The organism is Frigoribacterium sp. CFBP 8766 (assembly GCF_014841435.1).
Classification (GTDB): Bacteria; Actinomycetota; Actinomycetes; order Actinomycetales; family Microbacteriaceae; genus Frigoribacterium.
This window is the reverse complement of the sequence record NZ_JACYTX010000001.1, coordinates 338,253-393,169: the sequence shown is the minus strand read 5'-3', so window position 1 is coordinate 393,169 and position 54,917 is coordinate 338,253. Positions and strand designations below refer to the sequence as shown.

The 54,917-nt window shown below is 69.6% G+C and carries 62 protein-coding genes (2 of these 62 cut by a window edge); 7 read left to right on the top strand and 55 right to left on the bottom strand.

What is annotated here, in order from left to right; genetic code table 11:
* From IFT90_RS01905 to infA, 5 genes are all read right to left on the bottom strand, one after another.
* Nucleotides 1-411: the start of a DNA-directed RNA polymerase subunit alpha gene (locus IFT90_RS01905; RefSeq protein ID WP_123547705.1), read on the bottom strand. It extends 582 nt beyond the left edge of the window; only the first 411 of its 993 coding nucleotides appear in the window; its start codon is at nt 409-411; its stop codon lies beyond the left edge, outside the window.
* A 188-nt stretch (nt 412-599) separates the two neighbouring features.
* Entirely contained in the window at nt 600-998 is a 399-nt protein-coding gene (gene rpsK, locus IFT90_RS01900) for a 30S ribosomal protein S11 (RefSeq protein WP_055799944.1), read from the bottom strand.
* A 44-nt stretch (nt 999-1,042) separates the two neighbouring features.
* On the bottom strand, nt 1,043-1,417 hold the full coding sequence (rpsM, locus tag IFT90_RS01895) for a 30S ribosomal protein S13 (protein WP_056057338.1): 375 nt from the start codon (nt 1,415-1,417) through the stop codon (nt 1,043-1,045).
* Nucleotides 1,418-1,610: 193 nt separating this feature from the next.
* Complete coding sequence (gene rpmJ, locus IFT90_RS01890) at nt 1,611-1,727, bottom strand: 50S ribosomal protein L36 (protein WP_043593327.1); 117 nt, start codon at nt 1,725-1,727, stop codon at nt 1,611-1,613.
* A gap of 68 nt (nt 1,728-1,795) precedes the next feature.
* Nucleotides 1,796-2,017, bottom strand: coding sequence for a translation initiation factor IF-1 (gene infA / locus IFT90_RS01885; RefSeq protein WP_055857193.1), 222 nt, complete (start codon nt 2,015-2,017; stop codon nt 1,796-1,798).
* Nucleotides 2,018-2,195: 178 nt separating this feature from the next.
* On the opposite strand from infA, the gene IFT90_RS01880 reads away from it, so the two are divergent.
* A complete protein-coding gene (locus IFT90_RS01880; protein ID WP_192040733.1) occupies nt 2,196-3,464 on the top strand; it encodes an LCP family protein in 1,269 nt (422 codons plus the stop codon).
* Nucleotides 3,465-3,545: 81 nt separating this feature from the next.
* Here IFT90_RS01880 and map (IFT90_RS01875) read toward each other — a convergent pair whose 3' ends face one another.
* The 42 genes from map (IFT90_RS01875) to IFT90_RS01670 all read right to left on the bottom strand — a co-directional run bounded on the left by map (IFT90_RS01875) (nt 3,546) and on the right by IFT90_RS01670 (nt 37,198).
* Nucleotides 3,546-4,379, bottom strand: a complete 834-nt coding sequence (gene map, locus IFT90_RS01875; RefSeq protein WP_192040732.1) for a type I methionyl aminopeptidase — start codon at nt 4,377-4,379, stop codon at nt 3,546-3,548.
* A gap of 5 nt (nt 4,380-4,384) precedes the next feature.
* Complete coding sequence (locus IFT90_RS01870) at nt 4,385-5,005, bottom strand: adenylate kinase (RefSeq protein ID WP_192040731.1); 621 nt, start codon at nt 5,003-5,005, stop codon at nt 4,385-4,387.
* On the bottom strand, nt 5,002-6,324 hold the full coding sequence (gene secY / locus IFT90_RS01865) for a preprotein translocase subunit SecY (RefSeq protein ID WP_123547701.1): 1,323 nt from the start codon (nt 6,322-6,324) through the stop codon (nt 5,002-5,004). Before secY ends, IFT90_RS01870 begins: the two co-directional genes overlap by 4 nt.
* A gap of 69 nt (nt 6,325-6,393) precedes the next feature.
* Entirely contained in the window at nt 6,394-7,020 is a 627-nt protein-coding gene (rplO, locus tag IFT90_RS01860) for a 50S ribosomal protein L15 (RefSeq protein WP_123547700.1), read from the bottom strand.
* Nucleotides 7,020-7,205, bottom strand: a complete 186-nt coding sequence (gene rpmD, locus IFT90_RS01855; RefSeq protein ID WP_123547699.1) for a 50S ribosomal protein L30 — start codon at nt 7,203-7,205, stop codon at nt 7,020-7,022. The genes rplO and rpmD overlap by 1 nt, the downstream gene beginning before the upstream one ends.
* The gene (gene rpsE, locus IFT90_RS01850; RefSeq protein WP_123547698.1) at nt 7,205-7,960 is read right to left on the bottom strand and encodes a 30S ribosomal protein S5; all 756 of its coding nucleotides are present in this window, start codon (nt 7,958-7,960) and stop codon (nt 7,205-7,207) included. The genes rpmD and rpsE overlap by 1 nt, the downstream gene beginning before the upstream one ends.
* Nucleotides 7,957-8,328: a 50S ribosomal protein L18 gene (rplR, locus tag IFT90_RS01845; RefSeq protein ID WP_123355181.1), complete on the bottom strand. Its 372-nt coding sequence runs from the start codon at nt 8,326-8,328 to the stop codon at nt 7,957-7,959. The genes rpsE and rplR overlap by 4 nt, the downstream gene beginning before the upstream one ends.
* A gap of 2 nt (nt 8,329-8,330) precedes the next feature.
* Entirely contained in the window at nt 8,331-8,867 is a 537-nt protein-coding gene (gene rplF / locus IFT90_RS01840) for a 50S ribosomal protein L6 (protein ID WP_123547697.1), read from the bottom strand.
* Nucleotides 8,868-8,873: 6 nt separating this feature from the next.
* Nucleotides 8,874-9,272: a 30S ribosomal protein S8 gene (rpsH, locus tag IFT90_RS01835; protein WP_123547696.1), complete on the bottom strand. Its 399-nt coding sequence runs from the start codon at nt 9,270-9,272 to the stop codon at nt 8,874-8,876.
* Between the two features lie 141 nt (nt 9,273-9,413).
* The gene (gene rplE, locus IFT90_RS01830; protein WP_123547695.1) at nt 9,414-10,001 is read right to left on the bottom strand and encodes a 50S ribosomal protein L5; all 588 of its coding nucleotides are present in this window, start codon (nt 9,999-10,001) and stop codon (nt 9,414-9,416) included.
* Nucleotides 10,001-10,360 (bottom strand): 50S ribosomal protein L24, encoded by a 360-nt coding sequence (gene rplX, locus IFT90_RS01825; protein ID WP_133738230.1) that lies wholly within the window; start codon nt 10,358-10,360, stop codon nt 10,001-10,003. Before rplX ends, rplE begins: the two co-directional genes overlap by 1 nt.
* Nucleotides 10,361-10,363: 3 nt before the next feature.
* Entirely contained in the window at nt 10,364-10,732 is a 369-nt protein-coding gene (gene rplN, locus IFT90_RS01820) for a 50S ribosomal protein L14 (protein WP_043593350.1), read from the bottom strand.
* A gap of 34 nt (nt 10,733-10,766) precedes the next feature.
* A complete protein-coding gene (gene rpsQ, locus IFT90_RS01815) occupies nt 10,767-11,063 on the bottom strand; it encodes a 30S ribosomal protein S17 (RefSeq protein ID WP_133738229.1) in 297 nt (98 codons plus the stop codon).
* Nucleotides 11,063-11,395, bottom strand: a complete 333-nt coding sequence (gene rpmC, locus IFT90_RS01810) for a 50S ribosomal protein L29 (RefSeq protein WP_123547692.1) — start codon at nt 11,393-11,395, stop codon at nt 11,063-11,065. Before rpmC ends, rpsQ begins: the two co-directional genes overlap by 1 nt.
* Entirely contained in the window at nt 11,395-11,814 is a 420-nt protein-coding gene (rplP, locus tag IFT90_RS01805) for a 50S ribosomal protein L16 (RefSeq protein ID WP_043593355.1), read from the bottom strand. The genes rpmC and rplP overlap by 1 nt, the downstream gene beginning before the upstream one ends.
* 2 nt (nt 11,815-11,816) lie before the next feature.
* Nucleotides 11,817-12,596: a 30S ribosomal protein S3 gene (gene rpsC, locus IFT90_RS01800; protein WP_123547691.1), complete on the bottom strand. Its 780-nt coding sequence runs from the start codon at nt 12,594-12,596 to the stop codon at nt 11,817-11,819.
* Nucleotides 12,596-12,988: a 50S ribosomal protein L22 gene (gene rplV, locus IFT90_RS01795; protein ID WP_123547690.1), complete on the bottom strand. Its 393-nt coding sequence runs from the start codon at nt 12,986-12,988 to the stop codon at nt 12,596-12,598. Before rplV ends, rpsC begins: the two co-directional genes overlap by 1 nt.
* 24 nt (nt 12,989-13,012) lie before the next feature.
* Complete coding sequence (gene rpsS / locus IFT90_RS01790) at nt 13,013-13,294, bottom strand: 30S ribosomal protein S19 (protein WP_123547689.1); 282 nt, start codon at nt 13,292-13,294, stop codon at nt 13,013-13,015.
* Between the two features lie 12 nt (nt 13,295-13,306).
* Entirely contained in the window at nt 13,307-14,146 is an 840-nt protein-coding gene (gene rplB, locus IFT90_RS01785) for a 50S ribosomal protein L2 (RefSeq protein WP_123547688.1), read from the bottom strand.
* Nucleotides 14,147-14,165: 19 nt separating this feature from the next.
* A complete protein-coding gene (gene rplW, locus IFT90_RS01780) occupies nt 14,166-14,465 on the bottom strand; it encodes a 50S ribosomal protein L23 (RefSeq protein ID WP_123547687.1) in 300 nt (99 codons plus the stop codon).
* Nucleotides 14,462-15,124: a 50S ribosomal protein L4 gene (gene rplD, locus IFT90_RS01775; RefSeq protein WP_123547686.1), complete on the bottom strand. Its 663-nt coding sequence runs from the start codon at nt 15,122-15,124 to the stop codon at nt 14,462-14,464. The genes rplW and rplD overlap by 4 nt, the downstream gene beginning before the upstream one ends.
* A gap of 3 nt (nt 15,125-15,127) precedes the next feature.
* Entirely contained in the window at nt 15,128-15,778 is a 651-nt protein-coding gene (rplC, locus tag IFT90_RS01770; RefSeq protein ID WP_191330343.1) for a 50S ribosomal protein L3, read from the bottom strand.
* Between the two features lie 17 nt (nt 15,779-15,795).
* The gene (rpsJ, locus tag IFT90_RS01765) at nt 15,796-16,104 is read right to left on the bottom strand and encodes a 30S ribosomal protein S10 (protein WP_043593369.1); all 309 of its coding nucleotides are present in this window, start codon (nt 16,102-16,104) and stop codon (nt 15,796-15,798) included.
* Between the two features lie 451 nt (nt 16,105-16,555).
* Complete coding sequence (locus tag IFT90_RS01760; RefSeq protein ID WP_192040730.1) at nt 16,556-17,386, bottom strand: DarT ssDNA thymidine ADP-ribosyltransferase family protein; 831 nt, start codon at nt 17,384-17,386, stop codon at nt 16,556-16,558.
* Between the two features lie 115 nt (nt 17,387-17,501).
* A complete protein-coding gene (locus tag IFT90_RS01755) occupies nt 17,502-18,476 on the bottom strand; it encodes a DNA topoisomerase IB (RefSeq protein ID WP_192040729.1) in 975 nt (324 codons plus the stop codon).
* A gap of 93 nt (nt 18,477-18,569) precedes the next feature.
* Nucleotides 18,570-18,782, bottom strand: coding sequence for an Rv0909 family putative TA system antitoxin (locus tag IFT90_RS01750; protein WP_192040728.1), 213 nt, complete (start codon nt 18,780-18,782; stop codon nt 18,570-18,572).
* 160 nt (nt 18,783-18,942) lie between these two features.
* On the bottom strand, nt 18,943-20,136 hold the full coding sequence (gene tuf, locus IFT90_RS01745; protein WP_192040727.1) for an elongation factor Tu: 1,194 nt from the start codon (nt 20,134-20,136) through the stop codon (nt 18,943-18,945).
* Between the two features lie 126 nt (nt 20,137-20,262).
* Nucleotides 20,263-22,377: an elongation factor G gene (fusA, locus tag IFT90_RS01740; RefSeq protein WP_192040726.1), complete on the bottom strand. Its 2,115-nt coding sequence runs from the start codon at nt 22,375-22,377 to the stop codon at nt 20,263-20,265.
* 84 nt (nt 22,378-22,461) lie between these two features.
* On the bottom strand, nt 22,462-22,932 hold the full coding sequence (gene rpsG / locus IFT90_RS01735; protein ID WP_123547680.1) for a 30S ribosomal protein S7: 471 nt from the start codon (nt 22,930-22,932) through the stop codon (nt 22,462-22,464).
* Nucleotides 22,932-23,306 (bottom strand): 30S ribosomal protein S12, encoded by a 375-nt coding sequence (gene rpsL / locus IFT90_RS01730; RefSeq protein ID WP_043593380.1) that lies wholly within the window; start codon nt 23,304-23,306, stop codon nt 22,932-22,934. The genes rpsG and rpsL overlap by 1 nt, the downstream gene beginning before the upstream one ends.
* Nucleotides 23,307-23,640: 334 nt before the next feature.
* The gene (locus IFT90_RS01725) at nt 23,641-24,195 is read right to left on the bottom strand and encodes a DUF6121 family protein (protein WP_192040725.1); all 555 of its coding nucleotides are present in this window, start codon (nt 24,193-24,195) and stop codon (nt 23,641-23,643) included.
* A 139-nt stretch (nt 24,196-24,334) separates the two neighbouring features.
* Nucleotides 24,335-25,135, bottom strand: coding sequence for a hypothetical protein (locus IFT90_RS01720; protein ID WP_192040724.1), 801 nt, complete (start codon nt 25,133-25,135; stop codon nt 24,335-24,337).
* Nucleotides 25,136-25,139: 4 nt separating this feature from the next.
* Entirely contained in the window at nt 25,140-25,802 is a 663-nt protein-coding gene (locus IFT90_RS01715; RefSeq protein ID WP_192040723.1) for a hypothetical protein, read from the bottom strand.
* Nucleotides 25,799-26,848 (bottom strand): type IV pilus assembly protein PilM, encoded by a 1,050-nt coding sequence (pilM, locus tag IFT90_RS01710; protein ID WP_192040722.1) that lies wholly within the window; start codon nt 26,846-26,848, stop codon nt 25,799-25,801. Before pilM ends, IFT90_RS01715 begins: the two co-directional genes overlap by 4 nt.
* A gap of 31 nt (nt 26,849-26,879) precedes the next feature.
* On the bottom strand, nt 26,880-27,713 hold the full coding sequence (locus tag IFT90_RS01705) for a prepilin peptidase (RefSeq protein ID WP_192040721.1): 834 nt from the start codon (nt 27,711-27,713) through the stop codon (nt 26,880-26,882).
* The gene (locus IFT90_RS01700; protein ID WP_192040720.1) at nt 27,710-29,476 is read right to left on the bottom strand and encodes a hypothetical protein; all 1,767 of its coding nucleotides are present in this window, start codon (nt 29,474-29,476) and stop codon (nt 27,710-27,712) included. Before IFT90_RS01700 ends, IFT90_RS01705 begins: the two co-directional genes overlap by 4 nt.
* Nucleotides 29,476-30,150 carry a prepilin-type N-terminal cleavage/methylation domain-containing protein gene (locus tag IFT90_RS01695; protein ID WP_192040719.1) on the bottom strand — a complete coding sequence of 225 codons (675 nt, stop codon included), beginning with the start codon at nt 30,148-30,150 and terminating at the stop codon, nt 29,476-29,478. The genes IFT90_RS01700 and IFT90_RS01695 overlap by 1 nt, the downstream gene beginning before the upstream one ends.
* Nucleotides 30,147-31,553, bottom strand: coding sequence for a type II secretion system protein (locus IFT90_RS01690; RefSeq protein WP_192040718.1), 1,407 nt, complete (start codon nt 31,551-31,553; stop codon nt 30,147-30,149). The genes IFT90_RS01695 and IFT90_RS01690 overlap by 4 nt, the downstream gene beginning before the upstream one ends.
* Nucleotides 31,554-31,652: 99 nt before the next feature.
* The gene (locus IFT90_RS17480; protein WP_371812053.1) at nt 31,653-32,099 is read right to left on the bottom strand and encodes a type II secretion system protein; all 447 of its coding nucleotides are present in this window, start codon (nt 32,097-32,099) and stop codon (nt 31,653-31,655) included.
* A 257-nt stretch (nt 32,100-32,356) separates the two neighbouring features.
* Nucleotides 32,357-33,589: a type II secretion system F family protein gene (locus IFT90_RS01680; protein ID WP_192040717.1), complete on the bottom strand. Its 1,233-nt coding sequence runs from the start codon at nt 33,587-33,589 to the stop codon at nt 32,357-32,359.
* On the bottom strand, nt 33,589-35,451 hold the full coding sequence (locus IFT90_RS17405; RefSeq protein ID WP_305798560.1) for a type IV pilus twitching motility protein PilT: 1,863 nt from the start codon (nt 35,449-35,451) through the stop codon (nt 33,589-33,591). Before IFT90_RS17405 ends, IFT90_RS01680 begins: the two co-directional genes overlap by 1 nt.
* A gap of 73 nt (nt 35,452-35,524) precedes the next feature.
* Nucleotides 35,525-37,198, bottom strand: a complete 1,674-nt coding sequence (locus IFT90_RS01670) for a GspE/PulE family protein (RefSeq protein ID WP_371741017.1) — start codon at nt 37,196-37,198, stop codon at nt 35,525-35,527.
* A gap of 367 nt (nt 37,199-37,565) precedes the next feature.
* Between IFT90_RS01670 and IFT90_RS01665 the strand changes: the two genes are divergently transcribed.
* The 4 genes from IFT90_RS01665 (at nt 37,566) to IFT90_RS01650 (ending at nt 39,932) form a co-directional block, all read left to right on the top strand.
* Entirely contained in the window at nt 37,566-38,300 is a 735-nt protein-coding gene (locus tag IFT90_RS01665) for a hypothetical protein (protein ID WP_192040716.1), read from the top strand.
* Nucleotides 38,300-38,896, top strand: coding sequence for an ATP/GTP-binding protein (locus IFT90_RS01660; protein ID WP_192040715.1), 597 nt, complete (start codon nt 38,300-38,302; stop codon nt 38,894-38,896). The genes IFT90_RS01665 and IFT90_RS01660 overlap by 1 nt, the downstream gene beginning before the upstream one ends.
* Nucleotides 38,893-39,393 (top strand): roadblock/LC7 domain-containing protein, encoded by a 501-nt coding sequence (locus IFT90_RS01655; RefSeq protein ID WP_192040714.1) that lies wholly within the window; start codon nt 38,893-38,895, stop codon nt 39,391-39,393. Before IFT90_RS01660 ends, IFT90_RS01655 begins: the two co-directional genes overlap by 4 nt.
* Before the next feature lie 179 nt (nt 39,394-39,572).
* On the top strand, nt 39,573-39,932 hold the full coding sequence (locus IFT90_RS01650; RefSeq protein ID WP_192040713.1) for a hypothetical protein: 360 nt from the start codon (nt 39,573-39,575) through the stop codon (nt 39,930-39,932).
* 136 nt (nt 39,933-40,068) lie between these two features.
* Here IFT90_RS01650 and IFT90_RS01645 read toward each other — a convergent pair whose 3' ends face one another.
* Entirely contained in the window at nt 40,069-40,608 is a 540-nt protein-coding gene (locus IFT90_RS01645; protein WP_192040712.1) for a GNAT family N-acetyltransferase, read from the bottom strand.
* A 156-nt stretch (nt 40,609-40,764) separates the two neighbouring features.
* Nucleotides 40,765-41,067, bottom strand: a complete 303-nt coding sequence (locus IFT90_RS01640) for a helix-turn-helix transcriptional regulator (protein WP_123547664.1) — start codon at nt 41,065-41,067, stop codon at nt 40,765-40,767.
* A gap of 91 nt (nt 41,068-41,158) precedes the next feature.
* Between IFT90_RS01640 and map (IFT90_RS01635) the strand changes: the two genes are divergently transcribed.
* Nucleotides 41,159-41,929 (top strand): type I methionyl aminopeptidase, encoded by a 771-nt coding sequence (gene map / locus IFT90_RS01635; RefSeq protein ID WP_192040711.1) that lies wholly within the window; start codon nt 41,159-41,161, stop codon nt 41,927-41,929.
* An 85-nt stretch (nt 41,930-42,014) separates the two neighbouring features.
* Here the strand turns inward: map (IFT90_RS01635) and IFT90_RS01630 are convergent, their stop codons facing one another.
* The 3 genes from IFT90_RS01630 to rpoB form a co-directional block, all read right to left on the bottom strand.
* Complete coding sequence (locus IFT90_RS01630) at nt 42,015-43,145, bottom strand: GNAT family N-acetyltransferase (RefSeq protein WP_192040710.1); 1,131 nt, start codon at nt 43,143-43,145, stop codon at nt 42,015-42,017.
* A 199-nt stretch (nt 43,146-43,344) separates the two neighbouring features.
* Entirely contained in the window at nt 43,345-47,226 is a 3,882-nt protein-coding gene (locus IFT90_RS01625; protein ID WP_133738215.1) for a DNA-directed RNA polymerase subunit beta', read from the bottom strand.
* A gap of 49 nt (nt 47,227-47,275) precedes the next feature.
* A complete protein-coding gene (rpoB, locus tag IFT90_RS01620; protein ID WP_123547660.1) occupies nt 47,276-50,767 on the bottom strand; it encodes a DNA-directed RNA polymerase subunit beta in 3,492 nt (1,163 codons plus the stop codon).
* A 341-nt stretch (nt 50,768-51,108) separates the two neighbouring features.
* Here rpoB and IFT90_RS01615 point away from each other — a divergent pair, with 341 nt between their 5' ends.
* On the top strand, nt 51,109-51,966 hold the full coding sequence (locus IFT90_RS01615; RefSeq protein ID WP_133738214.1) for a spermidine synthase: 858 nt from the start codon (nt 51,109-51,111) through the stop codon (nt 51,964-51,966).
* Between the two features lie 40 nt (nt 51,967-52,006).
* Here IFT90_RS01615 and csrA read toward each other — a convergent pair whose 3' ends face one another.
* The 3 genes from csrA to IFT90_RS01600 all read right to left on the bottom strand — a co-directional run.
* Complete coding sequence (gene csrA, locus IFT90_RS01610; RefSeq protein WP_192040709.1) at nt 52,007-52,261, bottom strand: carbon storage regulator CsrA; 255 nt, start codon at nt 52,259-52,261, stop codon at nt 52,007-52,009.
* 177 nt (nt 52,262-52,438) lie between these two features.
* Complete coding sequence (locus IFT90_RS01605; protein ID WP_192040708.1) at nt 52,439-53,638, bottom strand: hypothetical protein; 1,200 nt, start codon at nt 53,636-53,638, stop codon at nt 52,439-52,441.
* A gap of 1 nt (nt 53,639) precedes the next feature.
* Nucleotides 53,640-54,917, bottom strand: partial view of a flagellar biosynthesis protein FlhA gene (locus IFT90_RS01600; protein ID WP_192040707.1) — the 3' portion only. The gene runs 774 nt beyond the window's last position; only the last 1,278 of its 2,052 coding nucleotides appear in the window; its start codon lies off the right edge, out of view; its stop codon occupies nt 53,640-53,642.

Sequence of the window (54,917 nt, the reverse complement as noted above, 5' to 3'; positions counted from 1 at the left end):
CTCGAGCTCGAACTTCGCCTTGTCGTTGAGCGTGGCGATGACGAGCTCGGGGTTGTGGATCTCGACGCCGGCCGGAGCCGAGATGTCGGCGGCCGTGACCTGGCCCGCGCCCTGCTTGCGCAGGTAGGCCGTGATGGGCTCGTCGTGCTCGCTCGAGACGACGAGCTGCTTGATGTTGAGGATGACCTCGGTCACGTCCTCCTTCACGCCGGGGACGGTCGTGAACTCGTGCAGCACGCCGTCGATCCGGATGCTGGTGACGGCCGCGCCGGGGATCGACGACAGGAGCGTGCGACGCAGCGAGTTGCCGAGGGTGTAGCCGAAGCCGGGCTCGAGGGGCTCGATCGCGAAACGCGAGCGGAACTCCGAGATGTTCTCCTCGGTGAGGGTGGGGCGCTGTGCAATGAGCACTGTGGGTTCCTTTCGGCGGAGAGTCCGCTATATGACTCTCGGCGGTACGACAGGGTGGCTGGCCCGTCGGTCTCTTGAGTTGTGGGCGCCCCGTGCGAGGGACGCAGGAGGCGGTGGTGACGCGGTCGAGCCCGCCGCGCCTCCTCGCCCCACGAGGGGAGGAGGAGGCACGACGGGCGGCAACTCAGTTAGACGCGACGACGCTTCGGCGGGCGGCAGCCGTTGTGCGCCTGCGGGGTGACGTCGTTGATCGAGCCGACCTCGAGGCCTGCGGCCTGGAGCGAGCGGATCGCGGTCTCGCGACCCGAGCCCGGGCCCTTGACGAAGACGTCGACCTTCTTGACGCCGTGCTCCTGCGCCTGACGCGCAGCCGACTCGGCCGCGAGCTGCGCGGCGAACGGGGTCGACTTGCGCGAGCCCTTGAAGCCGACGGCGCCGGACGAAGCCCAGCTCAGCACGGCACCCGAGGGATCGGTGATCGACACGATGGTGTTGTTGAACGTGCTCTTGATGTGGGCCTGGCCCACGGCGACGTTCTTCTTCTCTTTGCGGCGGGGCTTGCGCGCGGCCGACTTCGGTGCTGCCATTTTGATCTCCTACGAACCTAGAGGCGTACGGCGGGAGCCGGGGCCTAGCGAGCCTTCTTCTTGCCGGCGACGGTGCGCTTCGGGCCCTTGCGGGTACGCGCGTTCGTCTTGGTGCGCTGGCCGCGCACAGGCAGGCCGCGGCGGTGGCGGATGCCCTCGTAGCTGCCGATCTCGACCTTGCGGCGGATGTCGGCGGCGACCTCACGGCGGAGGTCGCCCTCTACCTTGAAGTTGCCCTCGATGTGGTCGCGGAGCAGGACGAGCTGGTCGTCCGTGAGGTCCTTGACGCGGATGTTGCCGTCGATCTCGGTCTCGGCGAGAGTCTTGAGCGCGCGGGTGCGGCCGACTCCGTAGATGTAGGTCAGTGCGACTTCGACGCGCTTGTCACGCGGGATGTCAACGCCTGCTAGACGTGCCATGGTGGCTTCTCCTCAGAGAGTGGTGGAGGTGTGACGCAGCACCGGTGCCCGGGCCTCCGCCCGGGGTGTCCCCCGCCGGACGGCGCGCGGGGCGACGTGTCGACGGGCTCTGGTGCTGCTCGTGGGGTGGTGCTGTGGGGCTCGGGAGCCCCGGCTGCTGCTGACCGCTGTCGCGGTCGAGCGTGGCCGCTGACTAGCCCTGACGCTGCTTGTGACGCGGGTTGCTCTTGCAGATGACCATGACGTTGCCCTTGCGGCGGATCACCTTGCAGTGCTCGCAGATGGGCTTGACGCTGGGGTTGACCTTCATCGTTGTTTCCTTGATCTCGCTGGCTTCGTGCCCCACGGGTGCGCGGGGCCGTTCCTTTCCAGCACGCCCTACTTGTAGCGGTAGACGATCCGGCCGCGGGTCAGGTCGTAGGGGCTCAGCTCGACGATCACACGGTCTTCGGGGAGGATGCGGATGTAGTGCTGACGCATCTTTCCCGAGATGTGGGCGAGAACCTTGTGACCGTTGGTCAGCTCGACGCGGAACATCGCGTTGGGCAGAGCTTCGATCACAGCTCCTTCGATTTCGATGACACCGTCTTTTTTGGCCATGGACTCACAGTCGCTCAGAGTTGGGGGTGTTGGTCGTGCGGGCAGTCGGCGCCCCGGGCACACAGATGTGGCCTGGGAACACCAAAGATCGATCCTAGGTGATGCCGCTACACTTCAGCAACCCGCCCGTCGACCCGACACGCCGAGTCGACGACGAGACGCCGACCAGGAGCTCCGCATGCCCCAGCAGACACGCACGCCCGGCCGCCGAGGCGCCGCCCGTCACGGTCGCCTCCGACGGCGAGGGCCGTTCCGGGCCCTGGTGACCCTCGTGGCCAGCGCACTGGCCGTGCTGCTCGTGAGCGGCGCCTCCTTGGCCGCCATCACCGCCCAGCAGCTCACCTCGTCGGTGACGTCGGTCGCCCTGGACAACGAGACGGCCGCCCCGAAGGAGATCTCGGCCATCCCCGGCGGCGCGAACATCCTCCTGATCGGCAGCGACCAGCGTGATCCCGGCAGCGCGGTGGACGCCGGCGTGGTCGACGGGGTGCGGAACGACGTCAACATCCTCCTGCACCTGTCCGAGGACCAGACCCAGCTCACGGCCGTGAGCTTCCCGCGCGACCTGATGATCGACCGCCCTGCGTGCACCGGCGACGACGGGGCGGCCCATCCGGCCGCCTCGTACCAGCAGTTCAACACCCTCTACGGCGACGGCGGCATCAGCTGCACGGTCGCCGCCGTCGAGAGCATGACGGGGCTGAGCGTCTACTACGCGGGCATGATCACCTTCGACGGCGTCATCGAGATGTCGAACGCTCTAGGCGGGGTCGACGTCTGCGTGACGCAGCGGATCCGCGACACCGACACCGGGCTCGACCTCTCGGCCGGCACCCACTCCCTGCAGGGCAAGGACGCCCTCGAGTTCCTCCGGACGCGCCACGGCGTCGGCGACGGGAGCGACCTCGCCCGCATCAGCTCGCAGCAGGTGTTCCTGTCGTCGATGATGCGCACGATCATCTCCGGCGGCACGCTCGGCAGCCCGACGACGCTCTACAAGCTGGCCTCGGCAGCGCTCGGCAACATGACGCTCTCGTCGTCCCTGAGCTCGCCCGACACGCTGGTGTCGCTCGCGCTCGCGCTGAGGAACCTGACCCCGGCAGACATCGTGTTCGTGCAGTACCCGGTGGTCGACGACCCCGACCAGGCCGGTCGGGTGATCCCCGCCGAGTCGGATGCCGCAGTGCTCGAGGCGGCGCTGCAGGCCGACCAGAAGTTCACGCTCGGCGATGAGGCGGTGGGCCGAGGCTCCACCGTGGACGAGTCGGCCGCGCCCGCACCTGCGCCCGAGACGCCCGCGCCCGAGGCCACCGGAACGACCGGCGCCGACGATGCGGGGACCACCGCACCGACGGAGCCGGCACCGGTCACGACGACACTGCCGTCGACGATCACGGGCCAGACGGCCGCCGAGGCGACCTGCTCGGTCGGGTCCTCGCGGGGCTGAGGCAGGCCCGACCATCGCCCCCACGCGCGGACGACGCACCAACGCGTCTCGTCTCGTCGACTGACGTGGCCTGACGACGCCTCAGGCGACGGGGACGGGCCGGACGCCGAGCGCGGCGAGGCCGGCTGCTCCCCCGTCGTGGGCCGTCGTGACCCAGATTCCGCCTTCGTGGACAGCCACCGAGTGCTCCCAGTGCGCGGCGTCCGAGCCGTCGACCGTGGACACGGTCCAGTCGTCGTCCTGGGTGACCGTGTCGCCGCCTCCTCGCGTGACCATGGGCTCGATGGCGACGACGAGGCCGGACCGCACCGCGGGGCCGCGACCCTTGATCCGGTAGTTGAAGACGGGCGGCTCCTCGTGCATCGACCGGCCGATGCCGTGGCCCGTGTAGTCCTCGACGATGCCGAACTCGCCCCGGGACTCCACGTGGTCCTCGACGGCGTCGCCGACCTCGTTGAGATGGCGGGCCACGGCCAGGGCCGCGATGCCGCGCCAGAGCGCCTCCTCGGTGACCTCGGCGAGGAGCCGCCGCTCGGCCACGAGCTCGGGGCGCGACGGGTCGTCGAGGACGAAGGTCCGAGCGCTGTCGCCGTTCCAGCCGTCGACCTCGGCGCCGCAGTCGACGGAGACGATGTCACCTGCCCGCAGGACGCGATCGCCGGGGATGCCGTGGACGACCTCCTCGTTCACGGAGGCGCAGATCGTGTGCCGGTAGCCCGGGACGAGCATGAAGTTGGGCACGCCTCCGCCTTCGCGGATCGCGCGCTCTGCCACGGCGTCGAGCTCACCGGTGGTGACCCCGGGTCGGATGACGGCAGCGACGGCGTCCAGCGCCTCCGCAGTCAGGACGCCCGGGCGCACCATGAGCCGGAGCTCGTCGGGGGTCTTGTAGATCCCGGGCTTGCGGAACGCCACGTCGGTCAGGACGCGGAGGCGGTGGGCCGGAAGCCGGCGCCCACGAGAGCGTCGTCGATGCGCGAGGCGACCTCGTCGATGGTGCCCAGGCCGTCGACCTCGACGAGCAGGCCGCGGTCGCGATACGTCTCGATCAGGGGAGCGGTCTCGCGGAGGTAGACGTCCTGCCGGTGGCGGATCGCCTCCTCCGTGTCGTCGGAGCGCCCCTGGTCGAGGGCGCGTCGGCGCAGGCGCTCGACGATCTCGTCACGATCGGCGACGAGCTGCACGACGGCCGCGAGGGCCTCGCCGCGACCGGCGAGGAACTCGTCGAGGAACTCGACCTGCTGCACGGTGCGCGGGTAGCCGTCGAGCAGGAACCCCTGCTCGGCGTCCGCCTCCGTCAGGCGGTCGCTGATGAGCTCGTTGGTCAGGCTGTCCGGGACGTAGTCGCCGGCGTCGAGGATCGCCTTGACCTTGAGGCCGAGATCGGTCTCGCCTGCGACGTTGGCCCGGAAGATGTCGCCCGTCGAGATCGCGGGGATGCCGAACGACTCGGCGATGCGCACCGCCTGGGTGCCCTTGCCCGCGCCGGGCGGACCGACGATCAGGAGGCGCGGCGCCGGGACCGACTGTGCACCGGTCATCGGAGGAGCCCCTCGTAGTGACGCTGCTGGAGCTGCGAGTCGATCTGCTTGACCGTCTCGAGGCCCACGCCGACGATGATCAGGATGCTCGCGCCGCCGAAGGGGAAGTTCTGGTTCGCGCCGACGGTGGCGAGGGCGATCAGCGGGATGAGCGCCACGATGCCGAGGTACAACGAGCCGGGCAGGGTGACCCGCGTCAGGACGTAGTCGAGGTACTCGGCCGTCGGACGGCCGGCACGGATGCCGGGGATGAACCCGCCGTACTTCTTCATGTTGTCAGCGACCTCTTCGGGGTTGAAGGTGATCGCGACGTAGAAGTAGGTGAACCCGACGATGAGCGCGAAGTACACGGCCATGTAGAGCGGGTTGTCGCCCGAGGTGAGGTTCGCCTCGACCCACGAGACCCACGCCGCCGGAGCGGTGCCGTCGGTGGGCCGGTTGAACTGGGCGACGAGGGCAGGCAGGTACAGCAGCGACGAGGCGAAGATGACGGGCACGACGCCGGCCATGTTGACCTTGATCGGGATGTAGGTGTTGTTGCCCCCGTACGTCCGCCTGCCGACCATGCGCTTGGCGTACTGGACGGGCACTCGCCGCTGCGACTGCTCGACGAACACGACGGCGGCCATGATGACCAGTCCGACCGCGATGACCATGAGGAAGATCTCGAAGCCGCGGGCCTGGGCGATGCTCCAGAGGGCCGTGGGGAAGCGGGCCGCGATCGACGTGAAGATGAGGAGCGACATGCCGTTGCCGATGCCGCGCTCGGTGATGAGCTCGCCCATCCACATGATGAGGCCGGTGCCGGCGGTCATGGTGATGACCATGAGGAGCACGGCGTACCAGGCGTCGTTCGTGATGAGCTGCTGGCACTCCGCGGCGCCGGAGCCCGCGAAGAGCGTGCCGGAGCGGGCGACGGTGATGAGGGTGGTCGACTGCAGGATGCCCAGCGCGATGGTGAGGTACCGCGTGTACTGGGTCAGCTTGGCCTGGCCGGACTGGCCCTCCTTGTAGAGGGTGTCGAAGTGCGGGATCACCACGCGCAGCAGCTGCACGATGATCGACGACGTGATGTAGGGCATGATGCCCAGCGCGAACACGGACAGCTGCAGCAGTGCGCCGCCGCTGAAGAGGTTCACGAGCTCGTAGAGGCCCGACGTGCCCTGGCTGCCGGCGAGGCAGAGCTGCACGTTCTGGTAGTCCACGAACGGAGCAGGGATGAAGGACCCCAGCCGGAAGAGCGCGATGATGCCGAGCGTGAACCCGATCTTGCGGCGAAGGTCGGGCGTGCGCATGATGCGCGCGACAGCTCTGAACATGGTGGGCCTCCCGGTGTGAAGGATAGACGACTGAAGGGGGTGGCCCTGACGGACCACCCCCTCAGGGCATTACTTGGTGACGGATCCGCCTGCGGCGACGATCTTCTCTTCGGCAGAGCCGGAGACCTTGTCGACCGCGACGGTCAGCGCGACGCTGAGGTCGCCCTGACCCAGGACCTTGACCTTCTCGTTCTTGCGGACGGCGCCCTTGGCGACCAGGTCGACGATGGTGACGTCGCCTCCCTGGGGGTAGAGCTCGCCGAGCTTCTCGAGGTTCACGACCTGGTACTCGACGCGGAACGGGTTCTTGAACCCGCGCAGCTTCGGAGTACGCATGTGCAGCGGCATCTGGCCGCCCTCGAAGCCGACCTTGACCTGGTACCGGGCCTTCTGGCCCTTGGTGCCACGTCCGGCCGTCTTGCCCTTCGAGCCCTCACCGCGTCCGACGCGGGTCTTCGCCTTCTTGGCACCGGGAGCCGGGCGGAGGTGGTGCACCTTGAGCACCTGCGGACGCGCGACGTCCGACGAGCCGGCCGGGGCCGACGTCGTGCTGGACGCCGTCGACGCGGCGGCCTTGTCGGCAGCCGGCTTCTTGGCGGCGGCCTTGGGGGCAGCAGCCTTGGTGGTCGTCGCCTTGGGGGCGGCGGCCTTCTTGGGAGCGGCCTTCGCGGCCGGCTCCTTCTTCTCGTCAGCCATTAGTCAATCTCCTCGACCTTCACGAGGTGAGCGACCACGTTGACGTAGCCACGGTTCTGCTTGGTGTCCTCGCGAACGACCGAGTGGCCGATCCGCTTGAGGCCCAGGCTCCGCAGCGTGTCACGCTGGTTCTGCTTCTCGCTGATTACGGACTTGATCTGGGTCACCTTGAGGTTGGCGGCCATCAGGCACCTGCCTTCTCGGTCGCGGCGGTGCGCGCTGCGTCCTCTGCACGCTGCAGGAACGCCGGCATCACCTGGTCGATGTCGAGGCCACGACGGGCCGCGACGGCACGAGGCTCCTCGAGGAGCTTCAGCGCAGTGACGGTCGCGTGCACGATGTTGATCGTGTTGGACGAGCCGAGCGACTTGCTGAGCACGTCGTGGATGCCGGCGCACTCGAGCACGGCGCGGACGGGACCACCGGCGATGACACCGGTACCGGCCGAGGCCGGACGCAGCATCACGACGCCAGCAGCAGCCTCGCCCTGCACGGGGTGCGGGATGGTGTTGCCGATGCGGGGGACGCGGAAGAAGTTCTTCTTCGCCTCCTCGACGCCCTTGCTGATGGCGGTCGGGACCTCGCGGGCCTTGCCGTAGCCGACGCCGACGAGTCCGTTGCCGTCACCGACGACGACGAGCGCCGTGAAGCTGAAGCGACGACCGCCCTTGACGACCTTGGACACGCGGTTGATGGTGACGACGCGCTCCAGGAACTGGCTCTTGTCGTCACGGTCGCCGCGGCCACGGCCACCGGCGTTGCGGTCTCCGCGGCCCTGACCGCCGCGACGGTCGGTGCGACCGCCTTCGCGGTTGTTGGACTCCGAGCCGGCAGCCGTCTCGACGGGGCGCTCGACGACGGCCTCGGCGGGAGCCTTGGCGGCCTCCGTCGTCGCCTCGGCCGGGGCCTCGGGGGGAGTGGTGTTCGTAGCGTCGCTCACAGGTTCAAACCAGCCTCTCGGGCGCCTTCGGCGATGGCCGCGACGCGTCCGGCGTACTTGTTGCCGCCGCGATCGAACACGACGGCCTCGATGCCCGCGGCCTTCGCACGCTCGGCGACGAGCGCGCCGACCTTGCGGGACTTAGCGGTCTTGTCACCGTCGAACGTGCGCATGTCGGCCTCGAGGGTCGAGGCGCTGGCGACGGTGAAGCCCTTGCTGTCGTCGACGACCTGCACGAAGACGTGACGGGCCGAGCGGGTGACGACGAGACGGGGGCGCTCTTCGGTGCCCACGACCTTCTTGCGCAGGCGGGTGTGACGGCGCTTGGTGGCTGCCGACTTGGACTTTCCTCGTGTACCGAGACCCATGATTACTTACCTGACTTTCCGGCCTTGCGGCGGACGACCTCGCCGGCGTAGCGGACACCCTTGCCCTTGTAGGGCTCGGGCTTGCGCAGCTTGCGGATGTTGGCGGCGACTTCGCCGACGGCCTGCTTGTCGATGCCGACGACCGTGAGCTTGTTGTTGCCCTCGACCGTGAAGCTGATGCCCGCGGGCGGCTCGACGGTGATGGGGTGCGAGTAGCCGAGCGCGAACTCGACGTTCGAGCCCTTCGCCTGCACGCGGTAACCGGTGCCGACGACCTCGAGGCCCTTGGTGTAGCCCTGGGTCACGCCGATGATCTGGTTGGCGATGAGGGTACGGGTCAGGCCGTGCAGGGCACGCGACTCACGCTCGTCGTCGGGACGCGTCACGACGACGGTGCCCTCTTCGAGCTTGGCTTCGATGGGGCTCTTGACGACGAGCGCGAGCTCGCCCTTCGGGCCCTTGACCGAGACGGCCTGGCCGTCGATCTTCACGTCGACCCCGGCAGGGATCGAGATGGGGAGTCTTCCGATTCGAGACATGGCGGGTTACCACACGTAGGCGAGGACTTCTCCGCCTACGCCCTTCTTCTCGGCCTCACGGTCGGTCAGCAGACCGGAGGAGGTGGACAGGATCGCCACGCCGAGGCCACCGAAGACCTGGGGGATCTCGGTCGACTTCGCGTACACCCGGAGACCGGGCTTCGAGACGCGCTTGATGCCCACGATGGAGCGCTGGCGGTCGGGGCCGTACTTGAGGTCGATGGTGAGGGTCTGGCCCACACGGGCGTCCTCGACCTTCCACGACTCGATGAAGCCCTCACGCTTGAGGATCTCAGCGATGTGGGACTTGAGCTTGCTGCTGGGGAGCGAGACGGTCTCGTGGTGAGCCGAGTTCGCGTTGCGCAGTCTGGTCAGCAGGTCTGCGACCGGATCTGTCATCGTCATGCGGTTGATCTCTTCCTCATCCGGTTTCGACATCCGGTACACCGGGTGCCGACCTCGATGATCGGGCGGTCACGGAGCGATTCTCCGGGACCTCAGGGGAACGGTCGGCAACTCCGATGTGGAGTTGCCGACCGGACGATCTTAGTTGGCCTGGTCGGCCGTGCGGAACGGGAAGCCGAGAGCCTTGAGCAGAGCCCGGCCCTCGTCGTCGTTCCGGGCCGTGGTGACGACGGTGATGTCGAAGCCACGGACACGGTCGATGCGGTCCTGGTCGATCTCGTGGAACATGCTCTGCTCGTTGAGGCCGAAGGTGTAGTTGCCGTTGCCGTCGAACTGGCGGTCGCTGAGACCACGGAAGTCGCGGATGCGCGGCAGCGCCAGCGAGAGCAGTCGGTCCAGGAACTCCCAGGCACGGTCGCCACGCAGCGTGACGTGAGCGCCGATGGCCTGGCCCTCACGCAGCTTGAACTGCGCGATCGACTTGCGCGCCTTGGTGACCTGCGGCTTCTGACCCGTGATGGCGGTCAGGTCCTTGATGGCGCCGTCCATGATCTTGCTGTCGCGAGCTGCCTCGCCGACACCGGTGTTCACGACGATCTTGACCAGGCCGGGGACCTGGTGGACGTTCGTGAAACCGAAGTCGCTCTTCAGCTGCGGCAGGATCTCGGCGCGGTACTTCGCCTTGAGGCGGGGCAGCGCGGCCGGCGTGCTCGTGGTGGTGTCAGTCATCAGAGGTTCTCTCCCGACGCCTTGGCGTAGCGGACGCGGACGGTCTTGGTGACGCCGTTCTTCGTGACCGTCTCTTCGCGGAAGCCGACGCGGGTCGGCTTCTTGGTCTTGGGGTCGACGATTGCGACGTTCGAGACGTGGAGGGGGGCCTCGTGCGTCTCGATGCCACCGGTCTTGGTGCCGCGCTGCGTCTGGCCGACGCGCACGTGCTTCGTGACGAGGTTGACGCCCTCGACCACGACGCGGTTGCGCTCGACGAGGACCTCGAGGACCTTGCCCTGCTTGCCGCGGTCGCCGCCGCGGGCCTGGGTCGCCCCGGTGATGACCTGCACGAGGTCACCCTTCTTGATGTTTGCCATGACTTAGATAACCTCCGGCGCCAGCGAGATGATCTTCATGAACTTCTTGTCGCGAAGCTCGCGACCGACCGGTCCGAAGATGCGCGTGCCACGGGGGTCGCCATCGGCCTTCAGGATCACTGCGGCGTTCTCGTCGAACTTGATGTAGGAGCCGTCCGGACGACGGACCTCCTTCTTGGTGCGAACGATGACGGCCTTGACGACGTCACCCTTCTTGACGTTGCCGCCGGGGATCGCGTCCTTGACGGTCGCCACGATCACGTCACCGAGTCCGGCGTAACGACGGCCGGAGCCACCGAGGACGCGGATGGTGAGGATCTCCTTGGCGCCGGTGTTGTCGGCGATCTTGAGGCGGGATTCCTGCTGAATCACTTCTGTCTCCTTCTACGCGAGCAGACCGCGAGGCCTACTTCGCCCTCTCGAGGATCTCGACCAGGCGCCAGCGCTTGGTGGCGCTGAGCGGACGGGTCTCGCTGATCACGACGAGGTCGCCGACGCCGGCCGCGTTGGCCTCGTCGTGGACCTTCACCTTGGAGGTGCGGCGGATGACCTTGCCGTACAGGGGGTGCTTCACGCGGTCCTCGACCTCGACGACGATGGTCTTGTCCATCTTGTCGCTGGTCACGTAGCCGCGACGGGTCTTGCGGTAGCCGCGGACCTCGACGGCTGCCGAGTCGACCTCGGTCTTGTTCTCGGTGGCCATTACTTCTCCTCGGCAGTCTCGACGGTGTCGGCGGCGGGCGCCTCGTCGGCGGCGGCAGCCTTCTTGGTCGACTTCTTGGTCGCCTTGGGGGCGGCCTCGACCGGGGCGGGGGTGGCACGGATGCCGAGCTCGCGCTCACGCAGGACCGTGTAGATGCGAGCGATGTCGCGCTTCACGGCGCGCACGCGGCCGTGGTTCTCGAGCTGGCCGGTGGCCGACTGGAAGCGCAGGTTGAACAGCTCTTCCTTGGCCTTCTTCAGCTCGTCGACGAGACGCTCGTCTTCGAAAGTGTCGAGCTCGACAGGACGGAGCTCCTTGGAACCGATCGCCATTATGCGTCGCCCTCCTCGCGCTTGATGATGCGTGCCTTGAGGGGCAGCTTGTGGATTGCACGAGTGAGCGCCTCCTTGGCGATCTCCTCGCTGACGCCGCTGAGCTCGAAGAGCACGCGACCCGGCTTGACGTTGGCGACCCACCACTCGGGCGAGCCCTTGCCGGAACCCATGCGGGTCTCGGCGGGCTTCTTCGTGAGGGGACGGTCGGGGTAGATGTTGATCCAGACCTTGCCGCCACGCTTGATGTGACGCGTCATGGCGATACGAGCGGACTCGATCTGACGGTTGGTCACGTAGGCGGGCGTGAGTGCCTGGATGCCGTACTCACCGAAGCTGACCTTGGTGCCACCAGTGGCCTGGCCGCTACGGCCGGGGTGGTGCTGCTTGCGGTGCTTGACACGACGGGGGATAAGCATGGTTACGCCTCAGCTCCTGTGGTGGCGGGTGCCTTCTGCTCGCGGGGGGCGCGGTCGCTGCCCCCGCGACGTGCACCGTCACGGTCGTTGCGGCGCTCGGGGCGAGACGACTTCTGGTTCGCCTGCTCGCGCGCGAGCTCCTTGTTGGTGATGTCGCCCTTGTAGATCCAGACCTTGACACCGATGCGACCGAAGGTGGTCTTGGCCTCGTAGAAGCCGTAGTCGATGTTGGCGCGGAGGGTGTGCAGGGGCACACGGCCCTCGCGGTAGAACTCCGAGCGGCTCATCTCGGCGCCGCCGAGGCGACCCGAGACCTGGATCCGGACGCCCTTGGCGCCGGCGCGCTGGGCGCCCTGGAGGCCCTTGCGCATCGCACGCCGGAACGCCACACGAGCAGCGAGCTGCTCGGCGATGCCCTGCGCGACGAGCTGAGCCTCGGCCTCGGGGTTCTTGACCTCGAGGATGTTCAGCTGGATCTGCTTGCTCGTGAGCTTCTCGAGGTCGCCGCGGATGCGCTCGGCCTCGGCGCCACGACGCCCGATCACGATGCCCGGACGGGCCGTGTGGATGTCGACGCGGACGCGGTCACGGGTGCGCTCGATCTCGATCTTGGCCACGCCGGCGCGGTCGAGCGAGGTCTTGAGCAGCGTGCGGATCTTGATGTCCTCGGCGACGTAGTCGCTGTAGCGCTGACCGGCCTTGGTGCTGTCGGTGAACCACCGCGACACGTGGTCGGTGGTGATGCCCAGACGGAAGCCGTACGGGTTGACTTTCTGGCCCATTACTTGCTCGCCTTCTTCGTAGCAGCGGCAGCCTCGACCTCATCCGGCGTCGCGAGGACGATCGTGATGTGGCTGGTGCGCTTCAGGATCTGGAAGGCACGCCCCTGGGCACGCGGCTGGAACCGCTTGAGGGTCGCGCCCTGGTCGACGAATGCACGGCTCACGTAGAGGTCCTGCTCGTCCAGGTAGCTGTTGTCCTTGTCCGCCTTGACACGCGCGTTGGCCATGGCCGACGCGACGAGCTTGTAGACGGGCTCGCTGGCGCCCTGGGGCGCGAACTTCAGGATGGCCAGGGCCTCGAGGGCCTGCTTGCCGCGGATCAGGTTGACGACGCGACGGGCCTTCATGGGGGTGACGCGGATGTGACGCACGCGTGCGATCGACTCCACCATTTCTCTCCTCCTTACGTCGCCGCGTTAGCGGCGACGACCCTTCTTGTCGTCCTTCACGTGGCCGCGGAAGGTGCGGGTGGGCGCGAACTCGCCGAGCTTGTGGCCGATCATGCTCTCGGTCACGAACACGGGGATGTGCTTGCGCCCGTCGTGCACGGCGATGGTGTGTCCCAGCATGTTGGGGACGATCATCGAACGGCGCGACCAGGTCTTGATGACGTTCTTGGTGTTGGCCTCGTTCTGCGTGACGACCTTGCGAAGCAGGTGGTCATCGACGAAGGGGCCCTTCTTAAGACTGCGTGGCATCTTCTACAACTCCTACTTACGCTTCTTGCCAGCGTTACGACGGCGGACGATGAGCTTGTCGCTCTCCTTGTTGGGGTGGCGCGTGCGGCCCTCTTTCTGGCCCCACGGGCTGACCGGGTGGCGTCCACCGGAGGTCTTGCCCTCACCACCACCGTGCGGGTGGTCGACGGGGTTCATGGCGACACCACGGACGGTCGGGCGGACGCCCTTCCAGCGCATGCGGCCGGCCTTGCCCCAGTTGATGTTCGACTGCTCGGCGTTGCCGACCTCGCCGATGGTGGCGCGGCAGCGTGCGTCGACGTTGCGGACCTCGCCCGACGGCAGGCGGAGCTGCGCGTAGGGGCCGTCCTTGGCGACGAGACGCACCGAGGCACCAGCCGAGCGGGCCATCTTCGCGCCGCCGCCGGGCTTGAGCTCGATCGCGTGGATGATGGTTCCGACCGGGATGTTCTTGAGCGGCAGGTTGTTGCCGGGCTTGATGTCGGCGCCGGGACCCGACTCGACGATGTCGCCCTGCGACAGCTTGTTCGGCGCGATGATGTAGCGCTTCGAGCCGTCGACGAAGTGCAGGAGCGCGATGCGCGCCGTGCGGTTGGGGTCGTACTCGATGTGAGCGACCTTGGCGTTGACGCCGTCCTTGTCGTTGCGACGGAAGTCGATCACGCGGTACTGGCGCTTGTGGCCACCACCGATGTGACGCGTCGTGATCCGACCGGCGTTGTTGCGGCCACCGCTCTTGGAGAGCGGACGGAGCAGCGACTTCTCCGGGGTGGAACGCGTGATCTCCGCGAAGTCGGCGACCGACGAACCGCGACGACCAGGAGTCGTGGGCTTGTACTTACGAATAGCCATTTTGTTTTCCCTCCGGGCCCTAGCCGACAGCCGTGAAGATGTCGATGGAGCCCGACTTGAGCGTCACGATGGCGCGCTTGGTGTCCTTGCGCTTGCCGGTGCCGAAGCGGGTGCGACGGGTCTTGCCGACGCGGTTCAACGTGTTGATGCTGTCGACCTTGACGTCGAAGATCTTCTCGATCGCGAGCTTGATCTCGGTCTTGTTCGACCGCGGGTCGACGATGAAGGTGTACTTGCCCTGATCGATCAGGGAGTAGCTCTTCTCGGAGACGACGGGCGCGATGATGACGTCGCGGGGGTCCTTGCCGTAGCCGCTCATGCGGTGGCCTCCTTCTTGCTCTTCGAGGCGACGAAGCCGTCGAAGGCGCTCTTCGTGAAGACGATGTCGTCGCTGACGAGGACGTCGTAGGCGTTGAGCTGGTCGAACGTGATCACGTGGACCGTGGGCACGTTGTTGACGCTCTTGCGGGTGAGCGCGTCGTCGCGGTCGATGACGACCAGGACGTGCTTGCTCGACGAGATCGTCGAGAGCAGCTCGAGTGCGACCTTGGTCGACACCGTGTCGGCGACGAAGCTCTCGACGACGTGCACGCGAGCACCGCGGGCACGGTCGGACAGAGCGCCGAGCAGAGCAGCGGCGATCATCTTCTTGGGGGTGCGCTGCGAGTAGTCACGCGGCTGCGGACCGTGGACGATGCCACCGCCGGTCATCTGGGGAGCACGGATCGAGCCCTGACGAGCGCGGCCGGTGCCCTTCTGCTTGAACGGCTTGCGGCCGGCACCGGAGACCTCGCCGCGACGCTTGGTCTTGTGCGTGCCCTGGCGAGCGGCGGCCTGCTGGGCGACGACGACCTGGTGGATGAGCGGCACGTTCGTGACGACGTCGAAGATCTCGCCGGGCAGCTCGACCGTGCTGGTCTTCACGCCCTTGGCGTCGAGGACGTCCACCGAGGTGGCCGTTGCGTTGATGGTGGCCATGAGCTACTTCCCCTTCACGGCGGTGCGGACGAAGACGATGCGGCCACGAGCGCCGGGGACGGCGCCCTTGACGAGCAGCAGACCCTTCTCGGCGTCGACGGCGTGCACCGTGAGGTTGAGGATGGTGACGCGGTCCCCACCCATGCGACCGGCCATGCGCATGCCCTTGAAGACACGGCTGGGGGTCGACGAAGCACCGATCGAGCCGGGCTTGCGGTGGTTGCGGTGCGCACCGTGCGAGGCGCTGACGCCCTTGAAGTTGTGACGCTTCATGACACCGGCGAAGCCCTTGCCCTTGGAGGTGCCGACGACGTCGACCTTCTGGCCGGCCTCGAAGGTCGCGGCCGTGAGCTCCTGGCCGAGCGCGTACTCGGCAGCGTCGGCGGTGCGGACCTCGGTGAGGTGGCGGCGGGGCGTGACGCCCGCGGCGTCGAAGTGGCCCGTGGCGGGCTTGTTCGACTTGCGGGGGTCGATGGGGCCGGCGGCGATCTGGACGGCGCTGTAGCCGTCCTTCTCGAGCGAGCGGATCTGGGTCACGACGTTGGGAGCGATCTCCACGACGGTGACGGGGACGAGCTTGTTGTTCTCGTCCCAGACCTGGGTCATGCCGAGCTTCTTGCCCAGGAGGCCCTTGACGTTCTTGGTGCTGCTGATGGTCATGGTCGCCTCCCCTAGAGCTTGATCTCGATGTTGACGTCGGCCGGGAGGTCGAGGCGCATGAGCGAGTCGACTGCCTTGGGCGTCGGGTCGACGATGTCGATGAGGCGCTTGTGCGTGCGCTTCTCGAAGTGCTCGCGCGAGTCCTTGTACTTGTGGGGCGAACGGATCACGACGACCACGTTCTTCTCGGTCGGCAGCGGCACGGGGCCGACCACCGTGGCGCCCGCGCGGGTGACCGTGTCGACGATCTTTCGCGCGGAGGTGTCGATGACCTCGTGGTCGTACGACTTCAGCCGGATGCGGATCTTCTGTCCCGCCATGTGTGACTCTCTCTCGTTCGGACGTCGCGCACCTCGGGGGCCGCCTGACGCTGTTCGCTGGGCGAACATCTGGCTCTACACGATCTCCGAGGGCTGTCGCCCTCGCGTACCGCTGTTCTGGTGTCAAGCCATCTCGGGAACGATGCGGGCGGCCGCCCGACGGGTTCCGCGCGAGAGGACCTCGGGGAGGTCATCATCGTGTCCACCGTCGCGCAGAGCTCGGCCCTGGCGGTGTTCCTGTGTGAGATGTGTCCTGCTACCCGCGGCCCAGACGTCTTGCGTCTGTGCACTGCCTGGCAGTGATCCGGCACTCGCGCACGGCGAGCTCGGAATGTTGAACTAGACGATTTTGCCACACCTGGGCACAAGCTGCAACCCGGGCGTGTCGTGGATGTCGGCCACGCTGTCGAGGGGGCCGGACGGGCCCCCTCGGGTCTTCCTCAGGCCGTCGTCAGGCCGTCTCGGCGGGGCGGAACCACGGCGGGTAGACCGCCACGCGAGGGGCCGCACCCCCGGCCTCGACCAGCAGCTGCTTGACCCGGTCGCGCATCTTGTCGTTCGGGACGCCGATCAGCATGACGGAGTCGAGCGGGACGGCGTGCGGGACGAGCACCTCGGGCTCGAGCAGGTCGGGGTCGGCGAGCGAGAAGCGGCGCACCATCGAGGAGGCGGCGTCGACGCCAGCCGCCGAGCGGACCCCCTGCACGGCGGCGTCGCGCTCGGTGACGACGAAGTCGTCCTCCAGCGCGGTCACGGGCACGACGAGCATCACGAAGTCGGTCGCCTTCGCGCTGCGGGCGGCGTCGGACCACTCGTAGCCCTCGGCACCCGAGCGGAGGACCTCCCACGCGGAGGCGTGCGGCGAGAGGGAGAAGGGCACGTGCGCGGCCACGGCGGAGCCGGAGGCGGTCGTCACGCCGGCGCGGAGGGCGCGTGTCGCCTCGGAGCTCACGTCGAGGACGGGGGCCGCCTCGGCGGCGGGGACGAGCTCGCCCGCGGCGAACACGGCGGGCAGGTTGCTCACGTGGGTCCAGTGGTAGACGCGCTGCGCCTCGAACGCGGGCGCGACGCGAGCGGCGGACTGCGCAGCGACCGCCACGGCGGCGGAGTCCCGGGCGAGGGCCGGCGTGCTGCGCAGCGACTCGGGCTTGCGCGACGGCGCGCGGCGCTTGGTGACCAGCGTCCGTGCCTGCCCGTCAGCGTCGAGCAGGGGCTCCCGCTTGCGCGGTGCGCAGATGTCGCACAGCTCTCGCTCGAAACCGTGGATGCACTCGTCAGTCACTGCAGTTGGTCCTCTCGAGCGCCCGACTCGAACGGACGCAACCCTCTACGGTACGTCATGGGGCCACCCGCTCGCGACCGCCCGTGGGGCGGCGGGGCGCCTCCTCGTCCCCGGGTCAGCGAAAGAGCAGCGACCGCACCTCGGTCTCCGCCGACCCCAGGCGGCCGGGGTCGATGGTCTCGCCGTGCAGGTAGGCGTCCACGAGACGGGGGTCGACGTACGACGAGCGGGCGACGGACGGGGTGTTGCCGAGCACGTCGGCCGCGTCGCGCATGGCCTGCGACACGGCAGCCTTCCTCCGGCCCGCTCCCGCCTGCGGGCCCGTCCTCGCGAGGCTGACCGCGGCGGCGACGGTGCCGTGAAGGGTGCGGAAGTCCTTGGCCGTGAAGTCGTCCCCCGCGCGGAGCTTCACGTACTCGTTGATCTCGGAGGCGTGCAGCGGTCGCCAAGGAGAGCCTGCCTCGGGACGCCAGGCGAGCAGGCGAGCCCGTCCGCCGCGCTGCTTGCAGCTGCGCACGACCGTCGCGAGGTCGTGGTCTCGGATCTCGGAGTCCCAGTCCTGGCCGCTCTTGCCCGGGAAGGCGAGCGAGACGACGTCGCCCGACACCTTCGCGTGCGCGCACAACAAGGTGCTGAGGCCGTGGCTGCCGTGCTGCTCGGCGTACCGCTCCGACCCGACCCGCAGGGAGCCGGTGTCGAGCATGCGGAAGGCCGCCGCGAGGGCGCGGTCACGTACCGGCTCATCGAGGCGCAGGTCGCGGGTCACGAGACGTCGCGCCGCGGGGAGGGACTCGGCCAGGGCGAGGGCGCGGTCGAACTTGAGGCGGTCCTTCTGCTCACGCCAGGTCGGGTGGTAGATGTACTGGCGCCGCCCGGCGCCGTCGACGCCCGTCGCCTGGATGTGCCCGTTCGCGTACGGGGCGATCCAGACGTCCGTCCAGGCAGGGGGGATGCCCAGGTGCTCGCACCGCTCACGGAGCTCGGGGTCGGTGACGGTGGCGCCGTCCGCGTCACGGTAGGTGAAGCCCGCCCCGCTCCGGACGCGCGTGAGGCCCGGGGAGCTCGAGTTCGTCCTGCGGAGGCGCGGCATCAGTCGATCGAACCACCGAGGCAGGCCGCGTGGTCGGCCCCGGCACAGGAGACGCCCCGCCCTGGAGAGGACGGGGCGTCGGGAGGACCTGGGCTACTGGTCGCCGATCTTCTTGTCGGCCTGCTCTTTCGCCTGAGCGATCTTGTCGCTGTACTTGCCCCCGGTGGCCTTGTCGGCGGCGCCGGCGACGGCGTCGAGGATCGTGTCGCTGACGCCCTCGGCCTTCTCGCTCTTCAGGGCGTCCTGGACCTTGCCGTCCTTCAGGAACTCCTGGGCCTTCTTGGTGATGTCGTCGAAGCCTGCCATGGTGCGCCTCCTCTGGGCCGGCATCTCCGGCTCGCCACCACTCTGCCGCGAAAGGGCGATCGACGCACCCCCTTCGTGCCCCCGGCGCACGACGAGAGGGGCCGGGCCCTCTCGGGCCCGACCCCTCTCGGGTGTTCGGGTGGTGCTGGTGCGGCAGGTGCTACTTGAGGATCTTGACGACCGTGCCGGCGCCGACCGTGCGGCCACCCTCGCGGATGGCGAAGCGCAGGCCCTCTTCCATGGCGATGGGCTGGATCAGCTGGACGGTGATCTCAGTCGTGTCGCCGGGCATGACCATCTCGGTGCCCTCGGGCAGCGTGATGACACCCGTGACGTCGGTGGTGCGGAAGTAGAACTGCGGGCGGTAGTTCGCGTAGAACGGGTTGTGACGGCCGCCCTCGTCCTTCGAGAGGATGTAGACGTTCGCCTCGAACTCGGTGTGGGGCGTGATCGAGCCGGGCTTGACCACGACCTGGCCGCGCTCGACGTCCTCGCGCTTGGTGCCGCGGAGGAGGAGTCCGACGTTCTCACCGGCGCGCGCGTCGTCGAGGGTCTTGCGGAACATCTCGATGGCGGTGACGGTCGTCTTGGACGACTTCTCCTTGATGCCGACGATCTCGACCTCGTCGTTCGGCTTCAGGATGCCGCGCTCGACACGACCGGTGATGACGGTTCCACGACCGGTGATCGTGAAGACGTCCTCGACGGGCATGAGGAAGGGCTGGTCCGTGGCACGGACGGGCTCGGGGACGTTCTCGTCGACCTGGTCCATCAGGTCGGCGACCGTGGCGGCCCACTTCTCGTCGCCCTCGAGGGCCTTGAGAGCGGAGACCTGCACGACGGGGGCGTTGTCGCCGTCGAAGTCCTGGCTGGAGAGGAGCTCGCGCACCTCGATCTCGACGAGCTCGAGGATCTCCTCGTCGTCGACCATGTCGGACTTGTTGAGGGCCACGACGATGTAGGGCACGCCGACCTGGCGGGCGAGCAGGACGTGCTCACGCGTCTGGGGCATCGGGCCGTCGGTGGCGGCGACCACGAGGATCGCGCCGTCCATCTGAGCCGCGCCGGTGATCATGTTCTTGATGTAGTCGGCGTGACCGGGAGCGTCGACGTGAGCGTAGTGACGCTTCTCCGTCTGGTACTCGACGTGCGAGATGTTGATCGTGATGCCGCGCTGCTTCTCTTCGGGCGCGTTGTCGATCTGGTCGAAGGCCGACGCCTCGTTGAGGGTCGGGTACTTGTCGTGCAGCACCTTGGTGATCGCCGCGGTGAGCGTGGTCTTGCCGTGGTCGACGTGACCGATCGTTCCGATGTTGACGTGCGGCTTGGTCCGCTCGAACTTGGCCTTAGCCACTGTGGGTCCTCCTCAGGACTCGGTTGCAGTGGGGCCGGGGGCCGGGTCGATGACCCGGCCTACCGGACACTGCGGATTGGTGTGTGTACATGTTACGCGGTCGAGGAACGGCCGCGAGATTCGGGACTATTCGCCCTTGTTCTTCTGGATGATCTCCTCGGCGACGGCCGAGGGGACTTCCTGGTACGACTCGAACGTCATCGAGTAGACGGCACGACCCGAGGTCTTCGACCGCAGGTCTCCGACGTAGCCGAACATCTCCGACAGCGGCACGCTGGCCCGAACGACCTTCACACCACTGGCGTCTTCCATCGACGAGATCTGCCCGCGTCGCGAGCTGAGGTCGCCGATGACGTCGCCCATGTACTCCTCGGGCGTACGCACCTCGACCGCCATGAGCGGCTCGAGGAGAACGGGCTGGGCCTTGCGAGCCGCCTCTTTGTAGGCGATCGACCCAGCGATCTTGAAGGCCATCTCCGACGAGTCGACGTCGTGCGCCGCACCGTCGAGGAGCAGCGCCCGGACGCCCACCGTCGGGTAGCCCGCGAGGACTCCGACCTGCATGGCGTCCTGGATGCCGGCGTCCACCGAGGGGATGTACTCCCGCGGGACGCGGCCGCCGGTGACCTTGTTGACGAACTCGTAGGTCGACTCGGCCGTGACCTCGAAGGGCTCGAGCGCGATCTGGACCTTGGCGAACTGACCCGACCCACCGGTCTGCTTCTTGTGGGTGTAGTCGTAGCGCTCGATGCCCTTCTTGAGCGTCTCGCGGTAGGCCACCTGCGGCTTGCCGACGTTCGCCTCGACGTTGAACTCGCGCTTCATGCGGTCGACGAGGATGTCGAGGTGGAGCTCGCCCATGCCCTTGATGACCGTCTGGCCGGTCTCGGCGTTGAGCTCGACGCGGAACGTCGGGTCCTCCTCGGCGAGCTTCTGGATGGCCAGCGAGAGCTTCTCCTGGTCGGCCTTCGTCTTCGGCTCGATGGCGACCTCGATGACGGGCTCGGGGAACGTCATCGACTCGAGCACGATCTGCTCGGACGGGTCGCACAGCGTGTCACCGGTGGTGGTGAACTTCAGGCCGATGACCGCGTAGATGTGGCCGGCGGTGACGCTGTCGACCGGGTTCTCCTTGTTGGAGTGCATCTGGAAGATCTTGCCGATGCGCTCCTTCTTGTCCTTGGTCGAGTTGATGACCTGGGCACCCGACTCGATCGAGCCGGAGTACACGCGGACATAGGTGAGGCGACCGAAGAAGGGGTGCACCGCGACCTTGAAGGCGAGGGCCGAGAACGGCTCGCTCGACTCGGGCTTGCGGATGATGATCTTCTCGGCGTCACGGACGTCGTGGCCCTCCATGGGAGGCACGTCGAGCGGCGAGGGGAGGTAGTCGATGACCGCGTCGAGCATCGGCTGGACGCCGCGGTTCTTGAACGCGGAGCCGCAGAAGATCGGGTAGAGCTCGCTGTTGACCGTCATCTTGCGGACAGCGCCCTTGATCTCGTCGATCGTGAGCTCTTCGCCGCCGAAGTACTTCTCGAGCAGCACGTCGTCCGACTCGGCGACCGTCTCGAGGAGCTTGGCGCGGTACTCCGCGGCCTTCTCCTTGAGGTCGTCCGGGATCTCCTCGATCTCGTACTTCGCACCCAGCTCGACGTCTCCCTTGGAGTCGCCGCGCCACGTCAGCGCGCGCATCTCGACCAGGTCGACGACGCCCTCGAACGAGGACTCCGCACCGATCGGGAGCTGCATGACGAGGGGCTTGGCACCCAGGCGGTTGATGATCGTGTCGACCGTGAAGTAGAAGTCGGCGCCGAGCTTGTCCATCTTGTTGACGAAGCAGATGCGGGGCACGTCGTACTTGTCGGCCTGACGCCAGACGGTCTCGGACTGGGGCTCGACGCCCTCCTTGCCGTCGAACACGGCGACCGCGCCGTCGAGGACGCGGAGCGAGCGCTCGACCTCGACCGTGAAGTCGACGTGGCCGGGGGTGTCGATGATGTTGATCTGGTTCTTGTTCCAGAAGCACGTCGTCGCGGCGGACGTGATCGTGATGCCGCGCTCCTGCTCCTGCGCCATCCAGTCCATCGTGGCCGCACCGTCGTGGACCTCACCGATCTTGTGGGTGATGCCGGTGTAGTACAGGATGCGCTCGGTCGTCGTCGTCTTGCCAGCATCGATGTGCGCCATGATGCCGATGTTGCGGACCTTGTTCAGGTCGGTGAGCACGTCCTGTGCCACAGGTTCCTCCGAAGGGGTAGGTGGGGAAAGCGGGAGCCGAGGAGGCGCGGTGCACGTCGTGCGCACACCGCGCCTCCGTGGCTGTTACCAGCGGTAGTGCGCGAAGGCCTTGTTCGCCTCGGCCATCTTGTGAGTGTCCTCACGGCGCTTGACAGCGGCGCCGAGGCCGTTGGAGGCGTCGAGGATCTCGTTCATGAGGCGCTCGGTCATCGTCTTCTCGCGACGAGCCTTGGCGTAGGTGGTGAGCCAGCGGAGCGCGAGCGTGTTCGCGCGGTGCGGCTTGACCTCGACGGGGACCTGGTAGGTCGAGCCGCCGACGCGGCGCGAACGCACCTCGAGGGTCGGGCGCACGTTGTCGAGCGCCTTCTTCAGCGTGACGACGGCATCCTGGTCGTTCTTGGCGGAGACGCCGGCGAGAGCACCGTAGACGATGCGCTCGGCGAGGCCCTTCTTGCCGTCGAGGAGGATCTTGTTGACGAGCTGGCTGACGATCGGCGCACCGTAGACCGGGTCGGCGACGACGGGGCGCTTGGGCGCGGGTCCTTTACGAGGCATTACTTCTTGTCCTTCTTCGCACCGTAGAGGCTACGAGCCTGCTTGCGGTTCTTCACGGCCTGGGTGTCGAGGGCGCCACGGACGATCTTGTAGCGCACGCCGGGGAGGTCCTTCACACGACCGCCGCGCACAAGCACCATCGAGTGCTCCTGCAGGTTGTGGCCCTCGCCGGGGATGTAGGCGGTGACCTCGGTGCCGTTGGAGAGCTTCACACGGGCGACCTTGCGGAGCGCGGAGTTCGGCTTCTTGGGGGTGGTGGTGTACACGCGGGTGCACACGCCACGCTGCTGGGGGTTGGACCGCAGGGCGGGGGCCTTGGTCTTGACGACCTTCGGCGTGCGTCCCTTGCGGACCAGCTGCTGGATGGTTGGCACTGGTTCTCCTTGGTTGCGCTCTGCTCTCGGCCGGTGCTGCGCCGTGCAGTGCTCTGCTCTGTCCGACCGGATGGTCGGCGTCCTCGTCTCGTCGGGACCGGGCCAGATGAGGCCCTGCCCCGCCCGGCGACCGCCGCGTGACGAGCACGCGGAGCAGCTGGGGGACGGTGTGACCCTGCTCGTGCCGGGTCGTCGACCGTGGTACGAGCGGGATTTTCGGGCGCGCGATGAAGCGCACACCCGATAGAGCATAGCTTCGGCCAGGGGGTTAATCAAATGTCTCCGGGCTGCGACGGGACGCCCACGGCGAACGGCCAGGCGCCTCCCCGCCCGGTCAGCGGGCGGGCTCGGCCCTCGAGAGCAGCAGCGTGCCGAGCACGACGAGGGCGGCGCAGACGACCGCGCCGAGCACGAACGGCGACAGCGCGTAGCGGGCGGCGAAGAGCACCAGCCAGACGACCTCGCCGCGCACCACGGCGTAGCCGACGCTCCCGACGAGGAGCATGACCGCCCAGACGGCGGCGGCCGCGGAGACGACCGCGGGCCAGGGGCTCGGAGGCGCGGGTCGGGGACCGGGGACGCCGCCGCCCTCGTCTCCGGGGCGCGGGCCCCGGCTGGCCGGGCGGGCGTCGTGCAGGGGCTGGGCGGGGAACGTTCCCCGCACCTCCGGCGCTCCCCCGTCGCGGGCGTCGGCGAGCGCGGCCGAGCGCATCAGGGCCAGGAGGACGACGAGGAGCGCGGCGCCGCCCATGGCCGGGCCGAGGAAGGGGCCCGCGTCGGGCTCGCCGGTGACGTCGCGGTCGAGCAGCAGGCTCTCGAAGCCGGCCGTCGCCACGAGCAGGGCGCCGAAGAGGACGCTCGCCATCAGGGCGTAGACGGCACGGGTCATGAGGCGAGGGTACGCCGCGGGGCGTCCGCAGGCAGCGGGCGAGGACGGGTGCGGGCAGCGGGAGGGCCCGGCTCCTCCCTGGGGAGGAGCAGCCGGGCCCTGGAGGCAGGACCCGGCGCAGGAGGCGCGGGTCGGCGGGTCAGCGACCGCTGGCGGTCGTGTCCGTGCCCTCGTCGGTGCCCTCGGCCTGCGTCGGCGCCGTCGTCGTGGCGTCGCCGTCGGCGGGGGCGGTCTCGCCGTCCTGGAGGACGAAGACGAGGCCGCCGACCGTCCAGGTCTGGCCCTCGGCGGTCTCGCTGCCCTCCTCGGGCTCGCTGCTCGTGATGGCGGTCACGAGGAACAGGCGCGGGCCCTTCTGGATGCGGTCGACGAAGTCGAGCGCCTGGTCGTACGAGCCCTGGATGTCGACGGTGACGGCGATCGTGGAGAAGTTCGCCGTCGTCACGGCAGGGTCGGTGACGGTCGCCGGGGCGGTCGGCAGGGCGGCCTCGGCCGGCGCGGCAGCAGCAGCGTCGGCGCTGTCGTCCGTGCCCTCCGACGACTCGGTGCCCTCCGCGGGCGCCGCCGCGGCCGGAGCCGTCGCGGACGCCGGCGCGACGTACGACACGGGGTCGGCCGCCGTGAACGACGTCACCACGGTGCCGGCCTCGCCTGCCATCTTGTCCAGCTGACGGATCAGCGCGGGCATGTCGGGCGCGGCGGGCACGGACGCGAGCTTGACGTCACGCTCGTCCTCGAGGCCGGACAGGCCCTCGTTCTCGGCGATGAGCTGCTCGACGGTCGCCCGGATGCCCTCGTTCTGCTGGTCGACGGTCGCCTTCTGCTCGGCCGCGGTCGAGGCGGCCGTCAGCTGCGGCTGCACGCCGAGGAAGAAGCCGAGGGCGAGCACGGCGACGCCGCTCACCATCGCGATGATCAGCTTGATGCGGTTACGGTCCATCAGGTCACTCGCTCTCAGTCGGGGCGAAGCGGTTGGAGAACGCGCCCTGGTCGATGTGCATCGTCACGGTCGCCTCGTAGACGCCCTCCTCGAGGGTGACCGAGCCGGGCGTGGCGTCCGTGTAGCCGGGCAGCGTGGCCAGGCCGTCGAGCCAGTCCGGGACGCTCGGCAGCGTCGTGCTCTGGGCAGTGAAGGTCACGGTGCCCACGCGAGCCCCCTGCAGGGGCGTGTCCGACTGCTGGTAGTCGGCGATGGGCGAGGCCTGGTCGATCGTGATCGTCGTCACGGTGACCCCGGCGGGCAGGGTCGCCTGGATCTGCGCGAGGTAGGAGGGCCAGGGGATCTCCGCGGCGCCGGCGACCGTCTGCGCGGCGGTGAGCAGCTGGATGTCCGACTTGACCTCGCGGACCTCGGTGTACTTGCCCTGCTCGATCAGCAGCTGCTGCGTCTCGGCCTGCGAGGCGAGCAGCTCGTCGTTCGCCTCGATCGAGACGATCGTGGCCCCTCCCGCGCCGATGGCGACGACGACGGCCGCGACGGCCACCCCCATCCAGGCACGTCGGACGACGACACCGGCGTGCCGCTCGGCCCGGACCTCCGGTGGCAGCAGGTCGACGCGGGGCAGTCCCCCGACGACCGCCGTGGCGGTCTTCTTCGTGCGGCTCATGCGGCGCTCCCCAGGGCGAGCCCGAGGGCGACGGTCATGTCGGAGGCGCGTCCGCGGAGGGCGGCCTCGTCGACGTTCTTGCCGAACGCGACGGTGGCGAACGGGTCGGCGACGACCACGGGCAGGCGTGTCACCTCGGACAGCGCGTCCGGGAGGCCCGGCAGCAGGGCGCCGCCCCCGGCGAGGACGATCTGCGAGATCGTCTCGGTCGACCGGGTGTTGACGAAGTACTGGACGGTGTTGCGGAAGCTGCCGAGCAGCTCGTTGACCGACTCGAAGATCGCAGCCGACGAGGCCTGCTCCTCGGCGTTGGTGATCACGGTGCTGAGGCCTCGTTGACGCTTCACGGCCACCGCCTCCTCGACCGAGATGCCCCGCTTGGCGACGATCGCCTGCGTGACGTCGTCGCCGCCCGAGGGGATGATGCGGACGAACTGCGGCACGCCGTCGGTCACGACGATCACGGACGAGGTGCTGTGGCCGATCTCGATCAGGGCGACGGTGCCGGTGAGGCCGGGGCGGTTGACCAGGAGGCGCGTGTTCGCGAACGGGATGAGGTCGACTCCCATGGTCGACAGCCCGGCGAGCTTGCTGGCGCGGACGTTGCCGAGGACGGCGTCCTTGACGGCGGCGATGAGCAGGCCGTTGAGCACGGGGCCGTTCTCGCCCTCGCTCTCCTTGTAGGGGTAGAAGTCGAGCAGAGCGTCGGCGACGGGAACGGGCAGCATGTCCTGCACCTGGAACGGCAGCGACTCGCGGATCCGCTCGCGCGACGCCTTCGCCACGGTCAGGTCGCGGGCCAGCACGCGCTGGTTGCCCATGCCGAGCACGACGTTCTTGCTCTTGAAGCCGCCGGCGCTCCAGAGCTGCTTGAGGGCGCTGGCGACGGTCTGCGGCTCGAGCACTTCTCCGCGGCTGGCAGCGCCGTCGCTGAGGGCCATCTCGGAGAAGCGGACGACGGTGGGCCGCGGCTTGTCGACGTCGGCGACCTCGACCGCACGGAGCGATCGGCTGCCGATGTCGACGCCGACGATGTTCTTCGTCATGGGGTGGTCTCTTTTCTGCGTGAGGTCGGGGTCACGCGACGCTGAGGAGCTGGAGGTAGGAGGCGGCGACAGCGCCGCCGACGAGCACGCCGACCCAGGCGCCCGCGAGCATCCAGGGGCCGAAGGGGATGCCGCCGGTGCGCTGGGCACGACGGGTGGCGAGCAGGACGATCGAGAAGAGGCCGCCGAGCAGGAAGGCGGCGAAAGCACCGACGACGAGCTCGCCCCAGCCGAGCCAGCCGAGCAAGAGGCCCAGCACGCCGGCGAGCTTGACGTCGCCGAGACCCATGGCCCCGGGCTTGACGAGGGCGAGGGCCAGGTAGAAGACGAACAGGGCGGCCATGCCGACCACGCCGCGGAGCAGTGCGTCCCACTCGCCCGACAGGGCCGAGGAGGCGCCGAGCAGCACGAGGCCGACCGCGTACGACGGCAGCACGATCGCGTCGGGCAGCCGGTGGTGCTCGACGTCGATGATCGCGAGCGCGACGCTCGCGCCGGCCAGCCAGAGGAACGCGACGAGCTCGAGCAACGCCGCGACGAGCGGTGCGGCCTCGGTCGGCACGGCTGTCCAGGGCCAGACGGCGGCCGCCACGAGGGCGAAGAAGCCGCCGGTGGCGAGCTCGACGATCGGGTAGCGGGCCGAGATGGCGGTGCGGCAGCTGCGGCAGCGGCCCTTGAGGGCGAGCCAGCTGAGCACGGGCACGTTGTCGTACGCCTTGATCGGCGAGTGGCAGCCGGGGCAGGCGCTCGGCGGCGACGAGATCGACATGCCCGCGGGGACGCGGTGGACGACGACGTTGAGGAACGAGCCGATCAGGAGGCCGAGGCCGCCGGCGGTGAGGGCGGCGAGGAGGAGGGCGGTCACGGGACGAGCTCCTTGCCCGAGGCCGCGACGGCGGTCTTGCTCTCGACGACCTGCGTGATGCCGTAGCTCGTCGAGACGGGCGAGAGGAACTTGGGCGGGGCCGTGTAGCGCATGCGCGGGTCGTAGACGTAGGCCTTCGTGTAGCCGCTGTCGCCGTTCCCGCTGGTCGCGACGGGGCCGCGGAACTTCTGCGAGATCGAGCCGAGGACCTGCAGGGTGCCCTTGGGCTTGCCGCTGTCGGCGGCGTAGTTCTGGACCGTGAACGTGTGCGAGACGGAGAGGAGCGCTGCCTGGATGACACGGTTCGACTTCGTGCGGTCGATGAGCCCGATGTCCGGGTTCTTGCTGGTGCCGTAGTTCTTGACGGGGTTGTAGACGTAGACGGCGTTGGTGCCGACGAGGCCGAGCATGTCCTTCGAGACGTCGGAGTACTTCACGTCGCCGGTGACGTAGACGAAGTTCTGCGCGGCGACGGTCACGTTGCCCTGGAGCGTGCCCTGGACGAAGACGTCGCCTGCGGTGCAGCTGTAGGTGGCGTTCACCTCGTCCTTGGCGGGGAACCCGAGCCCGTTGCCGGCGGCCGAGTCGTCCGCGTTGCGGCAGCTGAAGTTCGTCGGCTTCCCGCTCCAGTAGTTGACGTCGGTCGACGACGCCGGGACGTCCTGGACGTAGACCAGGTTGTTCGCCGGGACCGTGACGTCCTGCCCGCCGACGCTGCCGAGCGTGCCGCCCTTGCCGCCGTCGCCCGGCGTGCCGCACATCGCGGGGGCCGTCCCCTTGCTCGGGTCGGACTCGATCTGCGTGGCCTTCGTGTAGGGCGAGTAGACGTTCATCGTGCCGGCCGACTTGAACGTGATGCGGGTGGGTCCGGTGTAGAGGCACCCGGGGTTCGGGACGGTGGTCGTCTTGAGGTCGGTCCGCGTCTCCTGGCGCATGGCCTCGTTGGTCTGAGGCATGGTGATCGCCTGGGCGTAGGCCGGCTTCGACTGGCCGCCGAAGCTCGGCGTCCCCGTGCAGTTGGTGCCCGTGACCGCGACGTACCGGTTGGCCCGGGTGCTCGAGGTCGTGGTCGCCCCCTTGAACTGGGTGCCGCCGCAGACCCTCATGGTGTCGTTGGTGTGCATCGGGCCGTCGATGACGTCCGTCGCCGAGAACTGGATGGTGGTGCAGCTGGGCCGGTCGTTGACCGCCCACTCGTACTTGGGCGAGCAGGACGTGCTCGAGAGCACCGGGTCGCTGATCTCGTAGTCGGTGAAGTAGACGTAGTCGAGGAACCCGTCCTGCTTCAGGTCGGCCACGACCGACCGCGTCGTGTCGCCGACCCGGCCCGTCGACCGGATGCGCAGCGTGCCGGCGGTCGAGTACTTCGAGTTGTCGACCTCGTACCGGTACGAGGCGCCCGTGCCGTCGCCGACCGTCTGCCAGCTTCCCGCCGTGCCCTTGCCGAAGGCGAGGTTGCCGTCGGTGCCGGTGAAGGTGGAGCCCGTGCTGAAGGCCGTGACCCTCGCGCCGTACTGGCTGTAGGCGTTGTTGTTCGCGAGCTTGCTCTGGTAGTCCTCGACGCCGGCGTACGCAGCCGCGATCGCCGCGTTGAAGTCCGAGTCGTCGCGGGCCTTCACCGTGCCGCTGACCGCCACGGACGCCATGGTGACGCTGAGCAACAGCAGGACGGCGCCGAGCCCGATGACGCTGGCCAGGGCGACGCCGCGGTCGGCTCCGTCGCGACGGAGCCGGACGAGGCGGGCGTGCAGGAGGCGGATCATCAGAGGTCCCTGGCGATGTCGAGGTTGGGCAGGCCCACCGTGTTGACGAGCGTGGTGGAGGCGGCGGAGGTGTTGGCCGTCCCCGCCTGGACGCGGACCCGGACCGCGGCGATCGAACCGATCTTGGCTGCGGGGACCGCGCCGGCGGCGAGCGAGATGGTGGCGCCGTCGGCGTCGACGTAGGCGAAGAGGTCGGTGCCCGTCACGAGGGGAGACGCGACGGTGCGGGTCTTGGGCGTGGTGCCGAAGGTCCAGAAGCCGTCGGTGGAGACGACGCCGGGCCAGGTCTTCTCCTTGAGGGCGGTGCCGTCGAGGTAGTACTGCACCATCACCGGGGTCGCGTCGGACGAGCCGAGGTTGACGTAGGCGTAGACCGTGACGGCGTTCGCCGTGGCCTGCGGGAACGCCGCGTCGGGCAGGGTCTGGCCCTTGACGGGGTTCTCGGTCGCGGCACGGAGCGTGCGGGTCACGGCCGTCATGCCGTTGGTGGCGACCCGCGTGGCCGAGTCGATCGACTGCGTCTGCGACGAGGCACGGGACGCGCTGACCATGAAGCCGCCGGTGATGGCGATGAGGATCGCGAAGACCATCATGGCGACGAGCAGCTCGGCCAGGCTGACGCCGGCGTCGCGCCGGTCACGGAGTGCGGCGAGGGAAGCACGGAGGCGGGTCACGGGGTCAGCCCCCGCGGGTCGAGCGTGATGGTCTTGGTCGGCATGTCGATCGATCCGCGTGTCCGGAGCACGGAGTCCTGGGGGTTGACCTGGTTGCTCGACGTGATCAGCCCGAGGTTGAGCAGGTCCGTCACCGTGTAGAACGACCACGTCCCGAACGGCAGGGCCAGCAGGGTGTCCTTCGTGACGGCGGCGAACGTGTAGGTGGACGGGACCAGGCACCCGGGGTCGCCGGCTGCGCCCGTCTTCTGCTGCACGGCCACGACCTTCACCGTGCCGCTGATCTTGCTGAGCTGCAGCACGCCCATCGGTACGCCGACCGTGGCCGACCCGCCGGGGGCAGCGCCCACGGGCACGGGGGCTGCCCCGATGGCCTTGTCGGCCGCGGGCGTGACCCACGCGGCAGGATCGGGCGAGAGGCAGCTCGACACGACGTTCGTCTTGGGGTCCGTGCTCGGGTCGAGGTGCTTGCCGGCCACGACGGCGTAGCCGCCCGAGAAGGGGAACAGCTTCGCCGGCTTCGTGGCGGCGGCGGACATCGTGTAGTCGCCCATCACGCTGCTCCGGAACGTCACGTCGAGGTTGCCCGGCAGCACCACGGGGCTCGGGAAGTTCGTCGCGAAGTTCGTCTGCAGCGAGATGGCCGTGTCGTAGGAGAAGGAGGCGGTGCCGGCCCCGCCCGCCGAGACGGTGACGGGGGTGGTCGTCTGCGTGGCCGCCTGGTCAAGACCGACCATGCCGGCCTTCGAGATGGTCACGTCGTAGTTGCCGGGCGCCACCTTGAGCGCGTAGGTGCAACCGGAGCTGTCGGTCGGGTCCAGAGCAGGAGGCGCGACGGCACCGTTGGGGTCCTTGGCCGCCGCCTTGACGGTGGCGGTGACGCCTTCGGTGCCTGCGCCGGAGGCGCCGATGACCGACACGACGATCGTGCCCTTGGCGGGGTCGTTGATGCGGCCGTTGGGAGCCAGGACGGTGGCGGAGGTGATCGGGGCGCTGACCGTGCGCTGGCCGGCGTACGTCACGGAGACCTCGACGCGCTTGTACTGCAGGGTGCCGGTGCCGGTGCCGCAGGCGGTCGAGTTCGTGGCGGACGTCGTCCACTCGGCACTCCGAGCGATCGTGAAGGTGGTGCCGCCGACCTCGGTGACCCAGGTCTTGGAGACGACGCTGAAGACGTCGTCCACGCTGCGGAGGAGGTCGATCTCCTGAGCCGCGAGGTTGGTGGCGACCGCCCTGGCCCGTGACTCGCGGGTGAGGACGAGCGAGTTGGTGATCGTGTAGGCGACCCCGATCGAGATGATGGTGAACACCATCATCGCGACGATGACCTCGACGAGGCTGAGTCCGGCGTCGCGCTGCGCCGGGGAGGCTGGGCGGAGGACGTCGTCGATGCGTCGGAACATGGTGGGTCACCTCCCGGTCGGGTTCGAGGGCTCAGATATGAGAGAAGATGGCGGGACGCGTGTCCGTCGACAGCGCGCCCCGCCACCCGAAGGTGATGCTTAGGAGCAGCTGCCCTTGACGACGCCGCTGGTCTCGGTCGCCTTGAATGCGTCGCCGCCGGTCCGCTGACCCTCGACGCAGAAGCCGGCCGTCGTCTTGACGTACTTCAGGACGTTGGTGTCGGTGCCCTTGGTGACGCCAGCCTCGGCCCACTTCGGGCCGGTGGTGGCCGCGGGGATGCCGGTGCTCATGTCGACCGAGTCCGGGAAGGTGCCGTTCGTGGTCTGGATGCTGATCACCGCGGTCTTGAGGTTCGTGAGGTCGCTCTTCACACCCGAGTCCTTGGCGTTGTTCTGCACGCCGAGGTACACGGGGATGGCGATCGCGGCGAGGATGCCGATGATGATGACGACGACGAGGAGCTCGATGAGCGTGAAGCCCTTGTCCTTGTCCTGGGCGAGGTTCTGACGACGGGCGGAGAGCTTGCCCATGAGTGCGAAGTACATGACTGGTCCGTTCGGATCGGGTGCGGGAGAGGTGATCGGAGGCGGTCACGTCGTTCCCGCCGGAGATGACTCTCCCAGCCCCCGAGACCCGCGAGAATCCCGCAGACGGGGGGTTTCTGCCGGCGACACGACCCCAGTCCGGGTCACCCCCGAAAGGGCAGAACCCCTGTTCAGGGGTCACCTGCTATCCGACACCTGTCGTGCACGAGGAAGGGCCCGACCGGTGGTCGGACCCTTCGGGCAGAGCGGCGCAACGCCTACTTGATCAGCGACGTGATCTGGAAGATCGGCAGGTACAGCGCGACGATCATTCCGCCCACGACGACGCCAAGGAACGCGATCAGCAGCGGCTCGATCAGGGCCGTCAGCGACTCCGTGGTCGACTTGACCTCCTGGTCGTAGAAGTCCGCCACCTTCTCGAGCATCGTCTCGAGCGAGCCGGCGTCCTCGCCGACCGAGATCATCTGCGTGACCATCGGCGGGAAGACCCCGGAGGCGGTCAAGGGGGCGGCGATGGACTCGCCCTGCCGCACCGACTCCGCGACCTCGACCAGCGCCTCCTCGAGCACGTAGTTGCCCGAGACCTCGCCGACGATCCGCAAGGCGGTGAGGATGGGGACGCCGGCACCGATCATGTTCGAGAAGTTGCGTGAGAAGCGCGCGATCGCGATCTTGCGCAGCAGCTCGCCGAACACCGGCAGCTTGAGCTTCAGCGGATCGAGCTTCGAGCGGACCTTGACGGAGTTCTTGTTCGTCTTCCACCAGATCGACCCGGCGATGCCGCCGATGATGAGCACCGGCAGCACGTAGGGCATCGCCTGTGAGGCGTAGACGAGCATCATCGTCGGCAGGGGCAGCTTGCCGCCGAGGTTCGTGAACATGTCCTGGAAGATCGGGACGATGAAGGTCAGCATGACGACCACGGCGACGAGCGACATCACGAGGACCACGACCGGGTAGGTCATCGCCGACTTGATCGTGGACCGCAGCGCCACCTCCTTCTCGAAGTTGTCGGCGGTCGACTCGAGCGCCTTGTCGAGGAACCCGCCGACCTCGCCGGCCCGGATCATGTTGATCATCAGGGGCGGGAAGTGCTTGTCGTGCTTGCCGACCGCGTCGGAGAACGAGACGCCGGTCTCGACGTCGTCGCGCACCTCCTGCATGACCTTCTGCAGCGTCTTGTTGTCGACCTGGTCGGCGAGGATCGTCAGGGTGCGCAGCAGCGACAGGCCGGACGCGATCATGGTCGCCATCTGGCGCGACATGACCGCGATCTCCTTCATCTTGACCCCGCCGCCGCCGAGGCCGCCGATCGAGATCTCGCGCTGCAGGCCGGTGCCGTCGCTCGCCGCGGCGATCGAGATGGGCTGCACGCCCATCGTGCGCAGGCGGGTGACGACGGCGCCCTCGCTGGACGCGTCGACCTTGCCCTTGACGACCTTGCCGGCCGAGTCGCGGCCCTTGTAGGCGTAGGCGGTGCTGGTGGCCATCAGTTGCTCCCGATCGAGAAGGCGTCGCCGAAGTCGATGCCGGCGTCGAGGCCGACCGTCTCGGACTTGTTGATCACGCGGGTGACGAGACGGTCGAAGCCCTCGGCGTCGTGCACCTTCTCCATCGCCGCCTTGTGCGTGACGGTGCCGGTGTTGACGAGGTCGGCCAGCTTCTGGTCCATCGTGTGCATGCCGAGGTCGCGCCCCGCCTGCATCGACGACGAGATCTGGTACGTCTTGCCCTCGCGCACGAGGTTGCCGATGGCCGGGGTCATCATCATGATCTCGGTCGCGACGACACGGCCCTTGCCGCCCGCCTTCGGCAGCAGCGTCTGGCAGACGACGCCCTGCAGCGTCGACGCGAGCTGGGTGCGCACCTGGTCCTGCTGGTGCGGCGGGAACACGTCGATCACACGGTCGATCGTCTGCGCGGCGCTCTGCGTGTGCAGGGTCGCGAACACGAGGTGGCCGGTCTCGGCGGCGGTCAGCGCGACCGAGATGGTCTCGAGGTCGCGGAGCTCGCCGATCAGGATGACGTCGGGGTCCTGGCGAAGCACGTGCTTGAGCGCGTTCGCGAAGCTGTGCGTGTCGTGGCCGACCTCGCGCTGGTTGACGATCGCCTTCTTGTGCTGGTGCATGAACTCGATCGGGTCCTCGACCGTCACGATGTGGTCGGCGCGCGTGCGGTTGACCAGGTCGATCAGGGCGGCGAGGGTCGTCGACTTGCCCGAGCCGGTGGGGCCCGTGACGAGCACGAGGCCACGGGGCAGCTTCGCGAAGCGACTGACGACCTCGGGCACGCCCAGGTCGGCGAGCTGCTTGATCTCGGTCGGGATGAGGCGGAAGGCCGCTCCCATCGCGCCGCGCTGCTGGTAGAAGTTCACGCGGAAGCGCGACTCGTCCGACAGCGAGTAGGCGAAGTCGAGCTCGAGCCGCTCGTCGAACTGCTCCTTCATCGCCGGAGTGAGCAGGCTGGTCAGGGCTGCGGAGACCGTCGGGGCGTCCCAGGGCTCGCCGCCGGCGAGGGCGGGCTGGAGGCCGCCGTCCACGCGGAGGGTCGGGGCGGCGTCGACCGTGACGTGCAGGTCGGAGGCGCCCTGCAGCACGACCTCGCAGAGCGCCGCGATGAGCGCGGGGTGCGCGACCGTGCGGGCGTGCTCGTGCAGCTCGATGCCGGGTCGGGACTCGACCTGGGCGGCGGGGGGCGCCTCCTCGGCGGCGTGCTGCGCGCTGGACGGCGCGAACGACGGCACGCGCAGCAGGCCGCCGTCGCCGAGCTGGGGCGAGGCGGGCGCCGGGGCGGCGGAATGCGAGGGAGCCGAGGAGGCGGCGGGCACGACCGGCGAGGTCGGCGCGGCCGACGACACGTCGGGCAGCGAGGGGGCCGAGGAGGCGGCGGCCGCGTCGTCGAGGGCGGTCTCGGCGGCGAGGGCTGTGTCGGCTGGCAGGTACGGCGGCATGAACGCCTGCGGTGCCGCGGCCGAGCCGACCTCGCCCACGGCGGGGCTGGCCGTGGCGACCTGGGCAGCCGAGTCGTTGAAGTCGTCGAAGCGAGGGTCGCTCCACGGGGTGCGGGCGGCCATGCCGCCGCCCTCGAGGGCGCTCGCGAGCCGCGCGGCGCGACGGCTGGTCGGCGCGGGGGTGGGGCTCCAGCCGAGCACCGCCTCCCCGCCGGCGTCGTCCATCGTGTAGACCGGGCCTCGGTCGGCCTCGTCGATGTGCGGCGCCAGCGTCGGCGGCGCCTTCGGCAGCTCCCACTCGGTCGCGGGGGTGTGGGTGCTCAGGTCGTTGCCGGGCGTGCCCGGGGTCCAGCCGTCGGCCGGGTCGACCTGGTCGGGGATCTCGAAGACGTTGTCGCTCATGCGGGCGTTCCCTCGGGTGCGGTGCAGCGGGCGGTGCGGACGGGTGCGGGGCGGGTGCGGACGGGCGAGGCGCTCACGCGACGACCCGCAGGATCTCTTCGACGCTGGTCAGGCCGAGCTTCGCCTTGGCCCAGCCGTCGTGGCGGAGGCTGACCATGCCCTGCTCGGTGGCGACGCGGGCGATCTCGGCGCTCGACGCCCGGGCGACGGCGAGGCGCTCGATCTCCTCGGAGACGCTCATCACCTCGTGCAGGGCGATGCGACCGCGGTAGCCGGTGTTCGAGCACTGCGCGCAGCCGACAGGCTGGTAGACGAGCGGCGCGGGCTCGTCGAGGCGCACCGGGAACCGCAGGTGCTCGAGCTGGCGGGGCGTGTACGAGGTCGGCGTCTTGCAGCGGTCGCAGAGGCGGCGCGCGAGGCGCTGGGCGACGACGCAGTCGATCGCGCTGCCGACGAGGAACGGCTCGATGCCCATCTCGGTGAGGCGGGTGATCGCGCTCGGGGCGTCGTTCGTGTGCAGCGTGCTGAGCACGAGGTGGCCGGTCAGCGACGCCTCGATGGCGATCTGCGCCGTCTCGTGGTCGCGGATCTCGCCGAGCAGGACGACGTCGGGGTCGGACCGCAGGATGCTCCGCAGCGCGCCGGCGAACGTGAGGCCCGCCTTGGGGTTGACCTGCACCTGGTTGATGCCGTCCATCCGGTACTCGACCGGGTCCTCGACGGTGATGACGTTGATCTCGGGGCGCGCGACCGCGTTGAGCGTCGTGTAGAGCGTCGTCGACTTGCCCGAGCCCGTGGGGCCGGTGACGAGGATCATCCCGTAGGGCTTCGAGTACGACGCGGCGTAGACGTCGAAGTTGCGCTCGAGCAGGTTCAGGTCGCGGAGGCTCATCGACGTGTTCGAGTTGTCGAGGATCCGCATGACGACCTTCTCGCCCCAGACCGTCGGCAGGGTCGCGACGCGGAGGTCGATCTGACGGCCGCCGTGGCGGACCGACATGCGGCCGTCCTGCGGGCGCCGACGCTCGGCGATGTCGATCTCGCTCATGATCTTGAGGCGCGAGATCACGCCGTTCTGGATGGCCTTGGGGGCCGGCTGCATCTCGTGCAGCACCCCGTCGATGCGGTAGCGGATGCGCACGTCGTGCTCGGCCGGCTCGATGTGGATGTCGGAGGCGTGGTCGGTGATGGCCTGGCTGACGAGCAGGTTGACGAAGCGCACGATGGGCACGTCGTCGTCGGGGCCGGAGGAGGCGATGTCGGCCTGGGCGGCCTCGACCGCGCTGGTCTCCTCCTCGAGCGTCGAGGTGAGGTCGTTGAGCTCGTCATCGGCACGGAGGTAGCGGTCGAGCGCGGCCTGCAGGTCGGCGCGGTCGGCGAGCACCGGCTCCACGCCGATGCGGAGCGCGGCGCGCACGTCGTCGATCGCGAAGACGTCGCCCGGGTCGGCCATCGCGAGCAGGAGGAGGCCGTCGCGCACCGCGATCGGCAGCACGCTGTGCCGGCGACACACGGCGGCGGGCACCATCGTCACGGCGGCGCGGTCGACGGGGTAGTCGACCAGCTCGACGAAGTCGACGCCGTTGGCCTGGGCCCGGGCGCGGGCGACCTGCGCGGAGGTCACGGTGCCGGACTCGAGCAGCTCCCGGATGGACGCCTCCTCGTCGGCGCCCCGGCGCCCCACGCGGTCGAGGTGCTCCATGGGCAGCAGCCCGTGCAGGATCAGGATCTCGGTCATCGAAGCCACGGGTGCATCTCCTCGGTACGCGCGCCCGGCATGTCGGGGTCCGGGCGGCAGGTCGTCGGGAGTCGTCCCGAGCAGTCGCCACGCTACGGCGGGGCCGCCTCCCCGACACGTCCCAGTGAGGGTGCCCCCCGTCTGCGTCACAGCCCCCCGCGGCGGGCTCCGCGACGACTCCCCCACAGGGACGAGGAGGCGCGGCGACCGCCCAGAAAGGGGGTCGCCGTCGCCCAGAACAGGGGGTGGCACGTCGACGGACGGGACTGGTCTAGTGGTCGGCGGCGGTCCTGGGCCCGACGACACGTGTGGCCCGGTTTCACGGATGACGACCGCCGAACCCCCCGAGGAGCCACGCACGATGCACGGTCACGAGATGACGTTCGAGCCTGCCCGGACCGCGCCAGCGGACCCGCAGGACCCCCACACAGGCACCGCCGCCGGCCCCGAGACGACGGGCATCACCGTGCCGTCGTTCGGCTGGACCGGCGTGGCCATCGCCCTCCACCGCCTCCAGCAGCAGCCGACCGCGTCGATCGTGGTCGTCCGCCAGGCCGACCACCTCCCCCTCGTCGTCGACGTGGAGACGAACGCCTACTGGTGGGACACCCCCCTGACGGCGTTCCCCGCCGAGCCCGTCGACATCGACGTGGTCGTCGAGGCCAAGGACCCCGCCGTCGAGGCGTCGCGCCCGCCCGGCACCGACCTCGACGCGCTGCTCTGGCTGATCGGCACCAATTCGTTCCTGGGCGAGCTCGCGTGGTGGCTGCAGCGCGACGACCGCTACAAGCTGGTGCGCTGGCCCAACTTCACGATGCTGACGCACACCCCGGAGCAGATGCGGATGACCGCGATGCTCGGCTACACGTTCCTCCCGGTCGGCGAGCTGGCCAACGCGAGCGAGTCGGACCCGGCCGAGGCCCGGCGCCTCGTCAACGCGTTCAGCCTGATGCGCCTGCTGCGCTCCGAGTCGCCCGAGCCGGCCGCGGTCGCCGCCGCCGGCTCGTCGTCGGCCTCGTCGTCGTCCGCCGACCCCGACCACGTCCGGGTCGCTCCGCAGCCCCGCCGCGGCGGCCTGTTCAGCCGCCTGCGCGACCGGCTCGGCCTCTGATGGCCGAGCACGTCATCCTCTTCGGCGGCCCGATGGGCGCCGGCAAGACGACCGCGATCGAGACGCTCAGCGAGACCGAGGTCGTCCGCACCGAGGCCGCGAACACCGACCGCGCCACGGCCGACAAGGACACCACGACGGTCGCGCTCGACTACGGCGAGATCACGCTCGGCGAGACCGACAAGGTGCGCCTCTACGGCATCCCCGGCCAGCAGCGGTTCGACTTCATGTGGACGATCCTCAAGGAGCGCGCCAAGGGCATGGTGCTGCTCGTCAACAACGACGCCGCCGACCCGGTGGGCGAGATGCTGACGTTCCTCGACGAGTTCCGCGACCTCCACGACCGCGGCGGCGTCGTCGTCGCGGCGACGCGCTCCGACGTCTCGGCCACCCCGACGGTGGCCGACTACTCGGCGGCGCTGACCGAGCGCCGCCCCGACCTGGTCGTGCCGGTGTTCACGGTCGACCCCCGAGAGGAAGACCAGATGCGCACCGTCCTCATGACGCTCGTCGCCAACATCGAGATGCGCGAGATGTTCTCTGCACCCGCTGCCTCCGCCGCGCCCTCGCAGCCCGCCGTGGCGGTGGCCGAGTGAGCCTCGCGCCCCACCTCGACCCCGTCGTCGTCGATCTCGGCCGCCGGGCCCTGCTCGACATGGGAGAGGTGAGCCGCTCGCTCGTCTACGGCTCGTTCCTCACCGACGACGGCTTCGAGGTCGTCCACGTGCCCGACGGCAAGGTCGACGCGAACCGCTTCGCCAGCATGGCCAGCTCCATCCAGGCACTCAGCGAGGCCGTCGCCCGGGAGGTGCGGATCGGCTCGAGCGAGTACGTCATCATCGCGTCCGACAAGGGCCACGTCATCCAGCTGCGCGTCCCCGGGCACCCCGTCGTGCTCGGCGCGCTGTTCGGCGACGACGAGACGCTCGGCAAGGCCCTCTCGGTCGCGCGCCGCTGCGCCCAGCAGCTGGCCGCCTCCTTGGCCGACCGCCCGGCCGTGCAGCCCGCCGCGGCCGCCCACGAGCCGGACGCCGCCGTCGAGCACGGCGACGCACCCGCACGCGCCGACGCCTACGGCGTCCCGGCGCTCTGACCCTGGCCAGGCACGCAGCCCTGCCCCTCCGACCGCTCCGGCCGCACCTCCGCGGCCGGCTGCCGAGCGGTGCCCGCCCGACGCCGGCACCGCTGCCCGCACCACCCCTGACCCGACCAGGTCAGGGCCGGACAGCTCACACCCGAACTGCCCTGACCCGAACAGGAAGCACTGACACCATGGCGAACATCTCCGACTCCCTCGAGACCCTCCTCACCGTCGACGGCGCGATGGCGGCCGCCGTCGTCGACAGCGCGTCCGGCATGCTGCTCGGCGGCGCCGGCAGCGGCATCGACCTGGAGCTGGCCGCGGCCGGCAACACCGAGGTCGTCCGTGCCAAGCTCAAGACGGCGAAGTCGCTCGGCCTCGCCGACTCGATCGAGGACATCCTCATCACCCTGTCGAGCCAGATCCACATCATCCGCCCCCTCGCCAGCAACCGCGAGGTCTTCATCTACTTCGTGCTCGACCGCTCGAAGGCGAACCTCGCCCTCGCTCGCATGAAGTCCAAGGAGGTCGAGGGCCAGCTGGCCTTCTGACCCACGCCGCGGCTCCCTGCGCCGCAGCACCCCGACGGGGCGTCGACCACTGAGGTCGGCGCCCCGTCGTCGTGCTCCGGTGCGGGCGGTTGCGGGTGCGGGTGCGGTTGCGGTTGCGGTTGCGGTTGCGGGTGGTCTAGTCGAGGAGGCGCTGGTACAGCACGTGCTCGCGCCACTCCCCCGCGATGCGGAGGTAGCCCGGCGCCGAGCCGTACTGCTTAAAGCCCGAGGCGGCGAGCACGGCACGCGACCCCGCGTTGTGCGGCAGGGCGCTCGCCTCGAGGCGGTGCAGGCGGAGGCCGGTCGCCGCGAGGTCGACGACGACCGCCAACGCCGCCTTCGCCAGGCCCTGCCCCGTCCGCTCCCGGTCGACCCAGTAGCCGACGGCCGCCTTCTGCAGGGGCCCCCGGACGATCTGGTTGAGGGCGATCGTGCCGACCACGCGGTCGCCCTCCATCAGGTGGAACGGCTGCTGCTCGCCGGCGGCGGCCGACGCGATGCGCGCCGTGAGCATCGCCCGCTGGCCGGCGGGCTCGAAGAACGACGGCGCCCGCTCCGGATCCCACGGCGCGAGGTGCTCGCGGTTGCGCCGGTGCGCCTCGGCGAGGGCGGCGGCGTCGCCGACCCGCGCCTCCCGCAGGAGGACGGTGTCGGTGAGGGCCTGCTCGAACTGCACCCTCTGACCCTAGGCCGCGCCCGTGTCGGGCGCCGCGGACGGTGACGCAGGCGTCGCGGGACGACGTGGGCGAGGGCCCACGCCTGCGGCGTCCCTTCTCGCCTACGCCGTCTCGGGGCGAGGGTCGAGCAGCCGGGGAGGCGGCGGCCGAGGGTGCTAGGAGGCGAGCGGCGCGTCGACGGGGACGACCGCCTCCTGCGCCTGGTCGCCCTGCGCCGGCCGGCTGATCTCGGCCCAGACGTCGTCGAGCGAGACGCCGACGACCTGGGCGATCGCCGCGATGGTGGGGAACGACGGGGTCGCGACCCGGCCGGACTCGATCTTGCGCAGCGTCTCGGGCGAGACGCCGGCGTCGAGGGCCGTGCGGAGCATCGACCGCTCGCCGCGCGCCTGCCGGAGCAGGGCCCCGAGGCGGCGGCCTCGAGCGACCTCGGCGGGGCTCAGCGGCAGACGGACCATGCGCAGAGCCTAGCCCGAGGAGGCGCCTGCCGGGATAGCATTACCGGGACAGTTGTCCCGCCGCCCGCCGGCAGACCCGAGGAGACGCCCCGTGATCGAGATCTTCAGCCCCGCCGAGCTGGGCCGTGCCCGCGACTCCGGAGCGCTGGTCGGGCACATCCTGCACACCGTGTCGCAGCGCGTCGCGGTCGGCACGAACCTGCTCGAGATCGACGAGTGGACTCGCGAGATGATCGTCGAGGCCGGTGCCGAGTCCTGCTACGTCGACTACGCGCCGTCGTTCGGCCGCGGGCCGTTCGGGCACTGGATCTGCACGGCCGTCAACGACGCCGTGCTGCACGGCCTCCCCCACGACTACGCCCTGCGCGACGGCGACCTGCTCACGCTCGACCTCGCGGTCGTGCTGAACGGCATCGCCGCCGACTCCGCGCTGAGCTTCGTCGTCGGCACCTCGCGCCCCGCGGGCAGCACCGAGCTGATCGAGACGACCGAGCGCGCCCTGGCCGCCGCGATCGCCGCCGCCGTGCCCGGAGCGAAGATGGGCGACGTCTCGTACGCCATCGGCTCGGTGCTGACCGGGGCGGGCTACCCCGTGAACGTCCAGTTCGGCGGCCACGGCATCGGCTCGACCATGCACCAGGACCCGCACGTCGCCAACATCGGCCGCCCCGGCCGCGGCTACAAGCTGCGCCCGGGCCTGCTGCTCGCCCTCGAGCCGTGGGTCATGGCCGACACCGACGAGCTCGTGACCGACGACGACGGCTGGACGCTCCGCAGCGCGACGGGCTGCCTCACGGCGCACAGCGAGCACACGGTCGCCATCACCGAGGACGGCGCGGAGATCCTGACCGTCCGCGGCTAGCTCGACCGGCTCGTCACGATCGAGGTGACGCGTCGAGGAGGTGCGGCGGTCGCTCACGCCTCCGACGCGTCATCTCGTTCGGCGGTCAGTACTCGCGGAGGTACGCGGCGCGACGGCCCGCGACCGTGAAGCCCGCACGGTCGTAGAGCCCGACGGCGCCCGTGGGGCTCGTCGAGTCGACGTCGAGCACGCAGAGCTCGAAGCCCTGGTCGGCCTGCCGCGCGAGGGCCGTCGCGAGCAGCGACTGCGCGAGGTGCCGGCCTCGCCAGGCCCGCCGGACGCCCACGTAGTCGACGTGGGCGCTGCGACCGCCGTGGGCCGGCCACTGCTCGGGCTCGACGGTGGTGAGCACGAAGGCGACCACCTCCTCCTCGCCGTCGTCGCCCGCGGCGACCGCCACGAACGAGAGGTCGGGGCGGAACGTCGCCGCCCCGACGAGCATGCGCCACACCTCGGGCGTGCTCGCCTGGCTGCCCCAGTGGTCGACGAAGGCCTCGTTGCGGGCCAGACGGGTCGCTTCCTCGCGGTGCGTCGAGTAGTCCTCGAGCCGCACCGCGGGGTCGAGGGGCACGGGCTCGACCGGGCGGGTCAGGTCGCGGCTGAGGGTGCTCCACCACCGGGCGGGGCCGAAGCCCTGCCGCTCCAGCAGCGCCGCGTGGCTCTTCGCTTCCTGCTCGACGCCCGCCGCCAGCACGGCCGGCAGCACGTCGTCCGAGGCTGACAGGTGCTGCTCGCCACGCAGCCGCTGCCACTCGACGAGGTCGCGCCCGAGGCCCTGCCTGCGCCGACGCGGGTCGACGCCGCCGTCGACGGACACGCGCACGACCGACTCGCGGACGGGCCAGAGGAAGCTCAGGCCCCAGGCCACCAGCTGGCCGTCCCCCTCGTCGGCCACGAGGGAGTCGCGCTCGAGGTCGATGCCGGGCATCTCGAGCAGCTGCCGCATCGACGACAGCGACGTCACGTGCAGCGGGTGGTCGACCGACGCCACGCGCCCGTCGAGCGCGTGCAGCGCCTCGAGGTCGGCGAGGGTCGCCGGGCGCCAGCGCAGGCCGCCGCGGTCACGAGGGAGGCGCGCGTCCGGCCTCGGGACCCGGGCGCTGACGGGCAGGTCGACCGCGTCGAGCCGGACCCCCGCCGCGGCCTCGCCCCGCGCGACCGTGGACTCGGGGGGCTCGACGGACGGGGACGGCTGTGCGGACTGCTCGGTGCTCATCGCTCCATACTGCCTGGTCTCGGGAGCCGCCCAGGTCACGGGACCGCCCGCGAGCCTGCGGGACCGACCCGCGCCTCCCCGAGGTCGCCCGGGAACGACGACGGGCCCCGTCCCTCGCGTGGTGCGAGGGCCGGGGCCCGTCGTGGTGCCTGGTGGCTCCGCAGGTCATCAGACCCGCGGCGCCTTCAGACGATCCCGATCAGTTGTAGGTGCCGGGGGTGAAGTCGTCCGACGAGAACGAGTCGAAGTCCACGAAGCTGAGGTCAGCCTCGGTGAACGACGCGTCGTCCGTGAACACGCGGTTGGGGTACCGCTCGGCCTTCGCTTCTTCCGTCGCCTCGACCGAGACGTCGCGGTAGCGCGACAGACCGGTTCCGGCGGGGATCAGCTTCCCGATGATCACGTTCTCCTTCAGACCGACCAGGGGGTCGCTCTTGCCCTCCATCGCAGCCTGCGTGAGCACGCGGGTCGTCTCCTGGAAGGAGGCGGCCGACAGCCACGACTCGGTCGCGAGCGAGGCCTTGGTGATGCCCATGACCTCCTGGCGGGCGGACGCGGTCCGCTTGCCCTCGGTCAGCGCCGCACGGTTGATCTCGTTGTACTTCGACCGGTCGACGAGCTCGCCGGGGAGCAGGTCGGTGTCGGCGTGGTCGACGACGGTGACCTTGCGGAGCATCTGACGGACGATGACCTCGATGTGCTTGTCGTGGATCGGCACGCCCTGCGAACGGTAGACGTCCTGGACGCCCCCGACGAGGTGCTGCTGCACCGCACGGACGCCCTTGACTCGCAGGACCTCCTTCGGGTCGACCGCACCGGCGATGATCTGCGCACCGAGCTCGACGTGCTGACCGTCCTCGACGAGGAGGGTCGAGCGCTTGAGCACGGGGTAGATGACCGGCTCGTCGCCGTTGTCGAGGTTGAGGATGACCCGTCGGGCCTTGTCCGTGTCCTCGATCGTGATGCGACCGGCACCGTCGGCGATCGGGGACGCACCCTTGGGGGTACGTGCCTCGAACAGCTCCGTCACGCGGGGCAGACCCTGCGTGATGTCGTCGGCCGAGGCCGAACCGCCGGTGTGGAAGGTGCGCATCGTCAGCTGCGTGCCGGGCTCGCCGATCGACTGGGCCGCGATGATGCCGACGGCCTCGCCGATGTCGACCAGGTTGCCGGTCGCGAGCGAGCGGCCGTAGCACTGGGCGCAGACGCCGACCGCGGCCTCGCAGGTGAGCACGGAACGCACCTTGATGGTCTCGACCCCTGCCGCCACGAGCTCGTCGATCAGAACGTCTCCGACGTCGGCGCCGGCCTCGGCCAGCACGGTGCCCTTCGCGTCGACGGCCGCGGCCGCCAGCGAACGGGCGAACACGGTGTTCTCGACGGTCGCGTCGCGCACCATGACGCCGTCGGCGTCGGGTGCGGCGATGGGCATCTCGAGACCGCGCGAGGTGCCGCAGTCGTCCTCACGGATGATGACGTCCTGCGAGACGTCGACGAGTCGACGGGTCAGGTACCCCGAGTCGGCCGTACGGAGGGCCGTGTCGGCCAGTCCCTTGCGGGCACCGTGCGTCGCGATGAAGTACTCGGCCACCGACAGGCCCTCGCGGTACGACGAGATGATCGGGCGGGGGATGATGTCGCCCTTCGGGTTGTTCACGAGGCCTCGCATGCCGGCGATGTTGCGCACCTGCAGCCAGTTACCACGAGCACCCGAGGTGACCATGCGGTTGATCGTGTTGTCGACCGGGAAGTTCGCCCGCATCTCGGCGGCGACCTCGTTCGTGGCCTCCGTCCAGATCTTGATCAGGTCCGCACGACGCTCGGCGTCGCTGATGAGGCCCTTGTCGAACTCGGACTGGACCGCTGCGGCCTGCTTCTCGTAGCCCGCCACGATCTCCGGCTTGCGCGGAGGCGTGAGGACGTCGGAGAGGGCGACCGTGACACCGGAGCGCGAGGCCCAGTAGAAGCCCGCGTCCTTGATGTTGTCCAGGGCAGCCGCGACGGCGACCTTGGGGTAGCGCTCGGCGAGGTCGTTGACGATCGTCGAGAGCATGCCCTTGTCGGTCACCTGCTGCACGAACGGGTAGTCCGCCGGCAGGTTCTCGTTGAAGAGCGCGCGACCGAGGGTCGTGTCGAGCAGGATGTCCTGTCCGACCTCGTAGCCCTCGGGAGCCTCGCCCTCGGCGAAGTGCACGCCGTTCATGCGGATCTTGGCCATCGCGTTCAGGTCGAGCGTGCCCTGGTCCTTGGCGAGGATCGCCTCGGACACGGACGAGAAGGCACGGCCCTCGCCGACTGCGCCCTCGGTGACCGTCGTCAGGTAGTGCAGGCCGATGATCATGTCCTGTGCGGGCAGGGTCACCGGTCGGCCGTCGGACGGCTTCAGGATGTTGTTCGACGCGAGCATCAGGATGCGCGCCTCGGCCTGGGCCTCGACGGACAGCGGCAGGTGCACGGCCATCTGGTCGCCGTCGAAGTCGGCGTTGAACGCCGCGCAGACGAGCGGGTGCAGCTGGATGGCCTTGCCCTCGACCAGCTGGGGCTCGAAGGCCTGGATGCCGAGACGGTGCAGCGTGGGCGCGCGGTTCAGCAGCACGGGGCGCTCGCGGATGATCTCCTCGAGGACGTCCCACACCTGCGGGCGCGAACGCTCGACCATGCGCTTGGCGCTCTTGATGTTCTGAGCGTGCGACAGGTCGATCAGGCGCTTGATCACGAACGGCTTGAACAGCTCGAGCGCCATCTGCTTGGGCAGACCGCACTGGTGCAGCTTGAGCGTCGGGCCGACGATGATGACCGAACGGCCGGAGTAGTCGACGCGCTTGCCGAGCAGGTTCTGGCGGAACCGACCCTGCTTCCCCTTGAGCATGTCGCTCAGGGACTTCAGGGCGCGGTTGCCGGTGCCCGTGACGGGACGGCCGCGGCGACCGTTGTCGAAGAGCGCGTCCACCGCCTCCTGCAGCATCCGCTTCTCGTTGTTGACGATGATCTCGGGGGCACCGAGGTCGAGCAGTCGACGGAGGCGGTTGTTGCGGTTGATGACGCGACGGTAGAGGTCGTTCAGGTCGGACGTCGCGAAGCGGCCACCGTCGAGCTGCACCATCGGGCGCAGCTCGGGCGGGATCACCGGGACGACGTCGAGCACCATCGCGGCGGGCGAGTTGCCCGTGGCGAGGAAGGAGCTGACGACGCGCAGGCGCTTGATCGCGCGGATCTTCTTCTGGCCCTTGCCCTCCGAGATCTGCAGGTGCAGGTTCTCGGCCTCGGTGGTCAGGTCGAAGCCCTCGAGGCGCTTCTTGATGGCCTCGGCGCCCATGTGGGCCTCGAAGTACATGCCGAAGCGGTCCTGGAGCTCGTGGAAGACGGCGTCCTCGGGCTTGAGGTCGCCCACCTTCAGCGTGCGGAAGTCCTCCCACACGCGCTCGAGGCGGTTGATGTCCTCGTCGAAGGCCTTGCGGGTCTGGCCCATCTCCTTCTCGGCGACGTCCTTCGCACGACGCTTCTGGTCGCTCTTCGCGCCTTCTTCCTCAAGAGCGGCGAGGTCGACCTCGAGCTTCTGCAGACGGTCGGCGATGCGCGTGTCGCGCTGCGTCTCGAGCTGCTTGATCTCGAGGCGGAGCTCGTTCTCGAGACCGGGCATGTCGGCGTGACGGCCCTCGTCGTCGATCGAGATCACCATGTAGGCGGCGAAGTAGATGACCTTCTCGAGGTCCTTCGGCGCCATGTCGAGCAGGTAGCCGAGGCGCGACGGGACGCCCTTGAAGTACCAGATGTGCGTGACGGGGGCGGCGAGCTCGATGTGGCCCATGCGCTCACGGCGCACCGACGACTTCGTGACCTCGACGCCGCAGCGCTCGCAGACGATGCCCTTGAAGCGGACGCGCTTGTACTTGCCGCACGCGCACTCCCAGTCACGCGACGGCCCGAAGATCTGCTCTCCGAAGAGGCCGTCCTTCTCGGGCTTCAGCGTGCGGTAGTTGATGGTCTCCGGCTTCTTGACCTCACCGTGCGACCAGGCACGGATGTTCTCGGCCGTGGCGAGGCCGATCCGCAGCTCATCGAAAGTTGTTGCTTCGATCAAAATTCAGTCCCTTGTCAGATGTATCGACGTGTCGTTGTGGGAAGGGGGCTTAGATCTCGTCGACGTTCGACGACTCGAAGCGGGAGGAGATGTTGATGCCGAGCTCTTCCGCAGCACGGAAGACCTCGTCGTCCGTGTCGCGCAGGCTGACCGTCTGGCCGTCGGCCGAGAGGACCTCGACGTTCAGGCACAGCGACTGCATCTCCTTGATGAGGACCTTGAAGCTCTCGGGGATGCCGGGCTCCTGGATGTTCTCGCCCTTGACGATCGCCTCGTAGACCTTGACGCGGCCGAGGATGTCGTCGGACTTGATCGTCAGGAGCTCCTGCAGCGCGTACGCGGCGCCGTAGGCCTCGAGGGCCCACACCTCCATCTCTCCGAAGCGCTGTCCGCCGAACTGGGCCTTGCCGCCCAGGGGCTGCTGCGTGATCATCGAGTAGGGGCCCGTCGAACGAGCGTGGATCTTGTCGTCGACGAGGTGGTGGAGCTTCAGGATGTACATGTAGCCGACCGAGATCGGGTTCGGGAAGGGCTCTCCCGAGCGACCGTCGAACAGCATCGTCTTGCCCGAGGAGCCGATCAGGCGGTCGCCGTCACGCGTGGGCAGCGTCGAGTCGAGGAGACCCTCGATCTCGCGCTCGGCGGCGCCGTCGAACACCGGGGTGGCGACCTTCGTGCCGGGAGCCGCGCTGAGCGCCTCCGGCGGGAGGTTCTTGGCCCACTCCTGGATGCCCTCGACGTTCCAGCCCTGCGCCGCGATCCACCCGAGGTGGATCTCGAGCACCTGGCCGAAGTTCATGCGGCCGGGGACGCCCAGCGGGTTCAGGATGATGTCGACCGGCGTGCCGTCCGCGAGGAACGGCATGTCCTCGACGGGGAGGATCGTCGAGATGACGCCCTTGTTGCCGTGACGGCCGGCGAGCTTGTCGCCCGCGGTGATCTTGCGTCGCTGCGCGATGAACACCACGACGCGCTGGTTGACGCCCGAGCCGAGCTCGTCGTCGCCGTCCTGCGAGTCGAAGACCTTGACGCCGATGACGGTTCCCTGCTCGCCGTGGGGCACCTTCAGGGACGTGTCGCGGACCTCACGGCTCTTCTCGTTGAAGATGGCGCGCAGGAGGCGCTCCTCGGCCGACAGCTCGGTCTCGCCCTTGGGCGTGACCTTGCCGACGAGGATGTCGCCGGGACGGACCTCGGCACCGATGCGGATGATGCCGCGGTCGTCGAGGTCGGCCAGCAGGTCCGGGCTGACGTTGGGGAGGTCACGGGTGATCTCCTCCTTGCCGAGCTTCGTGTCGCGGGCGTCGACCTCGTACTCCTCGATGTGGATCGAGGAGAGCGTGTCGTCCTTCACGAGGTTCTGCGACAGGATCATCGCGTCCTCGTAGTTGTAGCCCTCCCACGGCATGAACGCGACGAGCAGGTTCTTGCCGAGCGCGAGCTCGCCGTTCTCGGTCGCAGGGCCGTCGGCGATGACCTCGCCGACCTCGATGCGCTGACCGGCGTCGACGATCACGCGGTGGTTGTAGCTGGCGCCCTGGTTCGAGCGGTCGAACTTGCGCAGGTAGTAGTCCTGCGTGCCGCCCTCGTCCAGCTGGACGGTGACGACGTCGGCCGAGACCTCGGTGACGACACCTGCGGCGTCGGCGGTGACGACGTCGCCGGCGTCGATGGCCGTGTAGCCCTCCATGCCGGTGCCGACCAGGGGGCTCTCGCTGCGGACCAGCGGGACGGCCTGACGCTGCATGTTGGCGCCCATGAGGGCGCGGTTCGCGTCGTCGTGCTCGAGGAACGGGATGAGCGAGGTCGCGACCGACACCATCTGGCGCGGCGAGACGTCCATGTAGTCGACCTCGTCCTTGGCGACGAGCTCCACCTCGCCGCCCTTCTTGCGGACCAGCACCTTGTCGTCGACGAAGTTGAAGTCGTCGTCGAGCGGGGCGTTGGCCTGGGCGACGACGAACTCGTCCTCCTCGGAGGCGGTGAGGTAGTCGATCGTGGTGCTGACGTTGCCGCCGTTGACACGACGGTAGGGCGTCTCGATGAAGCCGAACGAGTTGATGCGGGCGAACGACGCGAGCGAGCCGATCAGGCCGATGTTCGGGCCTTCCGGGGTCTCGATCGGGCACATGCGGCCGTAGTGCGACGGGTGGACGTCGCGGACCTCGACACCGGCGCGCTCGCGGCTCAGGCCGCCGGGGCCGAGTGCGCTGAGGCGACGCTTGTGCGTCAGGCCCGACAGCGGGTTGTTCTGGTCCATGAACTGCGAGAGCTGCGACGTGCCGAAGAACTCCTTGATCGCGGCGACGACGGGGCGCACGTTGATCAGGGTCTGCGGGGTGATCGCCTCGATGTCCTGCGTGGTCATGCGCTCGCGGACGACGCGCTCCATGCGGGACAGGCCGGTGCGGACCTGGTTCTGGATCAGCTCGCCGACCGCGCGGATGCGACGGTTGCCGAAGTGGTCGATGTCGTCGACGTCGAGGCGCAGCTCGACGGACTCGCCGTCGCGGGTGCCGTCGATCGTCTTCTGCTCGGCGTGCAGCGAGACCAGGTACTTGATCGTCGCGACGATGTCGTCGACGGTCAGGACCGAGTCGCCGAGGGGCGCGTCGATGCCGAGCTTGCGGTTGATCTTGTAGCGACCCACCTTCGCCAGGTCGTAGCGCTTCGGGTTGAAGTAGAAGTTGTCGAGGAGCGCACGCGCGGCCTCGGCGGCGACCTGCTCGCCGGGACGGAGCTTGCGGTAGATGTCCTTGAGGGCTTCTTCCTTCGTGAGGATGGCGTCCTTCTCGAGGGTGGCCTCGATGGACGCGAAGCCCTGGAACTTCTCCGTGATCTCTTCGCTCGTCAGGCCGAGGGCCTTGAGGAAGACGGTGACGCTCTGCTTGCGCTTGCGGTCGATGCGGACGCCGACCTGGTCGCGCTTGTCGATCTCGAACTCGAGCCAGGCACCGCGGCTGGGGATGACGCGAGCCGAGTAGATGTCCTTGTCGGACGTCTTGTCGGAGGCGCGCTCGAAGTAGACGCCGGGGCTGCGGACCAGCTGCGACACGACGACGCGCTCGGTGCCGTTGATGATGAACGTGCCGCGCTCGGTCATGAGGGGGAAGTCGCCCATGAAGACCGTCTGGGTCTTGATCTCACCGGTGAGGTGGTTCATGAACTCGGCGTTGACGTAGAGAGGGGCGGCGTAGGTCTTGCCGCGCTCCTTGCACTCGTCGATGGAGTACTTGGGGTCTTCGAGCTCGGGAGCCGTGAAGCTGAGCTGCATCGTCTCGCCGAGGTCTTCGATCGGGGAGATCTCCTCGAAGATCTCCTCCAGGCCGGAGTGCAGCGCGAGGTCGGTGCGACCCTGCTCGGTCGCCTCGGCGAGGCGGGTCTTCCAGATGTCGTTGCCGACGAGCCAGTCGAAGCTCTCGGTCTGCAGCGCCAGGAGGTCGGGGACCGTGAGCGTGTCGGTGATCTTGGCGAACGAGAGGCGCGATGCGCCACGGCCGTTCTTGGGCGAGTTGGTGGATGCGGTGTTCGCAGCAGCCAAGGAAGTTACCTCCGTGGACCCCGTCGGGTCATCACTGTCGGACAGTATGAGTGGGTGGTGAACGGCCCTCCCGGGAACCGTCGGCCGCGCGGCAGGGTCGCTGGACCGTGCCGAGAGGCCGAGACCGAGGACGCCCCCGCCGCGATATTCGGGGGACTGTCTCGGATGTGCGTCGTCGACCGAGATATGACGACGGGACGCACGAGGGAGCGCAAAGGTCAATACTATGCAGCCGGGACACGCCTGGCAAGCCCTGTCGTTGACCTCGAGGCTGACCTCGGGTATAACGAAGGCGATCCCGCGGAATTCCGCCCGCGCCTCCTCGGTGGGAGGATCGGGACATGGCCGCACCCCACGACGACCCGCCCGCCGAGGTCTCGATCGGAGCGGGCCTCGCCCGCGTCGACGAGGACCGGCACCGGCCCGGCTCGTTCACCCTCGTCGTCGACGGCACCCCGCAGTCGCACGTCGACCTCGACGACCCCACGCACCTCGCCTTCGAGTACGTCCGCCGCATCGGGCACGCGATCGACCTGCTGCCCGAGGGGCCCCTGACGGCCCTGCACCTCGGCGGCGGCGCGCTCACGCTGCCCCGGTACGTCGAGGCGACGAGGCCCGGCTCGCGCCAGCAGGTGATCGAGCTCGAGGCCGACCTGATCGCGCTGGTGCGCGAGCGGCTGCCGTTCCCGAGGGGCGCCTCCATCCGGCTCCGCTACGGCGACGCCCGCGAGGTGATGGAGAAGCTGCCGGCCGGCCTGCGCGGGTCGGTCGACCTGCTCGTCGTCGACGTCTTCGGCGGGTCGCGCATCCCCGCGCACGTGACGAGCCTCGAGTTCTACACGGCCGCCTCCTCGTTCCTGTCGCCGACCGGCATGCTGATCGTCAACTCGGCCGACGGGGCCGGGCTGGCCTTCGCCCGCGGGCAGGCGTCGACGTTGTCGACCGTGTTCGAGCACGTCGCCGCGGTCGCCGACCCGGCCACCCTCAAGGGCAGGAGGTTCGGCAACGTCGTGCTGATCGGCTCGCCCTCGCCGCTGCCCACCGACCGCATGCCGCGGCTCTACTCGTCGGACCCGCTGCCGGCCAAGGTCGTGCACGGGCGCGAGCTGCGCGACTTCGTCGCCGGGGCACCGGTCGTCACGGACGCGACCGCGGTGCCCTCGCCGGAGCCGTCGCGGAGCGTGTTCGGGAGTCGCTGACGCCGGCTGCCCGCCGGCGGGGAACGGCTGGCCTGCGGGGCTACTGGTCGGCGCGGGGGGCAGGGGCGCCGAGGGCGGCACGGAGGCGGGCCTCGGCGTCGGCCGCGGCGGTCGCGCCGGCGGCTTCGACGTTGGCCTCGGTCACGGCCTTGACGACCTCTTCGCGCTGGATCTTCACGCCGCGGGGGGCGTCGATGCCGATGCGCACGCCGTCGCCACGGGAGTCGAGGACGGTGATGACGATGTCGTCACCGATGAGGATCCGCTCCCCGACCTTGCGCGTCAACACCAGCATCCCCCCACCTTAAGGGTGGAGCACCACGACGCGGGCATCGAGTTGCCCCGGAACGCTGGTCGGGAGCGTTCCGAGCAGCAGATCGGGGCAACTCGTCGCTTCCCGCGGCCGGGCGCGGGCACGAGGGCGCGCCAGGGGGCGAGGGGGCCGGGCCGGGCGCGGGCGCGGGCGGGCGGGCTAGGCGCGCCAGCCGACCGGGACGCCGAGCAGGTGCACCGTGCCGGGCGTCGACGTGTCGTCCTCGCCGACGACGGCGACCGCCGCCACCGGCTGCACGGCCCGGACGGCCTCGACCCAGCGGGCGGTGTCGTCGTGCTTGCGGCCGACGTCGACGGCGACCCAGACCTGGTCGGCCGCGATCGCCTCGAGGGCGGCGGGCGCGGCGGCGTCCCACGCGAGGGCGGTGACGACGGCGGAGTCCTCGTGCACGCCGGTCGCCCGGGCGAGGATCGCCCCGCGACGGTCGGCGGCGTCGACCGAGCGCAGCCCGAACGACGTCGCCATCTGGGCGGCCACGCGGAACGCGTCGCCCGGACGCCCGACGACGACCACGAGGTCGCCGGCCCCGCGCAGCACGGACGGTGCGGGGCGGTCGCCCGCGTCGCCCGGGGCGAGCGCCGACGGGGCGGACGAGGAGGCGGCGGCCGCGGCGAGGAAGGCGGCCGCGGTCGTCAGGGGGCCGGCGGGCGCACCCTCGACGTCGTGCGCCTCGGCCGTCGGGGCCTCGGGGGCGGCGATGCCGTTGAAGGTGAAGTCGTCCATGATCTCGGCGAAGGCGTCCGTGCGGGTCGAGAGGTCGCCGGCGGCCGCGTCGACGGCGGGCGACGGGACGGAGGCGGCAGCGGCCGCCGCGGCGCGGGCGGCGCGACGCGGGCTGGCCGCGGCGGACGGCCGTGCGGCAGCGGCAGCGGCAGCGGCGCCAGCACCAGCGGCTGCGGCTGCGGACGCCGGGGACGCAGGCACCGCGCGGACGACCCGCGGCGCGGTCGTCTCGCGCCCGGACAGAACGTCGTCGAACGGGTCGCGCGGGCCTGCGTCGGCCTGCGGACGGGCCGCGCCGCGCTGATCGACCGCACCGCCCAGGTCGGCACCGCCGCGCGGCTCGAACCCGTCGGCAGCGTCGGCGTCCGCGAGCAGCGCCGCGATGCCGGCGCGCGAGGCCGGGGGCGTGATCGTGATGCGGGCCGTCGGCACGTCGGTGCGCGGGTCGGGCACCTCGACCGTGACCTCGTAGTGCTTGCGGGCGAAGACGCCCGCGACTCCCCCGACGGTCACCTTCTGCGCCGCGACGATCCGGGCGCCGGGGCCGTGCACGGCGCGGACCTCGGCCCGCAGCGCCTCGAGCGACTCGCCGCTCATCATCCTCCGCGTGGGCACGTCAGATCGCCGTGATCGGGTCGGCGGCGCGGACGACGCCCACGGTCTCGATGGTCGAGCCGGCGGCCGTGGCCTCCTGGTACGACAGCACGGGCAGGCCGCCCTGCTGCGCCGAGACGAGGCGGTGGATGGCGGGGCGCAGGGCCGGCGCGCAGACGAGCACGGCGCTGAGGCCCTGGGCCTCGACGGAGGCGACCGACTCGCGCAGCGAGCCCAGCACCTGCTCGACGCGGTGGCCGTCGAGCAGGATCTGCGTGCCCTGGTCGGACGGCCGCAGCCCCTCGAGCATCGACTGCTCGAGGCCCGGGTCGATCATGATGACGCGCAGCACGCCCTGGTCGAGGTGGCGCGCGGTCAGGGCCGGTCCGAGGGAGGCGCGGGCCGCCTCCACCAGGCCCTCGGGGTCGGTCGAGACCTTGGCGCGGAGCGTCAGCCCCTCGCAGATGCGCCCGAGGTCGTTGATCGGGACGCGCTCGGCGAGCAGCCCCTGCAGCACGCGCTGCAGCTCGGCGAGCGAGAGCATGCCGGGCACGAGGTCGTCGATCGCGGAGGCGTTGACCTGCTTGAGGCCCTCGGTCAGGACGCGGACGTCCTCGCGGCTGAGCAGCCGGGCGGCGTTGTCGCCGATGATCGACGACAGGTGCGTGACGAGCACCGAGACGCGGTCGATCACGGTGGCCCCGGTCATCTCGGCGCTGTGCCGCATCTCGGCGGGCACCCACTTGCCGGCGAGGCCGAAGACGGGCTCGACCGTGGCCGTGCCGGGCAGGCCGTCGAGCTGGTCGCCGAGGGCGAGCACCGAGCGGGTCGGGGCGACGCCGCGGCCGGCCTCGACGCCCGCGATGCGGATCGAGTAGGTGGAGGGCGGCAGGTCGACGCTGTCCCGCGTGCGCACTGGCGGCACGACGATGCCCATGTCGACGGCGATCTTGCGGCGCAGGGCCTTGACGCGGCCGAGCAGGTCGTCCGACGACCCGCTGACCATGTCGACGAGGTCGGGCGCGAGCAGGATCTCGAGGGCGTGCACGCGCATCTGCTCGAGCAGGTCCTCGGTCGTGTCGGTGGGGGCAGGAGGCGCGGCGATCGCCTCGAGGGCCGCCTGCGCCTCCTCGGCCTTCGCCTTGGCCGCCAGCCGCTGCGAGATGACGAGCAGGCCCGCGCCGATCAGGAGGAACGGGATGATCGGCATGCCGGGGATGAAGCCCATGCCGATCGCGGCCACGCCGGCGATCATGATCGCGATGCGCGACTGCGAGAGCTGCGCCGCCGCCTGCGACCC

What these genes read in the sequence shown, in the direction of transcription:
- rplB (WP_123547688.1), bottom strand. Translation starts at nt 14,146, where the DNA reads ATGGCTATTCGTAAGTACAAGCCCACGACTCCTGGTCGTCGCGGTTCG.
- IFT90_RS01755 (WP_192040729.1), bottom strand. Translation starts at nt 18,476, where the DNA reads ATGCCGCGCCTCCGCAGGACGAACTCGAGCTCCCCGGGCCTCACGCGC.
- rplE (WP_123547695.1), bottom strand. Translation starts at nt 10,001, where the DNA reads ATGACTGACACCACCACGAGCACGCCGGCCGCGCTGCCCCGCCTCAAG.
- rplX (WP_133738230.1), bottom strand. Translation starts at nt 10,360, where the DNA reads ATGGCAAACATCAAGAAGGGTGACCTCGTGCAGGTCATCACCGGGGCG.
- rplV (WP_123547690.1), bottom strand. Translation starts at nt 12,988, where the DNA reads ATGGTGGAGTCGATCGCACGCGTGCGTCACATCCGCGTCACCCCCATG.
- IFT90_RS01665 (WP_192040716.1), top strand. Translation starts at nt 37,566, where the DNA reads ATGACGTTCGAGCCTGCCCGGACCGCGCCAGCGGACCCGCAGGACCCC.
- rpsJ (WP_043593369.1), bottom strand. Translation starts at nt 16,104, where the DNA reads ATGGCGGGACAGAAGATCCGCATCCGGCTGAAGTCGTACGACCACGAG.
- rpsG (WP_123547680.1), bottom strand. Translation starts at nt 22,932, where the DNA reads ATGCCTCGTAAAGGACCCGCGCCCAAGCGCCCCGTCGTCGCCGACCCG.
- rpmC (WP_123547692.1), bottom strand. Translation starts at nt 11,395, where the DNA reads ATGGCGATCGGTTCCAAGGAGCTCCGTCCTGTCGAGCTCGACACTTTC.
- rplF (WP_123547697.1), bottom strand. Translation starts at nt 8,867, where the DNA reads ATGTCTCGAATCGGAAGACTCCCCATCTCGATCCCTGCCGGGGTCGAC.
- IFT90_RS01750 (WP_192040728.1), bottom strand. Translation starts at nt 18,782, where the DNA reads ATGGCAGGCTTCGACGACATCACCAAGAAGGCCCAGGAGTTCCTGAAG.
- rpsS (WP_123547689.1), bottom strand. Translation starts at nt 13,294, where the DNA reads ATGCCACGCAGTCTTAAGAAGGGCCCCTTCGTCGATGACCACCTGCTT.
- rpsH (WP_123547696.1), bottom strand. Translation starts at nt 9,272, where the DNA reads ATGACGATGACAGATCCGGTCGCAGACCTGCTGACCAGACTGCGCAAC.
- rplR (WP_123355181.1), bottom strand. Translation starts at nt 8,328, where the DNA reads ATGGGTCTCGGTACACGAGGAAAGTCCAAGTCGGCAGCCACCAAGCGC.
- IFT90_RS01615 (WP_133738214.1), top strand. Translation starts at nt 51,109, where the DNA reads ATGGCCGCACCCCACGACGACCCGCCCGCCGAGGTCTCGATCGGAGCG.
- rplW (WP_123547687.1), bottom strand. Translation starts at nt 14,465, where the DNA reads ATGAGCGGCTACGGCAAGGACCCCCGCGACGTCATCATCGCGCCCGTC.
- IFT90_RS01630 (WP_192040710.1), bottom strand. Translation starts at nt 43,145, where the DNA reads ATGAGCACCGAGCAGTCCGCACAGCCGTCCCCGTCCGTCGAGCCCCCC.
- secY (WP_123547701.1), bottom strand. Translation starts at nt 6,324, where the DNA reads ATGTTCAGAGCTGTCGCGCGCATCATGCGCACGCCCGACCTTCGCCGC.
- rpmJ (WP_043593327.1), bottom strand. Translation starts at nt 1,727, where the DNA reads ATGAAGGTCAACCCCAGCGTCAAGCCCATCTGCGAGCACTGCAAGGTG.
- IFT90_RS01650 (WP_192040713.1), top strand. Translation starts at nt 39,573, where the DNA reads ATGGCGAACATCTCCGACTCCCTCGAGACCCTCCTCACCGTCGACGGC.
- IFT90_RS01660 (WP_192040715.1), top strand. Translation starts at nt 38,300, where the DNA reads ATGGCCGAGCACGTCATCCTCTTCGGCGGCCCGATGGGCGCCGGCAAG.
- IFT90_RS01700 (WP_192040720.1), bottom strand. Translation starts at nt 29,476, where the DNA reads ATGATCCGCCTCCTGCACGCCCGCCTCGTCCGGCTCCGTCGCGACGGA.
- rpsK (WP_055799944.1), bottom strand. Translation starts at nt 998, where the DNA reads ATGGCAGCACCGAAGTCGGCCGCGCGCAAGCCCCGCCGCAAAGAGAAG.
- rpsM (WP_056057338.1), bottom strand. Translation starts at nt 1,417, where the DNA reads ATGGCACGTCTAGCAGGCGTTGACATCCCGCGTGACAAGCGCGTCGAA.
- IFT90_RS01870 (WP_192040731.1), bottom strand. Translation starts at nt 5,005, where the DNA reads ATGACCGGTGCACAGTCGGTCCCGGCGCCGCGCCTCCTGATCGTCGGT.
- rplP (WP_043593355.1), bottom strand. Translation starts at nt 11,814, where the DNA reads ATGCTTATCCCCCGTCGTGTCAAGCACCGCAAGCAGCACCACCCCGGC.
- IFT90_RS01640 (WP_123547664.1), bottom strand. Translation starts at nt 41,067, where the DNA reads ATGGTCCGTCTGCCGCTGAGCCCCGCCGAGGTCGCTCGAGGCCGCCGC.
- rplO (WP_123547700.1), bottom strand. Translation starts at nt 7,020, where the DNA reads ATGGCTGACGAGAAGAAGGAGCCGGCCGCGAAGGCCGCTCCCAAGAAG.
- infA (WP_055857193.1), bottom strand. Translation starts at nt 2,017, where the DNA reads ATGGCCAAAAAAGACGGTGTCATCGAAATCGAAGGAGCTGTGATCGAA.
- pilM (WP_192040722.1), bottom strand. Translation starts at nt 26,848, where the DNA reads ATGACGAAGAACATCGTCGGCGTCGACATCGGCAGCCGATCGCTCCGT.
- IFT90_RS01715 (WP_192040723.1), bottom strand. Translation starts at nt 25,802, where the DNA reads ATGAGCCGCACGAAGAAGACCGCCACGGCGGTCGTCGGGGGACTGCCC.
- IFT90_RS01880 (WP_192040733.1), top strand. Translation starts at nt 2,196, where the DNA reads ATGCCCCAGCAGACACGCACGCCCGGCCGCCGAGGCGCCGCCCGTCAC.
- IFT90_RS01680 (WP_192040717.1), bottom strand. Translation starts at nt 33,589, where the DNA reads ATGGCCACCAGCACCGCCTACGCCTACAAGGGCCGCGACTCGGCCGGC.
- rpsQ (WP_133738229.1), bottom strand. Translation starts at nt 11,063, where the DNA reads ATGGCCACCGAGAACAAGACCGAGGTCGACTCGGCAGCCGTCGAGGTC.
- csrA (WP_192040709.1), bottom strand. Translation starts at nt 52,261, where the DNA reads ATGCTGGTGTTGACGCGCAAGGTCGGGGAGCGGATCCTCATCGGTGAC.
- IFT90_RS17405 (WP_305798560.1), bottom strand. Translation starts at nt 35,451, where the DNA reads ATGAGCGACAACGTCTTCGAGATCCCCGACCAGGTCGACCCGGCCGAC.
- IFT90_RS17480 (WP_371812053.1), bottom strand. Translation starts at nt 32,099, where the DNA reads ATGTACTTCGCACTCATGGGCAAGCTCTCCGCCCGTCGTCAGAACCTC.
- rplD (WP_123547686.1), bottom strand. Translation starts at nt 15,124, where the DNA reads ATGGCCACCATCAACGCAACGGCCACCTCGGTGGACGTCCTCGACGCC.
- IFT90_RS01725 (WP_192040725.1), bottom strand. Translation starts at nt 24,195, where the DNA reads ATGACCCGTGCCGTCTACGCCCTGATGGCGAGCGTCCTCTTCGGCGCC.
- rpmD (WP_123547699.1), bottom strand. Translation starts at nt 7,205, where the DNA reads ATGGCCGCCAACCTCAAGGTGACCCAGATCAAGTCCGTAATCAGCGAG.
- rpsC (WP_123547691.1), bottom strand. Translation starts at nt 12,596, where the DNA reads ATGGGCCAGAAAGTCAACCCGTACGGCTTCCGTCTGGGCATCACCACC.
- IFT90_RS01720 (WP_192040724.1), bottom strand. Translation starts at nt 25,135, where the DNA reads ATGGACCGTAACCGCATCAAGCTGATCATCGCGATGGTGAGCGGCGTC.
- IFT90_RS01690 (WP_192040718.1), bottom strand. Translation starts at nt 31,553, where the DNA reads ATGTTCCGACGCATCGACGACGTCCTCCGCCCAGCCTCCCCGGCGCAG.